The sequence below is a fragment of the Myxococcus llanfairpwllgwyngyllgogerychwyrndrobwllllantysiliogogogochensis genome, from assembly GCF_006636215.1.
Lineage (GTDB): Bacteria > Myxococcota > Myxococcia > Myxococcales > Myxococcaceae > Myxococcus > Myxococcus llanfairpwllgwyngyllgogerychwyrndrobwllllantysiliogogogochensis.
Genome location: NZ_VIFM01000075.1, coordinates 1 through 43,331 on the forward strand (window position 1 = coordinate 1; position 43,331 = coordinate 43,331).

The window sequence follows — 43,331 nt, forward strand, 5'->3', positions numbered from 1 at the left end:
CACGTCCCCCAGCTCGCGCAGGGAGCGCGCCCGGCGCCCGAGGATGTCCTGGCGCTCACCCACGAGCACGGCCGACGCGTGGACCACCTGGGCCGCGCGCGCTCCCTGCGCGAGCTGGGGGACGTGTCCGGCGCGCTCACCGAGGTGCGTCGCGCGCTGCATGACGACCCGGCCGACACGGACGCGCTGACGCTGGCCGCCCGGCTCGCTCGCCTCCACGGCCAGTCCGACGTCGCGCTGCTGGCGTACGCGCGGCTGGGGAGCCTGGTGCCCGAGGACGCGGGGGCGCTCATCCAGCAGGCCCGACTGCTCGTGTCCCTGGGACGCCACGGGGAGGCGGTGCGCGTGGGCGAGGAGGCGGTGCTGCGCGCTCCGGAGGACGCGGAGGCGTACCAGGTGCTCGGCCGCGCGCACCTGGTGGGCGGGGAGCTGGCGTCGGCCATCCTCCGCTTCCAGCAGGCCGTGCACCTGGACCCCGAGCATGGCTACGCGCTCAACAACCTGGGCTTCGCGTACCTGCGCGCGGCAGAGAACGCGAAGGCCGCGGAGGTGCTCACGCAGGCCGCCGAGCTGCTGCCGAACGTGGCCTACGTTCACAACAACCTCGGCGTGGCGTGGGAGCGGCTGGGCCGCAAGGAAGAGGCCCGCGCCGCGTACGCCACCGCCACCCGGCTGTCCCCGCGCTACGTCCAGGCCCGCGTCAACGCGGACCGGCTGAGCCGCGTGGCCCAGGTGGACCTGGACTCGCCCGAGCCTCGGGCACGGGAGGCACTCTCCCCGATGCCCGAAATGCCATAGCGCTCCCCTGCCTGGAGGCCAGCCTCCAGGTGCGGCCCGGTCCGATTCCCGAATTCAGATCCCGACTTGGTCTAACGTGCAGCTCCCGTCGAGAAGCACATGACCCTGGCCCCTGTGATGCCCACTCCGCCCGAAGCTCCTCCACCTCCCGCCCCGGCGCCCGCGCCCCTTCCGCCACGCCCCGGGCTTGGCGCGCGCCTCTGGAAGTGGACCAAGCGGCTGCTCATCACCGGCGCCGTGGGCCTGCTGCTCGTCGTGCTGGTCGGCGTGGGGGCGTACGTCTACTACAGCCGGGATTTGCCCTCGGTGGACGCGCTCCAGCACTACGAGCTGCCCCAGGTCACCAAGGTGACGTGCGCGGACGGGAGCATCTGCGCCGAGTACGCGCATGAGAAGCGCACGGTGGTGCGCGTAGCGGACCTGCCGCCCCACGTGCGCGACGCCTTCCTGGCCGCCGAGGACGCGGACTTCTACAAACACGTGGGCCTGGACCCGTTCGGCATCGCTCGCGCCGCCATCAAGAACCTCATCCCCGGCAGCCGCAAGTCCGGCGCGTCCACGATTACGCAGCAGGTGGTGAAGAACCTGCTGCTCACGCCCGAGCGCAGCCTGTCGCGCAAGATTCGCGAGTGGATCCTCACCCCGCGCGTCGAGGAGGCGCTCACCAAGGACCAGATTCTCGGCCTCTACATCAACCAGTCCTATTACGGGAAGCGCCGCTACGGCGTGGAGGAGGCCGCGCTCTATTACTTTGGCAAGCACGCCAAGGAACTGAACGTGGGCGAGGCCGCGGTGCTGGCGGGCACGGTGCAGATTCCCCACCGCATCAACCCGGAGACGAACATGACGCGGGCGAAGTCGCGTCAGCGGTACGTGCTCGGGCAGATGGCCAACCATGGCTTCGTGCCGCGCGACGTGGCGGAAGCGGAGCTGGACAAGCCCATCGTCCTGGCCCCGCGTCCCGAGCGGGGCGTGGGCCCGTACTACGCGGAGGAGATTCGTCGCACGCTCATCGAGCGCTATGGCGAGCACGCGGTGATGAAGGGGGGCCTGCGGGTGGACATCGCCATGGTGCCCAAGCTCCAGGTCGCCGCCGAGCAGGCCGTGCGTGAAGGCCTGGAGGCCGTGGACAGGCGACAGGGCTACCGGGGTCCACGAGGCACGCTGGAAGATGAGAAGTGGGCTCGCCTGCGCGGCATGGTCGCCACGCGCATCGAGGAGGCGGGCCGCCGACTGAAGGACCAGGGCTACGTGGCGGACCTGGCGCCGCTCGCGCAGGAGGAGAAGGCGGCGACGCCGGAGCCGAAGGGGGAGACCGAGGATGATGGCGCGGAGGAGCAGCGCCCGGACCTCACGCCCGAGGACGAGGCGCCCCCTTCCGAGGAGGAGCTGATGGTGCGCGCCGTGCTCCTGAAGCCCCTGTCGGAAGGGCTGCGGCTGACGGGCTACGTGACCGAGCTGGACGAGAAGCGGAACGTGGCGCGCGTGGACCTGGTGGGCCGCACCGCGGAGATTGCGTACTCCACCGTCACCTGGGCCCGGCAGAAGGGCAAGGGCGCGCCCAAGAACATCTCGGATGTGTTCGCCAAGGGGCAGCTCGTCTACGTGCGCATCCTGAAGGCGCCTCCCGCGCCGGCCTTCGTGGAGGCCACGCTGGACCAGGTGCCGCTCGTGCAGGGTGGGCTGGTGGTCATCCGCCCGGAGAACCGCAACGTCGTGGCGCTGGTGGGCGGGTATGACGCGGCGCGCTCGTCGTTCAACCGCGCGACGCAGGCCAGGCGTCAGCCGGGCTCGTCCTTCAAGCCCTTCCTCTACGCCGCGGCGCTGGGCAGCGGGCGCTACACGCCGCTGTCTCAAGTGAACGACGCGCCGGAGTCCATTCGGGACCCGTACACGGGCAAGGCGTGGAAGCCGCAGAACTACGACCGTCGCTTTGAAGGGCCGATGACGCTGCGCCAGGCCCTCACCAAATCGAAGAACACGGTGTCCGTGCGCCTCATCGAGGCGCTCACGCCCCCCACCGTCATCGACTTCGCGCGCCGGGCGGGCATCCACTCGCCGCTGCCGGAGAACCTGACGCTGGCGCTGGGCACCGGCGAGGTGACGATGCTGGAGGCGGTGAACGCCTACTCCACGCTCCAGGCGAATGGCCGCTACGCGGAGCCGCTCATGCTGCTGCGCGTGCGCGACTCGCGCGGCAAGGTGTTGGAGGAGCATCAGCCAGCCTTCGAGGAGACGCTTTCTCCCGCCGTCGCGTACCTCACCACGTCCCTGATGCGCAGCGTGGTGGAGGAAGGCACGGCCAAGGCCGTGCGCGAGCTGAATCGCCCCGCCGCTGGCAAGACGGGCACCACGCAGGAGTCCAAGGACACGTGGTTCTCCGGCTACACGGTGGACTGGGTGGCCAGCGCGTGGGTGGGCTTCGACAACAATTCGCCACTGGGGAGCAGCGAGACGGGTGGTCGCGCCGCGCTGCCCATCTGGCTCCAGTTCATGCGCGTGGCCCACGAGGGCCTGCCCGCGCGCGACTTCGAGGTGCCCGCCGGCATCCTCCAGGTTCGCATCGACCCCGCCACCGGGCTGCTGGCCGGCGCCTCCGTCCCAGGCCGGTTGGAGCCGTTCCTCGAGGGCACCCAGCCCACCGCCGAGGCCCCGCCTCCGGGCCAGGTGACGACCGACGAGTTCTTCCTCAACGAAGGCAACAGGAAGGGTCTGTGAGCCGAGCCCGGGTCCTCGCACCGCTGCTTTTCGCCTTCGCGGCCAGTGCCGCATCGCAGACTTCCCCCGACGAAACCGCCTCGGCCGTCCAGCGACTCGCGCGGGAGCTGTCCGCCTCCGTGCGCGCCCTGCCCGCCGAGGCGCCCGTGGCGCTGTACTTCTCGGGAGGCTCGGCCGAGCTGCGACGCGCCGTGGGCAGCGTGCTCGCCGCGCGACTTTCCGCGGAGGGATTGGCGCCCACCGTGGTGGACGCCGCGAGCGCCGAGGCCGCCGAGGGCGTGGCGCGCGCGCAGGGGGCGCGCACGCTGGTGAGGCTGACGCTGGATGTGGAGGCAGGCGCCTTGCGGGCCCGTGGGGACGCGCTGGGCACGTGGGTCAACTTCTGGTCGGGCCGCGCGCCGACACGTCCCGCTCGGCCGTCGGGCGCGCTCGTCGAGTCGGTGGACGCGGACGCGGAGGTGCTCGCCCTGGCCTCGGTGGCCCCCTCGACGACGTCGCCTCCCACGAGCGGTCCTCGGGGCATCCGACTTCTGGGCGCGACGCTGGTCCGGCTGGAGCAGCCCGTGGCGGCGCTCGCGGCGGGAGACCTGGACGGGGATGGCCGCGACGAAATCGCGGTGCTGACGGAGGCGGACGTGTCCGTCTTCGCGGCGGATGGACGGCTGCTGGCCCGCAGGGAGCTGGGCGCACTGCCCTTCGGCAACGCCACCACGCGGGAGCCCTTTGGCGCGCTGGCCGTGTTGTCGGGGCCGCCCCGGCTGGCCGCGTGGAGTACGCGTCGCGCGCACGGTGAGGTGCTCGTGTTGGAGAAGGGTCGAAGCACGCTGCGGCCCGTGGGCACGCTGGACAGCGCGCCGCTGGGGCCCGTGGAGCGAGGAAGCTTCGTCCCCGGGCAGACCGCGTTCCAGGCCGAGGTGCGGCTCGCGGACGGCAAGCCCGTGACACTCTCCGCGCCCTTCACCACCGCGAGCCTCGCGCCGCCGAGGATGCTCTTCGTGCACGCGGATGGAACCGGCTCACTCTATCCGCGCGCGGGTGCGGCGCCGACGCGGCTGAGCGCGCTGGGCGCGGGCAGTGCCCTGGGCGACCTGGACGGAGACGGCACGCCGGAGCTGCTCACCACGTCCACCCTGCTCCAGCCTTCACCGGACGTGCTCCGCGTCCACTCCCTCAACGGAGGAGACCCCACGGTGCACGAGCCGCTGTGGCAGGGCGCGCTGCCCGCGGGGCGCGCGTTGTTCGTGGTGACGGCCAACCTGGATGGCGACGAGCGCCGTGAAGTGGTCGTGGGCCTGTGGAAGCCGGATGGCACCGGTGAGCTGTTCCTCCTTCGCCAGGGTGCTCCATGAAGTCCCGCCGCATCGCCCTCGCCAGTCTCGTGCTCCTGGGCTCCGCGTCCGCGCTCGCGGCCGGACGGCCCCGTTATGGCGGAGAGCTGCGCGTGGCCCATGCCGGGCCGCCCGAGATTGGAGAGCCCGCGCTCGCCGACACTCCTCTCGAAGCCACGCTGCTGGGGTTGTTGTCCCGGCCAGTCTGCGCTGTGACACCGGAAGGCGAGGCGCGCCCCACGCTGGCCCGTGAGTTGTCGCGCCCTACTCCGCAATCCGCGCGGGTGATGCTCCCCAATGCCGCCACGGCGGGTGCCCTGGCGCGTGCGTGGATGCGACTGTCCAGCACCGAAGGGGCTTCGCCCTACCGTGCCCTGCTCTATCCGCTGCGCGGCGAGGGACGGCAGGTCAACGCGAGCGGTGCCTCACTGGAGCTCGCGCTCTCGTTTCCGTGGCCCGATTTGGAGCGCGCGCTGTGCCACCCGGCCCTGGCCGCGCCCGTGGCCTCGTCGACTCCGGGCCCGTTCTCCTCGGCGGGGCGTGGGACGCTGGATGCGCAGCTCGGCTGGCCACGTGGACGCCCGTACCTGGACCGACTGCTGCTCACCTCCACGGATGAGCGGGGACTGGCCCGGCTCTGGTCCACCCGGCAGGCACAGTTGGAGCTGGGGGTCGCCTCGGAGACGGACAACGCGTCGGGCGCGCTGCTCTACGCCACCTATCTCGCCTTCTCGCCCCGGCGCGTTCCGGCGGACTTCCGGCAGGCGGTGGAGAGCTCCATCGACCGCGAGGACCTCACGCGCCTCTTCGTGCGCGGCCCGGCGGTGCCCATGCCGCACCTGCTGCCGCCCGCGCTGATGCAACAGGGGCCCAAGCCTCGCCCGGCGACGCCCGCGTCGGGTCCGGCTCGCACGGTGACGCTCGTCTACGACGCTGCGCTGGAGGACCAGCGCGCGGTGGCCGAGCGCATCCAGGTGAAGCTGCACGAGCGGGGCTACACCGTGGCCCTGGAGCCCCTCACGCGCTCCGCGCTGCGCGCCCGCTGGGCCAAGGGCGACTTCGAGCTGATGCTGCACGCGCTGCTCCTTCCGCCTGTTCCTGGCCCCGCCCTGGCGGTGGTGCTGGACGCGGGGGGACGCAAGGACCTGCTGGGCGTGGAGCTGCCCGCCATCGGCGCGCTGTCGGACGCGGCGGCGCGGGATGCTCGGGTTCGCGAGCGGGCCCTGGCGCTCGCCGCATCGCTGCCCTTGCTTCCGCTGTACGCGCAAGGACTGGGGCTGCGCGTGGTGCCGGAAGTGGGCGGACTGGTGATGGATGCGCAGGGCCTGCCCATGCTGGACGGCGCCTTCATGCTTCCACCCGAGGGAGCGGGGACCGGGGGGCGCCCGTGACGCGTGCGAGGGAGGGCGTCAAGGACCGCTTGAGTTCCTGGCCACGGGGCGCGGACTGGAGGATGGCCCCTTGCGCCTGAGGACCCGGCTGGCGCTCGCCTTCGCCCTGCTCGCGTTGGTGCCGCTCGCGGTGGTGGTGCTGCCCACCCTCTCGCGCCTGCGCGACACGTTGTCCCGTGAACTGGACGCACGCATGCAGGCCGCCACCACCAGCGCCCAGGAGTCACTGGAGCGCTCGGCCACCACCGCCCGACGCGCGGTGGAGGAGCTGGTGGACAGCGCCGCCATGGACGACCTCGCCCGCGAGGCCCGTGAGCGCCCCACCCGAGCCATTCAAGCAGGCACGGCGGAAGCGCTGATGAAGACGCGGGGACTGACGGTGCTCGCCCTCTTCGACCGGGGCGGCACGGTGCTGTCCTCCGGACACCTGCCCGCGCGGCGCGGAGACCCGGACCCGGCCCTCTTCGCTGTCACGAAAGTGGCCTCGTCGAAGCCCGTCCCGGTGCGAGTGGAGGTGCGCACCTCCTCGGGCCTGCGACAGATGCCGGCGCTCGTCACCGCGCGCCCCGTGGACTACGGGGACCTGCGCCTGTGGGCGGTGGGCGGGGTGCTGCTCGACGACAGTCTGGCCCAGCACCTCGCGCGGCTGACCCAGGCGCAAGTCTCGCTCGTCTCCGGCGACACCGAGCTGGCCCGGGCCGGCACGGCGCTGCCTCCCACGGTGGCGCGCGAGCTGCCCCTGGGCGATGCCGCCACGGTGCGACTCGTCTTCAGCCGTGCCGCCGCGCGCGAGGCCGAGGAAGGCGTCATGCGCGCCTTCCTCCTGTTGGCCGGACTGGGCGGCGCCTTCGCCATGCTGCTCGGGTTGCTGGTGTCGCGGTGGATGACCCGGCCGGTGGAGGCGCTCACCGAGGGTGCCCGGCGCGTGGCGGAAGGCGCGCTGGATGTCCAGGTGACGGCCGCCGCCACGGGCGAGGTGGGCGAGCTGGTCCGGACGTTCAACCACATGACGTCCGAGCTGAAGGCGACGACGGAGCGACTCGTGGCCAGTGAACGCATCGCCGCGTGGCAGGAAGTGGCGCGGCGACTGGCCCACGAAATCAAGAACCCGCTGACGCCCATCCGCATGTCGCTGGAGACGCTGCTGGCGGCGCAGGAGGCCGGGCACCCTCGCTTCCCGGAGTTCTTCAAGGAGAGCGCGGGCGTGGTGCTGGAAGAGGTGGACCGGCTGCGGCGCATCGTCGACGAGTTCAGCCGCTTCGCGAGGATGCCCAAGCCGCAACTGGCGCCCGTGGACCTGTCCGAGCTGACGCAGAGCGTGCTGGCCCTCTACGCGACACCTCCCGAGGGCATCCAGATACTCCCGGCGCTCCAGACGGGCGTGGTGGCGCGCGTGGACCGGGACATGCTGACGCAGGTGCTGGTCAACCTGGTGAAGAACGCCGAGGAGGCCATGGCTGGCAAGGGCGGCCCCCTGCGCGTGCGAGTGAAGGGCACCGACGCGGACGCCATCATCGAAGTCGAGGACAGCGGCCCGGGCATCCCCGCCGAGCACCGCGCCCGCATCTTCGAGCCCTACTTCACCACCAAGGACGGCGGAACGGGCCTGGGGCTGGCCATCGCCGCGCGCATCCTCCAGGAGCATGGCGGCAAGCTCGAAGTCGGCGGAGAGCCGGGCCAGGGCGCGCGCTTCAGCGTGGTGCTCCCACGCGCGGACCTCATGGCGACCGGCGCCGCGAGCGCCCCGTAGGCAGCATCACCAGGGGCCAGCGACCAGGCCCGGTTCAGCACCAGCACCTGAAAAGCACAGAGCCCGAGGCGATGTGTCGCCCCGGGCCCCGATGCCGTCACGCGGTGGAAGCCGCGCTCAGTCCTTGACGGGCGTGGCCTTGAGAGCGGCCTTGCCTTCCTTCACGTAGACCTGGAAGCGCACCGTCTTGCAGGCGTACTTCTGGACGAGCTGCTCCTTGTTCTTGCGCAGCTTCTGCACGAACTTGTCGTACGTCAGGCCATCGGCCGGCTCGCCACACCGCTCACGGGTGGTGACGAACTCGCGGAAGACCTCCTGGAAGTGCTGCTCCTCGGAGAGCGCCACCGCGGAGTTGCCCGACGGGCCCGCGCCCGGGAGAGGAATGGCGGCGGGGCCCCCCGCGCGAGGCGGCAACGGAATGGGTACCTCGGCCGGCCGGGCGCTGGCCTGGAGCAGCTCGCGCGGAATGGCCGCGACGCGCGTCGTCTCCGGGTTGTCCGGCGACTGAGCAGCCGCCAGGGCGAACGGGTTCGCCGCCTGCTGGAGCGTGTACGCCGCCGTGGGCTGGTCCTCGAAGGCGAAAGCGCCGCGACGAGGCGACGCCGTCGACAGGGGCTCACCCGAGGCGGAGAAGCCACCCGGCTCGGGCTCGAAGGGCATGGACGCGCCCGACGAACCGAACGGACTGGCCGCGGGAGGCGGCGGAACCGCGGGAGGCGGCGCGGGGAACGGGAACGCATCCGCCTGCGCGAACGGATCCGCCGAAGCGAACGGGTTCGACACCGGCGCGGGGGCCGGAGGCGGCAGCGCGAAGGGGTCCCCCGAGCCGAACGGCTGGGCCGACGGAGGCGGAGGCGCCATGGAGAACGGGTCCGCCGAGCCGAAGGGCTGGGCCGCCGGAGGCGGGGGCGCCATGGAGAACGGATCCGACAGGGGAGCCACCGCCGGAGGAGGAGCCCCACGCGCGAACGGGTCCGGCAACGGGCCCGGCGTCGGCGGGGCGGCGAACGGAGCCGAGGCGAACGGGTCTGGCAGCGGACCTGGCGTCGGCGTGGCCGCCACCGGCTGCGGCGCGTGAGGAACCTGCGCGTGCATCTGCGCATTCGCCGCCATCGCGGCCGACAGGCTGAGCGTGTCGGAGGTGCCCTGCACGTCGTCGCCAGAGCCCGAACGGGAGCCCCCCATCAGCACCGTCCACACCAGCGTCAGGCCCAGGAGCCCCGCCAGCGCGACGAGCGCGTTCTGCTGGTAGTCCGCCAGAGCACCCAGCACCGGCTGCGTCCCGGCCACCGCGAGCACTTCCAGCGGCGTGCCTTCCAGCGCGCGACGAGAGCCCACCGACAGGGGCGCCTTGCCTCCCATGGCATCGCCCTCCGTCATGAGAGGCAGGCCCAGCGGGCCCAGGTTCTGGAGGCTGCCGCGGCGCAGCACCACTCCGCTCGTGTTGGCCGCCACCTGCGCCAGCGAGCCCTCCGCGAGCAACTTGTCCGGCCCCACGGCCGTCACCGAGTCCCCCTTCACCAACCCGAGCGCGGAGACGCCGGTGGCCTGCACCGCGGCCTCCAGCGCGCCCTCGTCGAGCAGCGGCGCGCCCACCACCAGCGTCACCGCCGGCTGCATGCCGAAGTCCCCGCCCCACAGCACGGGCACCGAGGCGAAAACGTGCGCCGCACCGAGCGCGTCCACCACCGAGGTGCCGGCCTTCGCCAGCGCGGCGACGTCCAGCTTCGTGGCATCCGAGGACGGCTCCGCGCCCGCGACGGCATGGAACGCGGCGTCCGGCGCGGCCAGCGCCACCACCGCGCCCTTGAGTTCCTTGGGCAGCACGGCCTCGACGGCCGTGCGCACAGCCGTGAAGCGCTCCGCCGTCAGCGGCTGGAGGGCGTCCTTGTCGTCGGCCTTGTCCTTGTCCCGCGACGGGGGACGCACGGAGGCGACGGGCTTGGGGGGAAGCAGCGCGTGGACAGCGGAGGCGACGTCCGGCGTGGCGGCCAGCTTCAGCGCCAGCGCCTGCACCTCCGCGCGACGCGCGTCCACGCGACGCGCCACCTCGGCAACACCCGAGGCGGACTGGGCCGTGGCTCCGTCCACCGCGCGCGCGCGAAGCGGTCCCGACAGCATCGGGAGATGAGCAAGCCCCAGTCCAATGACCAGGAACGCGAAGAGGAGGAACTTGAGGCGGACCATCGCCGTCCTTTAGCCCATGGGTGAAGGGTTCCGCTTATAGCGTTCACCATTCGGACCCAGCAAGATTCGGGCAGCGGACAACGCGGGCCCGGCCGCCCGGTGGACGACCGGGAAGACCGGGCCCTACACCGAGGCAGGCCCCCGGCTAATAGCTCGGAACGTTCGCCGCCACGTCGTCGGGCAGCCCGTCCGTGTGCACGTCACGGCGCTTGTCCACGGCCTTGCGCAGGGTGCGCTCCAGCCGGTCACGCGCCGCGTCGATGGCGGGAAACAGCGTCTCCGCCCGCTCGGTGACATGCACGGAAGCGAAGTTTGGCATGCGCACCGTCACCCGGCACTCCTTGTCCACCCCACCCTTCGGACCGTTGATGTCCACCAGCGAGATGTCGATTTCCGCCGCCTCGTCGTCCGCATACCGTTCGATGTGGCGCACCAGATGCTCCTGCAGGTAGTCCCTCAGCGACTCTGTCAGGGTCAGATGCACGCCCCGCATCAACACCTTCATGGCATCACCTCCAAGGCTCGAAGATGGACAGCCTCCCGCCCGCCGGTGAGGGGGGCTCTTCCACCCGCCTGCCCTCCAGGCGACGAGGCACCTGGCCCCGCGTCCTCGCGGCGGACGAATCCGACAAGGGCCAGAGTTACCCAGACGCATGGGTGCCGAGCGAATCAAGGTCCTCCTCGTAGAGGACGATGGTGACAGCCGGGAGCTCCTCGCGGAGCTGCTCGAGTTCGAGTTCGACGTGGTCACCGCCCACGACGGGCTCGCGGGCCTGCGGGCCTTCGAGAGCACGCTCCCGGACGTGGTGGTGACGGACGAGTCGCTGCCGGGGCTGTGTGGCACGGAGCTCGCCCGGCGGGTGAAGGCTCGCGCGCCACGCACCCGCGTCATCCTCGTCTCCGGCTACACCCAGGTGGACGGCGCCGAGCACTGTGACCTGGTGCTGCGCAAGCCCATCGACGTGGAGCGGTTGAGCAGCGCCGTCGGCAGCCTGGGAGACGAGGCCCGCCGCTGGCAGGGCGACGACGACGCCCGGCAGTGAACGGAAGGACTGGCCCCCGGTGCCGCGGCAGGACACCAGACCTACTATGTCCCTCCAGGACATCCACGGGCAGGAGGGACAGACATGAAGTACTGCGCCAGGTGCGGATCGGAATATCGGGACGACATCGAGCAATGCTCGGACTGTCCAGGCAACCCACGGTTGGTGGACGTAGGGGAGATGCGCAGCCGGGGGCTCCCGCTCCCGCATGAGCTGGACAAGCGCGTCTTCGTGCGCGCGGGCACCACGGACAACCCGCTGATGGTGGAGGTCTTCGTGGAGCTGCTCCAGGAGACGGACATCCCGGTGCTGGTGCGCGCGGGGCGCTCGGGCGTGGTGGACAAGCTGACCACGGGCAACCTGCTTCCCTGGTGGGAAATCCTGGTGCCCGAGGAGCAGCAGGAGCGCGCCGCCGCCCTCATCGAGCGGGAGCGGGCCCAGGAAGCGGCCACCACCGACGAGGCCGTCAGGGCCGCCGAGGACGAGGAGCGGGAGACCGAGCAGTCGGCCGCCCCCCCATCCACCCTCTGAGCGTCAGGGCGAGCGGACGACGGCGCCGGGCGCGGAGGACTCCGGACGGCGGGCCTCGAAGAGGCTCACCCCGGTGACCTTCCACTTCGCATAGCGGGAGTTGCGGCCGAGGAAGGTCTCCAAGTCTTCGTCCACGACGCGGTTGTAGCCCCCGCGCGAGGCATGGCGCAGGTAGGTGCGGCCCTTGCGCTGCACCACGAAGCCCAGGTGCGTCACGCGGGTGGCCTTCAGCGGAAGGTCCTCGCGCAGCACCACGAGGATGGTGCCGGAGGGGATGGAGCGCGCATGCTCCATCACCCGCTCCAGCGGAATCATGTTCATCGCGAAGGTGCCCACCGGCTGACGCGCCTTGGGGAGCTGGAGCGCCTGGGACGAGCGGGACTGCCAGGTCACGGGCGTCAGCGTCTTCGTGACGGCCACCGCGTCCTCGCCCCCGAAGCGCCGCGTCACGTCGCGCAGGAAGCCCTTGCGGATGTTGTTGGGCAGCCACTGCGCTTCCATGAGGTGGTTGCGGTCCTCATAGGCCGGGGCCTGGGCGTAGCGGATGTGCTCGAGCAGCGGCGCGACCTCCGGCTCCGTGCGCGCGAGCCCCAGCGCCAGGGACTGCTCGACGAAGGTGAGGCAGTCCACCGCGTCCAGGCGGAACGTTGGATCAGGATCGACGCCCGCGCCTTCTCCCAGCGGAGACAGGACGTAGGGCGTGTTGACGAAGCGCTGGCTCATGGACAGCAGCCGCTCGGTCAACGGCGCGTTGGACGCCTCCGACACCAGGGCGGCGAAGGCGCTCGCGTCCATGCCCGTCCAGCCGTTGGGGCGCGCGGGGGTGGCCGTGGCCGCCTGGGCCGCCGCCGAGCCGGAGTCGAGAATCCGCGCCGCGCCGGGCGTGGCGGAGGCCTTCGTCGAGGAGGCCGGGGTCGCCTGGGTGGCGAGCGCCGCGGCCAGCACCACCGCCCACGTCATTGCGCCACGCCCGCCCTTCGGAGGATGGCCTTGCGCCGGTCATCCTGGAGCTGGAGCGTCTCTAGTTCCTTCTCGTACGACAGCTTCTCTTCGCCCTTGGCGTTCCACGAGGCCAGCACCAGCCAGTCCAGCATGGCGCTGTCTCCGCCCTGGTAGAGGATGCGCGCGGCGCCGGCGGCCAGGCCCCGGTCCTTGTCCTCCAGCAGCGGCTTGAGCGCGGGGGTGGCCTTCTTGGCGGCGACTCCCTCGAACAGCTCCAGCCCCTGCCGGCGCACGAAGCGGTCCTGCGCGCCGAGTAGCTTGTTGGCGAAGGCGAAGCCCTCGGGGGAACCCAGGCGGCACAGGCCGCGCGCCGCCGCGAAGCGGGTGCTCTCCGAGTCGTTGGTCAGGTACTCCTTGAGGGGCTTCACCTGCTTGGCGTCGCCCGTCTCACCCGCGGCGGCCAGCATGATGGCGCGCACCTCCAGCTCCTGCTCCTGCTTGGCGGCCGCCATCAGCGCCTTGCCCATCTTCGGGTTGCGCGAGGCGCCCAGGGCCCGGGCCGCGTCCCGGCGAACGCCACTGCTCTTGTCATCCAGCAGCGGCAGCAGCACCTGGACGTTGCGGCTCTTCAGCCGGGCCAGGCCCTGCGCGGCGTACATGCGCACCGTGCTGTCGCCGTCGCCGGCGAAGCGGACCAGGGCCGGCTCCGCGGAACGCGTGTCCAGTCCCGCCAGCACCGCGACGAGGTTGCGGCGGACCCGCTCCTCCAGCACCCGGCGCATGGATTCGTTGATGAGGTCGGCGGCATAGGGCTCCTCGCGCAGGTAGCGCAGCCGGGAGACGGCGGCGGGGACGGCTCCGCCCTGGATGACGGTTTGGATGACCTTTTCCGTCTCGGCACGGCGCTCGCCGCGCTTGGCGGCGGAGGCCTGGGCGGACAGGGCCAGGGGGGGTAGGAGCAGCGCGAGCAACACCAGGAAGCGGGCGGAGAGGACGGACGGGCGCACGGGAGGGCGACGATGGCAAGGGTGGCGCCGGTCGTCAAAGTCCCAGGCGCCGGCCGGCCCCCCTCCTCAACGGGGTATGCCCGATTCTTGACCCCCCAAGAGGCGATTGATACGACCGATGCCTCTTTCCCTCCTCTAGAGGCGCCACCCTATGAAGAACCTGACGGTGCTGGTGGCGGTGGCGGGGGCGCTCACCGCGTGCGGCCCCGTGAAGTCCACCGCGAACATCCTCGACGCCGAAGTCCAGATTCAGGCAGCGCGCACGGCTGGGGCCGACAAGTTGGCCCCGTACGAGTGGACCGCCGCCAACCTGTATCTGGAGAAGGCTCGCGAGGAGGTTGGCTACTCCGACTATCAAGCCGGTGTGGATTTCGCGGTGAAGGCCTCCCGCTTCGCCAATGAAGCCCGCGAGAAGGCGATGTCCGTGGCTGGCAGCGATTCCGACACTGGCACTGGCGAACGGACCCCGAACCCGTGACGCACCGAGCGCTCCCGATGACGCGTCCCTCCCTTGCAGCGCTGCTGTCCCTCCTCCTGGTCGCCGGCTGTGTGAGCGGCAGCAAGATTCGCGCGGACACCCAGGTGCTCGCCGCGGACGTCGAGCGGGCCCGCCGCAGCGGCGCCTTGCGCTGCGCCCCGGTGGAACTGGCCACCGCCGAGGCCTACCTCGACTTCGCCAAGGGTGAGCTGAGCCAGGGCAACAGCGGCCGCGCCGCCTCGCACGTCCGCGTCGCCGACACGGCGGTGGACCGGGCGTTGGAGCTGTCGAAGAACTGCGGTCCGCGCCAGGTGCTGGTGCGTGAGCGCCCGGAGGCCCCGCAGCAGCCGCAGCAGCCCACGGAGACCAAGCCGCAGCAGCCCCAGGTGGTGGTCCGCATCGAGGAGACGGACAGCGACGGGGACGGCGTGCTGGACAAGGACGACCCCTGCCCCGACCAGGCCGAGGACACGGACGGCTTCCAGGACGAGGACGGCTGCCCCGACGCGGACAACGACAACGACGGCGTGCTCGACGCCCAGGACAAGTGCCCGGTGCTGGCGGGAGTCGCCGACAACCAGGGCTGCCCGGCCGAGGCGCCGAAGGACCGCGACGGCGACGGCATCGTCGACCCGCTGGACAAGTGCGTGGACCAGGCCGAGGACAAGGACGGCTTCCAGGACGAGGACGGCTGCCCGGACCTGGACAACGACAACGACGGCATCGTCGACGCCCAGGACAAGTGCCCCAACGAGACGGGCTCCATGCAGAACATGGGCTGCCCGGACAAGGACGGCGACGGCGTCAACGACGGGCAGGACAAGTGCCCCGACGAGCCCGAGGACAAGGACGGCTTCCAGGATGAGGACGGCTGCCCGGACCTGGACAACGACGCGGACGGCCTGGCGGATGCACAGGACAAGTGCCCGACCGAGGCGGGTCCGCCGGAGAACAGCGGCTGCGCGGACAAGGACACGGACAATGACGGCGTGGTGGACCGACTCGATGCGTGCGTCGATGCGCCTGGCACGAAGGAAGAGCGCGGCTGCCCGAAGCAGTACAAGAACGTCGTCATCAAGAAGGACCGGATTGAAATCAAGAAGCAGATCCTCTTCGGGTCCGGCTCCGCGAAGATCATCGGCAAGCAGAGCACCGCCATCCTCGAGGACGTGGCATCGGCCCTGAGGGATGCGCCGTGGATCCAGAAGGTCCGTATCGAGGGCCACACGGACTCGCTCGGCAAGGACGAGTCGAACCTGAAGCTGTCGCAGAAGCGCGCCGACGCGGTGATGGCGCAGCTGCTGCGCAAGGGCATCGACCCGGGCCGCATGGAGGCGGTGGGCTTCGGCGAGACGCGTCCCATCGGGCCGAACACCACCAAGGCGGGCCGTGCGCAGAACCGCCGCACGGAGTTCAACATCGTCACGCAGTAGGCAGCCCCGCCCCGGCCACCTCAAGGCCGGGGCAAGCAGGACCAGCGCCTCCCGGGCTTCCGTCCCGAGGAGGCGCTTCGCTTTTCAGCGCGTGGGTTGTCCTCGGCGGCAGGAACGGGCAAGCGGCCCGCCAGCGCTTCACACCGGGCCTCTCTCCGCCCGGCCGAAGTCAGGCAGCAGGCGGTCCCCCACCCCAAGGCAGGGGCATTCACGCTCGCCGCGCACGGTGCGCGCGACGGGTGCCCCGCGTACGCAGCCCCCAAGGCCGGGGCATGCACGCTCGCCGCACACGGTGCACGCGACGGGTGTCCCGCGCGTACGCAGCCCCCAAGGCCGGGGCATGCACGGTCGCCGCGCACGGTGCGCGCGACGGGTGTCCCGCGTACGCAGCCCCCCCAAGGCCGGGGCATGCACGGCCAGCGCCTCCGCGAAGTGTCCCGATGGCGCGTTGCTTTTCAGCGCATCCACTGCCCTCGACGTCACGCGCGCGCACAACATCCCAGAGGAGTCGCGGACGAAAGGGCCCGCGCGGGCGAGCCCCATCAGGCTTCGCGCCAGGGCATCACCCCGGCGAGAGGACGTCAGTCGTCCTTCAGCAGCTCGTGGAGGACCTCGGTGGCGTACGCGCCCCGGGGCAGCTCGAACGCGAGCCACAGGTCCTCGCCCTCCGGCGTCAGCTCGGGCGAGCCCAGGCGGACGCGATACGGCCTGCGCCCTCCTTCCGTCTCGCCCCCACCGCGCTTGAAGTCGTCCGGCGTGACGCCCTCTCCCACCAGCAGGCTCGCCTCGAACTCGCCCACCGCGCCGGTGGCGGCCGTCATCTTCGGGCCGAACAACGGCCCGGCGGGGCTCACCTCGAACGACGCGACGCGAGGACCATCCACGTCCGGCGCCTCGCACACGAAGAGGCCGCCCGTTTCTTCCTTGCGCAGCACATCACCGAGCAGCGCGGTGGACAGCGTGCCGGAACGCACGCGCTCCGCGAGCGCCCGGTTGAAGATGCGCGACTGGAAGGCGGAGAGGTACAACTTGCGCTGGAAGCGCTCGGGCCGCTTCGGAAGCCGCTGCCCCAGCACCAGCAACCGGCCCAGGTCCGCGTTGTCTCCCGCACGGCCGAAGCGCTGCTCGCCGAAGTAGTTGGGAACACCGCCCGCGGACAATCGCGAGAAGCACTCTCGCGCGGCCTCCACGTCACGCACGCCCCGCAGGCGCAGCTTGAAGCGATTTCCCCGCAGGTGGCCGGTGCGCAGCTTGTTGCCGTGCCGCTTCGACCACAGCACCTGCACGCCCTCCAGCGCGAACTCCCCCAGTCGCGCTTCCGCGCGCGCGGGCACCGAGAGCAACTGCCGCGTGACGGCCTGCCGGTCCTTCATCCCCGCCACGCCGATGTCGTCCTCGGACACGCCCAGCGACGAGGCCAGCGCGCGCACCACCTCGCGCGTGTCCCGGCCGCGCTTCTCCAGCCACAGGTAGAGGTGCTCTCCCTCGCCCGACGGTTGGTAGGCGGGAAGCTCCTCGACCTCGAAGTCTTCGGGAACCAGCTTGAAGGCACCACCACAACCAGGCACATCCGCCGTCAACCGCGGCCAATCCGAATCCGTCGTCACGGCCCCTCGAGCGTCGCCAGTAGCTCCTTCACGCGACGGGCGAGGTCCTCGTCCGCGCGCGACTCCAGAAGCTCACCGGCCTGGAACAGCAAAAAGAACATCACGTCACTGAGCGCCTGTTTGAAGGACGCCAGCGGCTCGCTGCCCAGTTGGGCGCGGTGCCGCTCGAAGGCATCCATCAACCGGGGCTCGGCCAGGCTCCCATCCGACTGGAAGGCCAGGCCCTCCAGCACGGGAGAGGACGACAAGGCCTGTCCGGAGAGCGCGGCGTTGGCGGCGGCGATGAACTCACGGTCCATGCCCTGCTTGGCCACCTCGTCGCGAATCTCCCGGAAGATGAAGTTGAACACGCGCGCCACGGGGCGAGGGTCCACCGCCGGAGCGGCGCTCGCGACCGGACGCCCTGGGCCCGCGGGCACGGGCGTGGCCGGAGTCTGGGCCCCGGTGGGCCCCACCGTCGGCACGGGGCCGGCGGGCACGAGCAGCGGCTTGTCGGTCAGCGACGCGAAGCCGCCTTCCAGCAACCGGAAGACGACCTTGGTGATGTCGAACTCGGACAGGCGGGCGGCGTGGCCCAGCTCCAGGATGGTGCGCCGGCCGTCGAGCAGCCCCAGCACCCGGTCCTCATCCTCCTCCAGCTTCCCATCCGAGGCACGCTTGCGCGCCACGTACAGCCGGCCATGGGGGATGCGCTTCCGGAAGTGCGCCATCTCGTCGATCTTCCGGATGCTGTCCATCAACAGGCTCTGGGTGGAGAGCTGGATGGAGTGGCTCGCCTTCTCATCCACCGGCTGGTCGATGAGGAAGAAGCTCCCCTCCCGGCACAGGACGATGGCGTGGAAGATCTCGCTCACCTGATGCGTGACGCACTTGAAGAGGTCGTGCGCCTGCAGGAAACCCTTCTCCACCAGGGCGCGGCCCACCTTGGACGGGGGCTGGCCCTTGAGCGCGGCTTCCACCTGCGTGCGGTCCACGTAGCCCAGACGCACCAGCACCTCGCCCAACCGGTCCGCGGGGTCGTCCGACGAGGCGCCGCGCACCTCGCCGTCCCGGAAGGTGACGGAGCGCTCGCCGCCAGGGGAGTGGACGCGGATGATGCCGCTCCACCGCGACTGGCTGAGGAAGGCCATCAGATCCGACAGCGGGAAGCCGCCCGCGTCACCGGAGAGCACCACGCGCGGCGCGGCGATGGTGCCACCCTCGCTCGGGCCCCGGGAGAAGACGAGCAGGTCCGGGGACGTGGGCATCAGCGCGTACGTCCCCGAGCGCCCCGTCAATGGAGAGGGGCTCTGGCGATCCTCGGGGACGAGTTGCCCCGCGTCGATGCGGAACCTTTGCGTCATCTCCGTGTCAGTCGGCTGCCCAGGCGTTCTTGTTGTTCACCCACTCCAGCTCATCCTCCAGGCTGTGGTTGAGCAGGTCCTCCTGGATGAAGCTCAGGTCGAGCGCGCGCCCGTTGAAGTACACGGTCGGCGTGCCGGACAGGCCCGCCGCGCGGCCCTGGTTGCGGAAGCCCTCCAGCTCCTGCTTGTAGGCGTCCGACTTGAGCACCGCCGTAAGCTTCGCGCCGTCCAGCCCCAGCCCCTTCGCCAGCGCGGGCAGCGCCTCCGCCTTGAGGTTCTCCTGGTGGGTGAAGAGGGCGTCGTGCATCTGCCAGAACTTGCCCTGATCCCTCGCCCACAGGGCCGCCTGGGCCGCGGGCACCGCGTTGACGTGGTTGGACAGGGGGAACGGCAGGTAGCAGAAGCGCACCTGGGCCGGATTCTTCTTCGCGAAGGCCTCCAGGACGGGACGGGCCTTGGCGCAGTAGGGGCACTCGAAGTCGGAGAACTCCACCACCGTCACCGGGGCGGACACAGCGCCCATGCACATCCGGTCGTCCACCTTGAACTGGGCGCGCTGCTCACGGAAGGCGCCGTAGTACTGGGACAGCTGGACGATGACCTCGGTGGCGGGGCTGCCCTCGGACACCATGCGCGCGGCCACCCGGGCCATGCGCTTGGCGTGGCGGCAGGTGTTGTGCGACTTCAGGCAGGCGCCCAGGGTGTGCGGGCAGCCGCAGTAGCAGAACTCGTCGCTCAGGACGGTGGCCAGCTCCCGCTTGGAGGCCGCGGAGAGCGAGGAGAAGTCCATGCCCGGGATGCCGGAGAGGGCCGCGGCGGGGTCCGTCGGGGCGGCGGCCGGAGGGGCCGGGGGCGGCGGCGGAGTCGCGGCGGGAGCCGGAGCGGCGGCCGGAGCCGGGTTCGAGGCGGGCGCGGAGCCCTCCGGGTTCTTGCAGCCCGAGCTGGTCAGCGCCACGGCGGCCAGCAGGGGAATGACACGCTTCCAGCAGGAGAGGAGCACGCGGCGGGTCTTAGCCACGCTCGCGGGGCTTGTAAAGCAACGCAAGCCTTGGCAGGGAAGCACCCTTGCCCATCATGCCCAGAGTCCTGCTCCTGCATACCGGTGGCACGCTGGGGATGGCCGGAGGTCGGCCATCCGCCCTGCGCCCCGCTGCCTTCTTCAAGACGCTCAAGGCCCGCGTCCCGGAGCTCTTCCAGCTCGCGGACATCGAGCTGCAGCTGATCAGCAACGTGGACAGCTCGGAGATGCAGCCGGAGCTGTGGCAGCGCATGGCCACCCACCTGCACCAGCAGCTCAAGGACTTCGACGGGGCCGTGGTGACCCATGGGACGGACACGCTCGCCTACACCGCCAGCGCGCTGTCCTTCATGTTGCGCAACCCGCCCTGCCCCGTGGTGCTGACGGGCTCCCAGCGGCCGTTGGGGGAGGTCCGCTCGGATGCGCGGCTCAACCTCATCGACGCGGTGCTGTCCGCGCTGCAGGGGCCGCGCGAGGTCACCATCTGCTTCGACTCGCACCTCTACCGGGGCAACCGCACGCGCAAGGTGAAGGTGTCCGAGTACGACGCCTTCGAGAGCCCGAACTGCCCCGTGCTGGGCACCCTGGGCGTGGACGCGACATTCGAGCCGGGACTGCGGTCGAAGGGCCCTTTCCGCCTGTACGAGAAGCTGGATCCGCGCGTCTTCCTCTTGAAGGTCTACCCCGGGCTGGACCCCGCCCTGCCCCTGCAGTTGCTTCCGCATGTCCGGGGACTCGTCCTGGAGGCATACGGGGCCGGCAACTTCCCCATCGACCCGGCCCTCGGGCGCTCGCTCCTGCCCCTGTTCACCCAGGCCCGGGAGCGCGGCGTGCCCGTCGTCGTGGTGAGTCAGGCCCACCGCAACGGCGTGGATCTCAGTCTCTACGAATCTGGAGCGGCGGCCCTGGCCCAGGGGGCCGTGGGCGGCGCGGACCTGACGCCCTCGGCGGCGCTGGTGAAGCTGATGCAGGGACTGGCCTATCACCCCCGCTCTCCGGAGGCGCTCGCGCGCTTCATCCAGACACCGGTGGCCGGGGAGCTGACCGTCGGACGCAAGACAGTGGAACCCCCGGGTCGCCGGAGCCACAAACCAACGCGGTGAGTCCAATCCAGGCGAGGGTTGCCGGCAAGGAAGCCGGCAGCATGCTTGCCGCCATGAAAAAACGGCCCGTAAGATGGGTGGCGCGATGTCCGAGGAGAAAACTTCCGTCCATTCCATTTCGGACCTGCTGGGCAACGGCCAGCGGCAGAGCGCTTATCTGATCGTCATCAGCGCCAAGTCTGCGGCGGGCATCGGCCGGATGTTCAAGCTGGACCGCTCCGAGGTGGTGCTGGGGCGCAGCTCCGAGGCGCAGTTCCAGGTGGAGGACGACGGAATCTCGCGCAAGCACGCCAAGGTGGTGGCGCTGGGCGACGGGCGCTTCCAGGTGGTGGACCTGGCGAGCACCAACGGCACGTACCTCAACGGCCTGAAGGTCAACGCCGCGCCGCTCTACGACGGCGACAAGATCCAGATTGGCTCCAACACCGTCCTCAAGTTCTCCATCCAGGACGAGCTAGAGGAGCAGTACCAGCGCAGCATCTACGAGTCGGCGACGCGCGACGGCCTCACCCGCGTCTACAACAAGAAGTACTTCCTGGAGACGGTGCGCAAGGAGTTCAGCTACTGCCTGCGCCACCGGGTGAACCTGTCGCTGGTGCTGTTCGACGTGGACCACTTCAAGAAGATCAACGACGCGTACGGGCACCCGGCGGGTGACTACGTGCTGACGCGCATCGCCCAGCGGGTCAGCGACACCGTGCGCACCGAGGACCTGCTGGCGCGCTACGGAGGCGAGGAGTTCGCGCTGATGCTGCGCGAGTCCGCCGAGGACCAGGCCCTCGCCTGCGCCGAGCGTTGCCGGTACGCGGTGGACAAGGCGGACTTCGTCTTCGGCGGCACGCCCATCAAGGTGACCATCAGCCTGGGCGTGGCGACGCTGCTGGACTCGGACTTCTCCCAGCCCGAGGACCTCATCGCCGCGGCGGACAAGTACCTCTACCGGGCCAAGCGCGCGGGTCGGAACCGCTCGGACGCCAAGGCCATCAGCGGCCCCTGAGTTCGGCTCAGGGCCCGAAGCCCAGCCGCCGCAATCCCTCGCGCGACACGTGCTGGACGTGGGTGTCCCCGTCCCGGGCCACGGCGTCGGACAGCGCGGCGGCGGCATGCGGCCCGCCCAGTCGGCCCAGCGCGAGCGCGGCGGCCACCCGGACATCCGGCACCGGGTCCTCGCGCAGGCAGGACGCCAGCACCTTCACGTGGACGGCGCGGCCAATGGCCTCCAGCGCCCGGGCGGCGGCGGCGCGCACCACCGGGTGCTCCGAGCCCAGCAGCTCCGCGGCCGCGTCCCCCCGGGTCGACTGGCGCTGCCCCGCGACCACCGCCAGCGCGGCGGCCACCACCTCCGGCGCGTCGTCCTCCAGCGCACGCGTGGTGGCATCCATCACCTCGGGTCTCCGGACGGACATCGAGCCCAGCACGCGCACCGCCCCGGCCCGAATCACGGGCTGCGAGTCGCGCAGATAGGGCGAAAGCGTCTCCACCCGCTCGTTCTCGCTCTCGCGACAGTCCGCCAGTGACGCCAGCGCCTGGCCTCTCAGCTCCGCGGGCATCCTCGGGTTGCCCGCCACATCCAGGAAGAAGCCCGCGCAGCCCTTCTCCCGCACCATGGCCTCCAGCCACGGCCGGGACACGGCGGCGTCGCGCCCCTCCACCCGGCGCTCGGCGGCCACGCGCAGCGACGTGCCCTCCGCTTCCGCCATCCTCCGCGCCGCGGAGCCACGCACCTTGGGGTCCGCATCCTCCAGCGCGCGCTCCATCTCCCTGCGGGCCAGCGGTCCATAGACGCCCAACGACAGCACCGCCGAATCCCGGCGACGGGGCTCGGGCGCCGTCAGCTCCGGCTGAAGCTCTTCCAGCTCCCGCGAGTACACGGCGAAGAGTCGGTTCACGAGCACCGCGTCCGCGGGCTTCGCCTCCTCCAGCAACAGGCGCCCCACCGAGGTGCGCTGTCGCAGCGCCACGGACTTCAACGCGCTGGCGCCAATGACATCCGTGCTCTCCGGCCTGGACGCCGTGGCATCGAGCAACAGCCGCGCCGGCTTGCGCCCCATGAACGTCCCCAGGTGGGCGAGCGCCGACCCTCGCGCACGCGGGTCCTCCGAGTACAACTCCACCTCCAGCGCCTGCCGGATGGCCTCACGGCGAGCCCATACCCGAGCCGCCGCCTCGGGCCCCCGCGCTCCGGCCTCTCGAAGGAAGGTCGCCGAGGATTGATCCGCCTCCGCGGCCGCGCGTGCCGCCGTGAGACACGCCTGCAGATCCGCCGACGTGGGCGTGCTGGCCACCCACTCCGCGAGCACGCGGCGCTCGGCAATCCCCTTCCCCTTCGCCTCGGCCCGCACCGAAGCCCACCGCACCCGCCAGTCCTCGTCCTTGCGGGAAGACGCGAGCGCGTCGCGGGGAGTCGGCCGGACCGTGCCCAGGGATGCCACCCAGGAGTCGACCCGTCCCCCTGACAGGCAGGAGCCACACACGCGGCCCCGGAGGGCCCGGTCCGCCACGTGTCGTTGGCAGGAGTTCCAGCAGTCGGTCGTCCCGGTGCCGCCACGCTGACCGGTCGCCAGCAGTAACATCAGGAGGAGGGCAGGGCTCACGCAGCGGACATTCTAGTGCATCCGCCCCGGGCTTTTCCCTCCTGCGTCCTTGCGTTTTGCCTCTCGCTGGGACATACCCGCTCCCCTTTTGAAGTACACACACATTGACGCATGGCGGAAGGAGGTGAACTCATGCCCGGTATCCGAGTGAAAGAGGGAGAATCCATTGAAAGCGCTCTCAAGCGCTTCAAGAAGGCCACTGAAAAGGCCGGAATCCTTTCCGAGATCCGCAAGCGCGAGCACTACGAGAAGCCTTCCGTGAAGCGGAAGAAGAAGGCCCTCGCCGCCAAGAAGCGCGCGGTGAAGAAGGCCCGCAAGTCGTTCTAGTTGCGAGGCCGGCGTGAGAGCCGGGGCGCCCTCGAGCAGTCAGGTGCCCTGGCTCCCGTCGTCCAGTCCCCCCCGAACCACCACCCCAGCGGAGTCGCATATATGGCAACCCTCAAGGAACGGCTCGACGCGGACCTGAAGGACTCGATGCGGGCCAAGACCGAGACGCGCACCACCGTCATTCGGGCCATCAAGAGCGCCATCAAATACAAGGAAGTGGAGCCCGGTGCCTCCGCCCTCGATGACGCGGGTGTGCTGACAGTCGTCGCCGGCCTCATCAAGAAGGGTCGCGACTCCGTGGAGCAGTTCAAGGCCGGCAACCGGCCGGAGATGGCGGAGAAGGAAGAGGCCGAAATCGCCATCCTCCAGAGCTACCTCCCCCAGCAGCTCACCCCCGACGAGCTGGCCGCCGCCGTCCAGGCCTCCATCGCCGAGGTGGGTGCCACGAGCTCCAAGGACATGGGCCTGGTGATGAAGAACCTCACCCCCAAGATTCAGGGCAAGGCCGAGGGCCGAGCCATCTCCGAGGCCGTGAAGGCCCAGCTGGCGAAGCTCTCCTGAAGCCGTCTCCCACCCGTTCGGGGTCGCTCGCTTGCTCCTGCGACCCCTCGGGTGGATGGGATTGGGGTGAGCGGAAACTTGCTCCCCCGTCTCCCCGTCATTAAGTGCCAGGGCCAGTCCGTCGCGCGCCCCACCCCTTCCAGGGAGGCGCCGTCCGGGCCGCAGGAGCCCCAACGTGTCCCCAGCCATCCTTCCCGCCCCCTGTCGCCGGTCCTTCGCCCTCGTGGGCGGGGTGATCCAGCGGGTTGGCGACCAGACGGGCGACGTCAGGCCCGGCTGCCAGGATGTCGGGAGTGCGCCCGCCCAGGTGCGGGACGAGGGGTGGCCGACGTGATCCCGGAACACAAGATCCAGGAAGTCCTCGAGCGTGTAGACCTCGTGGGCCTCATCTCCCGACATGTGGAGCTGAAGAAGGCGGGCCGCGAGTGGAAGGGGCGCTGTCCCTTCCATCAGGAGAAGACCCCCTCCTTCTACGTGGTGCCGGAGAAGCACTTCTATTTCTGCCACGGCTGCCGGGCCAGCGGGGACGCGGTGTCCTTCGTCCAGCGCTACCTGGGCAAGACGTTCCTCGACGCGGTGAGGGATCTGGCGCGCGAGCTGGGCATCGACCTGGAGGCGCAGCAGGACCCGGGCATGCGCGAGCGCCAGCAGCTCAAGGAGGCCACGGACCTGGCCGCCGAGCACTTCCGCTCCACCCTCTGGCAGGACGAGGGCCGCTCCGCGCGGGCCTACATCGCCAGTCGTGGCGTGTCGGAAGAGACGGCGCAGTCCTTCGGCCTGGGCTGGGCGCCCAACGCCTGGAGCACGCTCGCGGAGCGCTTTCAAAAGACAGGCATGCTGGACTGGGCCATGAAGGCCGGGCTGGTGCTCAAGCGAAACACGGGAGACGGCTGCTACGACTTCTTCCGCAGCCGGCTGATGGTGCCCATCCGCGCGCCGGAGGGCCGCCCCATCGCCTTCGGTGGCCGCCTCGTCGGCGCCGAGGAAGGGCCCAAGTACCTCAACTCGCGCGAGTCCCGGCTCTTCAACAAGAGCGACACGCTCTTCGGCATGGACCAGGCGCGCGACGAGGTCCGCAAGCGCAAGGCCGCCGTCCTCGTGGAGGGCTACTTCGACTGCATCGGCCTGCATCAGGTGGGCGTGCGCCATGCCGTCGCGCTGTGCTCCACCAACCTCACCCCCGGCCACATGCAGGTGCTCAAGCGCGGCGAGGCCCGGGAGCTGGTGCTGCTCCTGGACGGGGACTCGGCGGGAATCGCGGCGGTGGAGCGACTCGCCGGTCCGCTGCTCGCCGCCGGGGCGACCGCCCGGGTGGCGCTGCTGCCCCAGGGGGATGATCCAGACGTCTTCGCGCGTCGAGAGGGAGCGGAGGGTGTGGAGCGGCTGCTGGAAAGCGCTCAACCGCTCACCGCCTACCTGTTCGCCTCCTTGCTGCCCCAGGGCAAGGGGGCGTCTTTCGAGGAGAAGATGGCGGCACTCGAGCGGCTCAAGCCCGTGGCGGCGCAGGTGCCCGTGGGACTGGTGCGCTCGTCGCTCTTCTCCGCCCTCGCGGAGCACTTCGGTTGGCGCTCCGCGGACGTGGAGGCCGCGCTGCGCAGCAAGGTGCCCCCCACGCCCAAGCCCGCCGCTTCGGCCTCGCATGATGGCGGCCCCGCCGCGCCCGCTCGCCCGCTGCCCGAGAAGCCGCCCCCGCCCATGGAGGCGCTCTACGTGGCCTCCGTGCTGAGGGAGCCTCGCCTGCTCGGCAGGGATGTCTTTCGTGTCTGTGACGAGCTGTCCCACATGGGACTGCGCATGGCGCTCGCGCATGCCACGTCGGGCCAGGGCACCCAGGATGCGCTCTTCGAAGCAGGCGAGTCCGTGAAGCGCGCCATCGAAACGTCCTGGCGCCAGCTCCCCTCGGAAGGCCAGGAGCTCGAGCATGCGTTCTTCGCCATCTGCCGGGAAATCATGGTGCGGCGCATCGATGAGCGGCTCACTTATATAAAGCGCGCGACAGAGCAGACGCCGGGAGCGTTCGACCTCACGGAAGAGACGCGGCAACTGTTGTCGGAGCGCGTGGAACTACTGGCCCTCAAGAAGCGTGTCCTGGAGGAGCTCAAGCCCGCTTCCCCGGGAACAAAGGCGCCCATGCAACCGGTTTGACTTCGCGTTTGTAAGAAACCCTGACTTTGCGGTAGATCGGCCGGCTCGCCCCAGGCCTCAAGCCCCTGAATTTCTTAAGGAGAAGTACCCGAATGCCGACGCAGAAGCCCTCGAAGGCGTCCGTGAAGCCCACCAAGAAGAAGGTGGATCCGGTGATCCGCAAGAAGAAGGCACCGGACAGTCCCGCGGCGAAGGGTGCTGGGGTGAAGGCTGGGACCGAGGAGCAGGAGCCCCTGGAGGCCAAGGAGGCGCCCGCCGAGGTCGAGACGAAGAAGAAGAAGAAGGGCGTCGTCTCCGCGGACGTGGACCCCGAGGAGGCCGCTGAAGAAGCCGCCGCCGCCGTCGAGGTGGACCCGGACGCCGTCGAGGACGACGTCGAGGAGGACCCCGTCGCCGAGCGCAAGGAAGTGAAGGACCTGCTCGCCCAGGGGCGAGAGAAGGGCTTCCTCACCTACGACGAGGTGAATGACGCGCTGCCCGCCGACATCGTGTCGTCCGATCAAATCGACGACGTGATGAGCATGTTCGGCGACAACGACATCGAGATTGTCGATGCGCAGAAGGCCGCTCAGAACAACGAGATCAAGCCCACCGTCACCGTCGAGGAGGAGAAGGAAGACGTCGACGAGGACGAGAAGGACGAAGACGACGAGCCGGGTGGCAAGTCGAACGACCCGGTGCGCCTGTACCTGCGCAAGATGGGCAGCGTCAGCCTGCTCACGCGCGAGGGCGAAGTCGAAATCGCCAAGCGAATCGAAGAGGGCGAGAAGGAAGTGCTGCGCGCCCTGCTCGCCTGCAAGGTCGCCGTCGAGGAGATCCTCGACATCGGCAACAAGCTGAAGACGGCCAAGCTGCGCGTGCGCGACGTCATCAAGGACGCGCCCGAGGAGGCCCAGGCCGAGGGCGCCGAGGAGGCTCCCGAGGAAGTGGGCGAGGGTGACGCCCCGGCGCAGCTGGCGCAGAGCGAGCTCAACAAGATTGAGCAGATCTGCAAGCAGATCGAGCGCTTCCGCAAGTTCGCCAAGGACTGCGATGTCTTGGAAGAGGAGCTCATCTCCAAGAAGAAGCTGACCGAGGTGCGCAAGAAGGAGCTCAAGCAGGAGATGAAGGACCTCCGGACCAAGATGATGGAGGTCTTGGAGGAGATGCGGCTGAACAAGAAGCAGGTCGACCGCATCGTCGTGAATCTCAAGGGGCTCATCGAGCGCGTTGAGAAGGCCGAGGACGAGCTTCGTGATTTGGAGCGCCGCTACGGCATCTCCATGAAGGAGCTGCGCCCGCAGCTGAAGGAGTCGCGGGAGAATCCGAACATCGGCAAGAAGCTGCAGAAGCAGCTCAACCTCACGCCCGAGCAGCTCGAGGTCCTGGACCGCGACGTGCGCACGGCGGTTCGGAAGATCAAGAAGGTGGAGGAGGAGGCCAACCTCCCCGTGGATGCGCTGCGCCGCAACTACGACGCCATCCGCCTGGGCGAGAAGCGGGCCGAGCGCGCCAAGAGCGAGCTGGTGGAGGCGAACCTGCGCCTCGTGGTGTCCATCGCGAAGAAGTACACAAACCGCGGCCTCCAGTTCCTGGACCTCATCCAGGAGGGCAACATCGGCCTGATGAAGGCCGTGGACAAGTTCGAGTACAAGCGCGGCTACAAGTTCTCGACCTACGCCACCTGGTGGATTCGTCAGGCCATTACGCGCGCGATCGCCGACCAGGCCCGCACCATCCGCATCCCGGTGCACATGATCGAGACCATCAACAAGCTCATCCGCACCAGCCGCTACCTGGTGCAGGAGATTGGCCGCGAGCCGACGCCGGAGGAAATCGCGGAGAAGATGGAGCTGCCGCTCGACAAGGTTCGCAAGGTCCTGAAGATCGCCAAGGAGCCCATCTCCCTGGAGACGCCCATTGGCGAGGAAGAGGACAGCCACCTGGGCGACTTCATCGAGGACAAGAGCCTCGTGTCGCCGGCGGACGCGGTCATCAACATGAACCTGGCGGAGCAGACCCGCAAGGTGCTGGCCACGCTGACGCCGCGCGAGGAGAAGGTGCTCCGCATGCGCTTCGGCATTGGCGAGAAGAGCGACCACACGCTGGAAGAGGTGGGCCAGGACTTCGAGGTGACGCGCGAGCGCATCCGTCAGATCGAGGCCAAGGCGCTGCGCAAGCTGCGTCACCCCAGCCGCTCCAAGCGCCTGCGCTCCTTCGTGGAGAGCTGACGCCTTCCTGACGGCTCCACCATGAGCCGTCACGGGAAGTCCCGAGGCCCCCGCTCCTTCATGGACCGGGGGCCTTCGTGTTTCTAGAGTCGGGCGCCGTGGCGCTCTCCAAGTCCAGGACGACGACGAAGACGAAGTCCCGAGTGGAACCCGAGGCGTCGGCTCCGCCGAAGCGTCCGCCCTTCTCCGAGGCGGTATGGCGCGCGGTACGCTCGATTCCGCGAGGCCAGGTGCGCTCGTACTCGCAGGTGGCGTTGTACGCGGGACGTCCCGGGGCGGCGCGCGGCGTGGGGCGCGAGATGACGAAGCTGCCGCCGGGACAGGAGCTGCCGTGGTGGCGTGTGACGAAGTCGGGAGGGACGCTGGCGTCCACGGTGGCGCATGAGCAGGCGAAGCGCCTGCGCGCCGAGGGCGTCACGGTGGAGCAGCGTGGGCAGGTGTTCCGGGTGAAGGTGGCCCAGGAGCCCGGGAAGCCCGCTCCCGCGTCCAAGCGAAAGCGCTGACTCAAGGCGCGCACAAAGCCTCACGCCGACGCGGGAGGCAGCGTCAAATCAGGGGGCCGAGTGGCGCTTGCCAGCAACGCATGCGCGGGGATATGCCACCGGACACGCGGGTTGTTCACGCATGGGGGCCCTTAGCTCAGCGGTTAGAGCTGTCGGCTCATAACCGATTGGTCCCTGGTTCGAATCCAGGAGGGCCCACTCCCCTTCCCCCGCTTGGCCGATATACAGCTCCCCATTCAGGCCGAGAACCCTTGCTGGAGCCATAGGCCCGCGGCGCCGGAGCCACGTGAGAAGGCTCCACCTACGCGCCCGGAGTCCCCCAATGAGCCGCCGCCTCCTCCACCTGCGGTCCTCCGGATCAGCAGTGGCGAAGGTGCCCCAGGGCCCTCAGCCTCAATGCATCGGTGCAGCACAGCACGAAGGCGCCACCGGGTGCGCCGAGAATCCAGACACGCCACGTCAAGGATGAGGCATGTTCCCAATGGCACATAAACCACACAAGAACATCCAGCCTATCGCAATCTAGTGCATCATCAGCCGTGGCAGCACCGAGACCCTCAACTCAACCCTGCATGCGCGAGAGTGGTTGAGGGCTCACCAGGATGAACTGGAACTGTCCTGCCCGGCAGCAGCACGACTGGGATTGTCCACCTGGCACCTGCACTCACTGCTCGATTCGCATGCCTTTCGTGAACACACTCTACACCATCTCAAATTGAGCTGCCTGGCATTAATCCCAACCAGGAGGCTTCACGGGGTGTGGCTCCGATGCTGAGCACGCTCCGAGGGAGCCTGCCGCCTGCCCAGCAACCAATCTTGGCATAAACGACTGAAATCACGAGTAGACTACTGCATACTCACCGAGGCAGTCACAGGCACTACTCCTTTTTCCCACCACCTATCTTCGCCTCAGCAGTGAGTCGCGGCCGGAGGTCAAGAACCTTAGCTGCGACCCGCACGCTACCGCCCCATTTGTCGACGATCCTAGCGGCCTCGGCGTCGAGCATCTTCCTCAACCCGTTGATGTCGAGTGTCTCGCCCGTATCTGGATTTTTCCAATTTTGGTTGCTTGCGACAGTGACCAGAAGACATCCGGAACGACAGGTTTCAGCGGCCATGTATTTAGTCACCAACTGGTTATTGACCGTGTCACGCAGGTCGCGACCAGACCAGTGTTCACCGATCTTAAGCTCAATCGTCCCTTGCTGGCCTGACGATGCTACGCGCAGTCGGATGTCCGTTTCCTTCTCGTCGGCAGTGACCGCTTCCTGGTCAACCGTGTATATCCGGTTCGCTGCGTTCCGGAGTTGAAGCGCGATTACCTGGCGCATTGTCTTTTCGTCTTTAATGTTGCCCCAGGCGCCGCGCGGCGAGACATCTTGGAGCAACAAGTCGTCGAGATCATCGAGCCGGTCGACGAGCATTGCGAACATGTCGTCGCGAGTCATTGGGGGCGCGCTGCCGTAGCGATCTAGAATTGACACCCCGGATTCGGTCAATACGCCACCGCTGACTTCTTCGGCCGCTTTCTCGCGGGCAAGCAAGGCAAGTCGATCACGAAAATCGGCGAACAATGGCTCTTTGACCATCTCAAGTTTGACTGCCCAAGCGTCGGTCCCCCTAGCGTCAAGGATCGCGCTGAGCAGCACGTTTCTCCCATCCTGTGCCCAATCCCGGGGGCCCGGGGAATAAGCCCCCTCGTGGGTAATGTCGTCTTGGATGCGCACATGCTTGTAGGAAAGTCGAGCTAGTCTCAACAGCAATGTTGGGGTGAAGCCTGACTTTCGCAGGTCGACGAGCAACTGTCCCTCTCGTTCACCGAACATCGTTCCGAAGACATTGATAGCGAATCCCGTCGCCCCAGGCGTGAGCGGCCCCAACAGCGTTTCGATAGCATTGGTTCCGCTTGCCGGATCAAGGCGCATCAGCGTCGTCAGCCAGACAGGCGTGAACACACCATCAGCGGAGCCCTTGAGGTAGTCCTCGGCCATGGCTCGGATGCGGTCCTGTATCGCACCATCGCCATGTTCAAGCAGAATTTCGAGCACGCGCACAAGGCGCTCGAGTAAAATCGTATTGTCCTCGCCGTCGCGCAGATTCCCAGAATGAGTATCTAGCCAAGCGCGCAGACGCGGAAGAAACAGATGCAGGACCGTAGCTGGCGCATGGCTTACATTCTGGAGCAGGATGCCTACGGAACTTTTCGCAGCAACCTCATCTAATTCAGCGGTCAGGTCAGGCCCGAGCGTCCGCTCAACCTCGGCCGGATGCGCGCGGGCGAGCGATTCGAGCCACGCAGGAAAGTCGCTCGGCTCGATCGGTGCGTAGCGCGTCGCGAGTTCGGCTTCTTCGATGGAAAGCTTGCGCGCCCAGTCGGGGTCCTCCGCTTCGGCGGCGATCGCGGCCAGTCCGAGTTGCCAACGAATGAGAAACGTTCCCCGTTCATCATCCGGCCTCTCGTAGCGAAGTGTCGGCCGATCTTCGCGCCAAATTGAGTGCATGCTCGTTCGCAGTTGGTCGGCAACATCTTTGCCGAAATGCTGCTCGATAAAACGTCGATTCCAACCCGACGCGCGGCTTTCATCACCAGAACGCTGCATAGCCTGCCAGAGGTTCCAAGCAGTATTTCCTTTGCGGTCGGGACTGAAAGCGGTTCGGGGATGTTCTGCGACCTCACGCCAGAACGCCACCCAATCCTCGCGATCCTTCGCCTTACGCCTTTCGGCAGCTTGCCGTTGCTCTTCGACCCGCGCGTTGAGCGCAATCTCTTCGGGATCGATCTTCCTTGGAGCAAGACACTGTTCGAACAGCGACATCAGGCTGGGCTCATCAGCGACATACCGCCTGAGACTTTCAATATATTCGCGCAGATCACCCGCGTCATCCCGGACATCATACATCGAAACATAGAGCATCATCGCCCGCTCCGGAAGCGACTGGCTGCGATCGGCTAGAATCCGCCGCACCCAAACACCATCCTGCGCGTCATTCAGCTTGAGCGGACCGTCGTTCGAAACATTGCATACTCGTTTCCACGGATCGGCCTGGGGATGCATAGCTTCATTGAACGCATCATCAGCCCAGTAGACCGCCGCTCGCAGCGGTGGCGCTAGTTCGGCAAGCGCATTGCGCAGATCCTTTACATGTTTCTCGTTGGCACGGCCATCCCGATGGAGGCGCAGCGCGATCATCGAGGACCGCAGAACCGCGGCATCCGTATCACCCGCCCGGATAAGTCTCAGACAGACCGCAGCAAGCGCAGAAAGCAGGTATGGGCGTCTGCTAACAAGATGCGGCCATTGGTTCACCCAAACGAGGTTCTCGGCAACCAAGGCAGTAAAGCCGACGCGCAGTTCCGCTAGATAGCCTGGTTTGAACTCGACTCTGGCAATTTCACTCGACAGCATCCAGCCAAGTTCGTCGACTGAGTTCCCCGTCTCTCGAAGTCCTTTCAAGATTTCATAGAGCCGGTCGGGCGCAATCTTCTGTGGGAACAGTCGGACGACTGCTGCGCGCACAACCTTCTCTGGCCAGTTCCCCGGTGCGTTCACAATGGATTGCGTGAGCGCCTCGAGTCGCGGATCCTCAAGGCGCACTAACGCATCAATCGCGTCGAGACGCTCTCTATGCGTAGCAGAGACATCGTTCGCGATGTCATGGGCAACATCTGCGCATGCCGGTATCGGTCCCGCGCCGATTAATTCGAGGAGTAGCCCGCGAACCTCGGGGTTCTCGATGGGCCCCTGCCACAGACCCAGTACATGGATCGCTAAGTCGGGTGAGGCGAAGCGATGCACCTGCACGCGAGGAACGTGCAGACCGCGCCACCCACCCTGGCCATAGTGCCGCACATAAGACTTCAACGCGTCGATGCGTTGCGGGAGCGGGAGCGATCCCGGATCGGCATGTTCAAGCAACACCTCGGGCTCACGGTCGCGCACCTCGGAGAAGATGCTCGACTGCTCCGCCGCGAGCCAAGCTGCAACGGGGCGCATTATCGGGCGGACGACCCTGATACCCTGATGCGTTTCTGCGAAAAGCAACCGCTTGACCTCCTTGATCGGCATGCCCTGCCCCAATCGGTCTTCGAGGCGTCGCGCGGCAAGGAATTCGACGACCGAGCGATGATGGAATCGGACGCGTCCATAGCTCGCGAACCCGAACAATGCGCGCTCAAGCAAGGTGTCGCGCTCCTCAGGCGTCCAGTCATGCAAGACCACAGATGGATCAAGTGCGGTCCCTGGATCGCCGCTCCGGTCAGCCTCCACGCTGAGACGAATTGTCAAACGGCGTGTGAGCAGTGCGGCGAGCGCGATTCGGCTCGCACCCTCAAATGACTTATCGGGAGACAACTGCGCCGGTTCGCGCCGGTCGGTGCGCGGCTTGAGTTTCACCCTGACATTTTGTGCCACCTGCTCGCGGTGGGTGCGGATGCGGCGATGCTCACGCCAATCCGCACAAAGCTCGATGAGGTCCTGTGGGCGGCGTGAGAACTCTTCGGCGTTGCGTGCACGGATATCGGCAAGGAGTGCCTCAGCATCATCGACACCCTCGATTGCTGCCATTTCCAGGATTTGCTCGTTGGACAAAGGCATCAAGGCGACACTGCGCCACACGGGGACGGTTCCCTTCTCCTTCTTGCTGGAATTCTGTCGCTGACGACCCATGGCAATGTCGGCAAAAGCATCGCCACTTGGAATCAACGCCACTGGCTCGGGCACAGGAAAATGCTTCTGGATGAGTTGTTTATCGACTGCAATCGGGCGCGTAGTACTGACGATCCGAACGCGGCCGAACTGGCCGGCTACAGCCTTACTCAAGCGCTTGAGCGCGAGATCGAATGAACCGAGAGTGAGCTTGAGTTCGTCAATCGAGTCGAGGAAAAAGGTGGCGACAGCAGATTGCGCCGCTCGCCACTCCTCAAACCTCGCCTCCTCGACTGGCGACAGCAAATCACACAGACTGGTGGTCGCGAGTTGCGCCAGCTCGAGGTGGAAAGCGGGCTCGCCTCGATCCCACAGCACCTGCTTCTGGGCCGCACATTCATAGGTCTTTCCGGCACCGGCTTCTGAGACAATCAGGACACGCTGAGATTCAAGCAGTTTGTCCCAACCAAAGGCACCCGACCAACCCTTCTCGACCAGCATTGATGCCTGTTCAACGTCAATGTTCTTATCTTGGGACAACTCGCGGAAGGTACGCTGAACCCTTGGCCTGGACACGCTTGATGAGTTGGTCGGCGGCATAAGAGGTCATCGTAAACCAAAATGGAGCTATGAAGGCCTGGAGTTGCTTCAGTTTCGTGGCTCCCCCGCACATTGCGTGTGTAGAGCGACAGCAAAGTTGCCCCTCGCGACACTAAAACTGCCCCTCCTGCAGGGCCTCCGCCCGCAGCATCTGGAGGCAGTTCGCGATGGGAGAGTCAGTGAAGGACGTGGTACCCCGCCCGACGGCGAAGGTGCCGATGGTCGAGTAGGTTGTGGCGCGGCAGATGCGCGTGCTGGGGGAGGCCGGCTGGGGCGTCAAGGCCACGAACCAGTCAATGCGGATGAGACAGTGAGTTCATGAAATTACTGCGCACTCTCCTGTGAGGTGGAGAGACGCGCGGGGTCGTTGCTCCAGACGGTGTTCGGCAGTGCCTGCGGCTTGGGTACACCTTGAGGATAGTGCTCGGGGCGAGCGGCGTAGGCGGCAGCGAGCACGTCGGCCCGAGCCGTGTTGCGCTCGGCAGCCAGGCTCTGGTGCACGTCGTAGGGTATGAGCAAGCCGAGGCCCGCGTGGTGATGTTCTTGGTTTTACCAGCCGAAGAAGCCGCAGGCGAGCTGGGGGCAGCCGAAGACTGAGGGGAAGTCTGGTCGGTACGTCATCGTCTTGAGGTGAGCCTCGCTGAAAGGGTTGTCGTTGGAGACATGAGGTCTGGCGTGCGTCTTCGTAACGCCCAGGTCGGCCAATGGAGCTCCGAACCCACCAAGCCGCCAGTAGCGCAGCCAACCCAAGTGTGATTTTCACGCCTGCTCCCTCCGTCTCCCGTCGCGCGCGGTCTTCGGGCGCTGTAGGCAGGCGGTCAGCCTTCCGCGCCGGGCGGGGTCAACGAAGCCACGAGAGCGTGACGTCCCCTGAACGCTGCCCACGTCTGCCGGGATGATGCGGGCTCAACCGGTTCCGGTTCCGCCTATAAGGGCGGGAACCGGGAACCGACGCAGCCAAGCCATGTCGAAGGTGGATCCAGGTCCATTTCATCCGCGCAGCGTCCAGAGCAGGATGCCGAGGAGCGTGACCCCACTCCCCCCCAGCCACAGCAGACAACCCAGTTGCCGCGCCAGCAAGCCGAGCTGTTGCTGAACAGCATCGGCCTGCGTCGCAGTGGGAAGGGACTTCGATGCATCGATCTCGGCGTCGCTAGCCTGCGTGAGTTTGAACCAGAAATCCCACCAGACCACTTCGACCCAGCCGTGCTGGGCGTTGTCCCACTTGATGCCCTCGGCCAGCGTGTGCTGCATCGCGGCGCCCTCGTCCATCACGATGGCGATAATGGGCAGCCTTCCGACATAGGCGGGACCAAGGAGACGCTCAAAGGCATCCGGCGATACCCGCAGATCAACATGGAAGGTACGCTCTCCCTCGCCTCTGGGACTGAAGGCCCGGATGAGGCCGCCACAGCGCTTGCCCTCCATCTCGATGGACTGACCTATCTCAATGCAGACCGTGCCAGTCAGGTCTTTGAGCCACTCACCCGTTGACAAGCGGACATGTTCATCGAACGAAGAGCGGGCTCGCCAAAGCAAGGTGCGCGCGGTCGGGAAGAACGCAGCGGCAGCAGGTGGCTCGCCATCGCGTGGCAACCTGTAGTGACCATCGAACCCGGTTGGCTCAAGGGTAATGTGCATGGGGCCATGTAAGCATGGAGCAGTGACCGCACTGCGGTCGCCTTCCCTGTTACCCCTCACCCGTGACGCTGCCTGGGATCCGCCTACAGGGCCAGGAACCAGGAACCACCGACCCGAGCATCAGCGCCGTCCCCAGGCGAGGAGCGCCTCCCGTGACGCAGCCGGGCTGCAGACGAACCGGCCGACCCACACCCGCTCCAGCTCCCCAGTTTCAAGAAGCGCGTCGCCGGTGGCCCGGCACACCGCACCACCGGCGCACCACGCCTGGTCGAATCCGTGGAAACGGTGCCAACCGGCACCGCCCCTGCTCCCAGGGAAGCCCCAGTCACTTCCGCAGGTTGCGAAGCGCTGACAAGGACTGCTTGCCCCTGCCAACCGGCCCCCCCGTCGCATAACGGATGGGGCCCTGGTTCGAATCCAGGAGGGCCCACTCCTCTCCCCCGCCAGAACCCCCAGGGCCTACCGCCGCCACTCCGGGGGAACGTTCTTCTCCACGGCGTAGCGCTCGAGTTCGGCGAGCTGCTGGCTCGCCAGCTTCAGCTCCGCCTCCACCTCTTGCTGGCGCTTCGCCACCGGCTTGCCGGAGGACTCGTCCTTGCGCAGACGCGCGCGCTCCTCCTCGAAGCGGGCGACACGCGCCCGGGCCTTGCCGAAGGACGTGCGCCACCGCTCCTCCTCCTCCCGTGTGCGATTCCCCGCCAGCCTCTGCTTGAAGCGCTCCCGCTCCCAGCGCTGGATGCCCGCGGGGTTCCGGGTCCACGTCTCACGGGCTTCCCTGACGTCCTTGAGCGACACCTCGATGCGCTCCTCGTTCTCACCACTCCCCTGCCCTGACTTCAGCCAGGCCGTGCCGACCTCTGGCAGCGAGCAGGTCTCGACGGGCAGCCGCGCCCCACCGATGTGGATGCCCAAGGTGAGGCCTCGCGAGAGGAACCAGCGCAGCCGCCGCGAGTCCTCCTGCGCCGCCAGCGACTGGCTCAGCGGCCGCCAGTCCTCGAACTCCAAATCCAGCGTACACGTCTTCCCTTCCGCCTCCAGCTCCATGCGGCGCTTCACGGCCGTGGGTGGCGAGTCGAACCGCTCGACGACCAGCACGATGAGCCCCAGCCCGTCGACCCGCTGCACCGAGAGAACCACCTGCTGCTCGGTGTCCACCTGGAAGCGCCGCACCTCGCGCTCCTCGTCGCGCGCCACGCGCTTGAGCAACTGGCTCCAGCGCTCCGTGGACTCGGGCGTGGTGGGCACGGAGACGAGCTTGCTCGCATAGGCGATGGGCAGTGCCAGCCCCAGCCCATCCGCGTTCTCGATTTTCATCGAGACGACGCCCACCACCTCGCCGCGTCCATTCAACAGCGGTCCGCCACTGTTGCCCGGATTCACCGAGGCATTGAATTGCACATAGCCAGTGCCCAGGTACTGCCGGCCCACGAAGCCCACCTTCCCTTCATGCACGGTGAAGTCCAGGCCCTTGGGGCTGCCAATGAAGACCAGCGGGTCTCCGGGCTCCAGGCGCGTGACGTCCCCCAGTGGCAACGGGACTGCCTTCGCGCCCACGACGCGGACGGTGGCGAGGTCCAGGTCCACGTCACTGGCGACCGTCTCACCGAGCAGCTCCCGCCCGTCCGCGAGCACCGCCGTCATCATCTTGCCCGGCGGACACACCACGTGCTGGTTGGTCAGCACCAGCTCGGAGCCCACGAAGAAGCCAGAGCCCGTCTTGCTCCCACACCGCAGCGTCAACGTGCTCGGGCCGGCGCGGCGTGAAATCTCCGCGGTGGAGAGGGCCGAGGGCACGGGGGCCGCCTCGCCCGGAGTGTCTTCACCCGTGGCGAGGGCCAGGACATTCGAGCGCGTGCGCTCGAAACGCGGAGAGCGAGCCATCCAGATGCCGCCCACCAACCCGACCAGGACGCAGGCACCCACAAGCGCCCTCAGGAGTCCACGCGAGGACTCCTGGACGGGCACCACCGACTCCACGAACGGCCGCAAATCCGCGCGGGCGCCCTGGGCGCGCAGCACCTCCAGGAGCTTCTCAGCGAAGGCGCGAAAGACGCCACGCGCCAGGGGAGCCCCCGCCATCGCGAGCAGGGTTCGCGCCTCGGAGAACGAGGGCGCGGGAGGGCCCAGCAGCGAGATGGCCCGGGCCAACGCGAAGCGCGTCCGCTCGTCAGCCACCGCGTCCCGCAACACGACGTCCACCCGGAGGCTGGCGCCGCACACACAGCGAGCCACGCTCCCCGCATCCGGAGCACCACACCGGAGGCACCTCTGCTCGACCGACTCCGACATTCCCGCGCTCCCCCTGCGACGACCCTGGTTCCTGGCGCTCGTGCGTCACCCGCGAGGACCGGGTCACCCCTCGGCGGCTCCCATCATCATGCCTCCGAACGCGCGTGGAGTCCCAGCCACCCACATCAGCCCCCGCGCCCCAACCCGACAACCTCGCCCGAGCAAGCCTTCATGCCCGGGCATCGAAATCCGAGGAACGGTTCCGGCGGCCTCCTGTCAGACCTTGCTCTCGACGAAGCCCTTTTTACGCAGCTTCGCGATGAGCGCGTCCGCCGCGGCGCGGGCCTGCTTCGCGTCCTTGAACGCAGTGCGCTTGCCGCGCCCCGGCTCGCCCAGACTGCCCGCACGCACCCAGAGCTCGCTGCCCACCAGCGCCACGCCCCGAAAGCCCGTCTCCGTGTCCACGAAGAGCCGCTCCTCGTCGGGGCGCGCGGCCCGCGTCGCCTTCGCGCGCGACAGAGGCCGGATGGACGAGACAGGCTTGACGGCCCACACCTGGTAGCGAACGCGAATCTCCGGCTTCGGGCCATACCGGAACAGCACGCGCCAGCGGCCCCCTCCCGTGGACTCAAAGACAGCCTCGCCCCAGGACTTGAGGCCAGTGGTGGGTGACTTCGGAAGGAACGACTCCAGCGTCTTCAGGAAGACCAGATAGTCTTTCTCCTGCTTCACATAGCCAATCAGCAGCGTCCCCTCCGGCAGCGACAAGTCGAGGTCTCCCCAGGCCGTGCGCCTCACCAGGGCGAGGTCGAGGAACACGTTATTGCCCAGCAGGGGCGCGCACTTCTTCCAGAAGTCCGCGCTGATGCGCACGTTGCGGGCCCCCAGAAGCGTGGTCGAATCACTCATGTCTCTTCCATAGCATGGCCGAGCACCGACACATTCGTCTCCACGAGGTGTTTCGATCCCTGGAGAGGGTTCGCGGGAAAGACAGGAGCCGCATCCCCATGGACAGCTGAGCCATCCCTCACTTGAAGCCAGTCACTCATTGGAAGCCACTCGGACCGGGGGACCTCCGGTGCCGCCAGTTCCCACACATCCACTGACGTGGGGTGGACAATGGGCGCAACGCGTCAGAAGGGTGGCGCTTGACCCAAGCCCAGGGCCCGCAGTTGGATTCGAGGGCTACAACTGCAACGGGGTTTCCAACATGATTCTTCGTGTACTGGCACTCGCAGCGCTCGTTTCCATCGTTGGCTGTGGCGGAGCAGAAGTCCCGGAGGGCACCGAGACTGGCGCCCTTCCCGAGCAGGAAGTGTCCGCGCAGGCCGCCACCTGCGAGTCCCTCCAGGGCAAGGTCTGCAGCCCGGACCGGGAGATTGGCTGTACCTTCGCCAACGGCACCCCGGGTTATTGTCTCTGCCAGGCCATTCCGCACAACAGGTGGGTCTGTCTGACCGACTGAGAATTTACGGCCGGGCCTGGAAAAAACTCTCCGGGCCCGGCCGCCTGCCTGGGGTTCAGGACACCTAATGACAATTCAGGACGACGTCCTGCGTCGAGGCGGTGTCCACATAGCAGATGCGGCTGAGCGAAGACTCGTTGCCCCAGGTGTCTCGCGCCGAGATAGAGAATGGGGTGTCGCTCTGGACCGGGGCTGTGCCAGCGATGTTCCACACGTATGCGTAGGGGGCCACAGGCAGCGTCACGGTGAAGCCTCCAATCAGGCCTCCGCTCAGGGTCACCGACTGCACACCGTGCGAGTCGCTCACCGCACCCGCCGACACCAGATACGCGCGACGTGAGCCCTGGACGCTGAAGTTGAACGTCGGGCCCGTGTTGTCCGCGATCACCGTCCGGGTCTCCGGGCTGCTGGCGAAGCCCGCGTTGTCCGAGCACTGGAACAGCACGATGTAATCGCCGTCCGTGCGCGAGGTGGTGTCGACGACGAACTCGTACGGCGCGGTGGTGTCGGACTGGAGGATGACTCCATTCTCGCGCATCTCCACGTGGTGGACTCCCTCCGGGTCGTTGCAGGCCACGGTGAACTTCGGCTTCTTGGGTTGGGTGTCGTTGCGCGTGATGGAGACAATCACCGGCACGGAGTTCGACTTGACGAACGAGGCCACGAAGTTGGCCGTGTTGCCGCAACGGTCCTGCGCCAGCGCCTGGAACACGTGCGTTCCAGACGCCATCTCCGAGCCGAACGTCAGCACATAGCCCGGCGTGGTGGGCTGGGCGACCAGGGTGCCGTCCACGAAGAGCGAGTACGGGTACTGGATGCCACACGTATCGGTGACGTTCGCGCTGAGCGTCATCGTGGTGCCCAACTGGGACGCGCTGAACGTCACGGCGGGCGGCGTGCTGTCGAGCGGCGCGGCCCGGGTCGCGCCCCCCTTGTTGCCGAACGCGTCAGTGACCTCGACAATCAGGTTGTGTGCCAGCCCGTCGGTCGGTGAGTAACTGGCGGAGTAGGTCGTCGCGGAGTTCGTCCTCGTGGCGAACACCACTCCGTCCACCTTGAAGTCCACCCGGGTAATCACGGAGGCATCACTCACGGAAGCGTTGACGGTGAACGGCGGCCCGGCGGAGCTCACGGCCATCGACACCGACGGCGGTGTGTTGTCGACCCTCAGCGTGTGGTTGAGCGTCGTCACGTTACCGGCCGGGTCGGAGACCTTGATGCTCAGCGGGTAGGTACCATCGGCCCAGGTGGTGGTGTCGAACTGGTGCTCGAACGGCGGCGCCATGAGCGAGACAATCAACTGTCCATTCCGGATGAAGTCGACCGAGTCAATCCCCGAAGCGTCGTTCGCGGTGATCAAGAACCACGGCTGCTTCAGCGAGCCCGTGACGGTGAGCGACGCGGTGGGCGGCGTCCGGTCCAGCGTCACTGTCACACTCTTGGTCACCTGATTGTTCCAGAGGTCCCATGCTTCGAGAACAATCGTGTGGGGCCCCGTGGAGAGAGCGCCCGCGGGGATGAGCTGGGTGAACTGAAAGCTTGGGAGCACGACCGTTTGCACGCCGCCGTCGACCACGAGGCGCGGAGCCTGGCGGGCCTGGTTGGGCGTCTCCGCGTCGGTGATCGTCCCAGTGCACTCGATGTCCGAGCCGCGCTGCCGGCAGGACAGCGTCGCCTGCGGCGGCTGGTTGTCCGGCACCGCGCCGACGTTGATCGCCGCGAAGGCAGAGGCGACCGCGCGCATCTTCGTCGAGGAGGAGGCGCCGTCAATCACCCCGGCCGCCATGAGCGCGGCGTCTCGGGCCTGGGCGTAGTCCGCCCCGACCGGGAGCGCCTCCACCGTGCGGGTCCAGATGACCGCCGCGGTGGACGGCCCGATGCCCGTGAAGCCCTCGGGGACCCTCGGGCAGTTCCAGGGCCCCGGAGACTGGCCCTGCGCCAGCGGCTGACAGCCATAGGCCAGGAGCAGGAACATCCGGTCGATGGGCCCACAGCTCTCGTGCTCATCCCAGTTGACGAGGTCCGGGGTCCACTCCGGATTGGAGGGCGTCAGGAGGCTGCGTCCTGCAACTCCGGTGTCCTCGCCTATCGTCAGATTGGCGGGGCGCAGGAGCACCTGGTCAATCTCATTCAGGGGGCGCCGCTTGAGGGTGTCGCGCCCCAGCTCGGTGAAGAAGCCCATGATGTCGCCGGTGCCCTCATTGAGGGCAGCAATCTCTCCGGACGCCCCGGAGCCCAGGCTCGGATCCCCCCACACCTCACGCATGAAGAAATCGTGGGTGATTTCGTGGGCGACGATGTCGGTGGTCGCGAGGTGGACGAGCGTCGTCACCCCCGTCGGCGCCGGATAGGTCTCATAGCCAATCAAGACCCTTGGGTCATTGTTGCTCGCGATGTAGCCTGCGTTGTCCCATGGATAGTGCATCTTGAATTCCATCGGGGGGAGCGCCTTGGACCCCGTACGGCCAAGGAAGTACTCGAACATCGTCGACGTCATGTTCGAGGCGAAGAAGGCGTCGACCGCGGCGGTCTCTCCGTTCGTGCTCCGAGCCTCGGAGGTGACGTTGAACAGCGCGCCATCTCCGAAGGACGCATCGGGGCTCGAGTAGTCGAGATAGGTAATGGTGCCGTCGCCGTTCGGGCGCGTGGCGAGGAACTTGTTGCCCCGCTTGTCCTCGAGCTTGTACAGCGCCTTCGCCGTGTTGACGACGACCGAGAAGGTGTTGGTGCCGGAGTAGCGCCCCTTCAAGGACGCGTTGGCATAGGTGACGTGTACCTCCGCCGGAGCCACCCGCAGGGCCTTGCCCGAAAGCGCGTCTACCTCGCCCACCCACTCACGCGGAAAGGCCCAGAGAGAACCCGGGCCACCGGTGGAGAGCGTCAGTCGGTAGATGGGCGTCAGCTCGGTGATGACACGCTCATACTGCGTCGCATCGTGAGAGCCCGCCACCGGCACACCCGGCTTGAGCCGCCGCTCCTCGTGCGGACGCAGCATCAGCTCTCCGCCGCGCAACACCGTCCCAGTGGGGTCGCCCAGCGCCGAGAGGGCCGCCGCCTCGGCCTCGCCCCGGGTGACGCGCGCCTGGGTTTCGACCTTCGCCGTGGGCTCGACGCGAACCGGGGTGACGCGGGTCTTCCCGTTCGCGGTCTTCGCGCCCACGCCCCACACGGGCAGCTCGTCGACGCGAAGCTGGAGGTACGTGTCGTCCCCTTCCTTCCGGGGCACCACGGACATCTCACGCAAATCAAAGCCGCGTGCCGTCAACTCGCGCTCCACCTCGAGACGCACCGGAGTCTTCACCGATTCGCTCGCCGATTCTCCGCACGAAACAAGTAACACCGCGCCAGCCAGCACTCTCAAGAACCGCTGCATGGACATCCCCCTCTGTCTTGGTTTGCTTACATGAAAACAATGCCCCCGCAAACCGTGAACATGTGTTCGGGTTGGCCGCCCTCCTCGTCCCATCAACTCCACTCCCGCCCGAGCGGATGGATGAACTCATCTGGGATTGAAAGCTCACGGCGGATGACTTCGGGATACATCGTCAGCCTGGACACAGGTTCCGATACCGCGCGCCGTCAGCCCCAGCATCAGCGACTGGAGGCCCATTCCGATTCTCGTGGATTTCCAGGCAAACCTGTTCGGGTGCCGCTGTTTGTCCTATGCTCGCGAGGAGGGCTCGCAACTCCTTCTCAATCCAGGACATCCCATGCTGGTTTCCCAGCCACCGCC

General features: G+C 68.0%; 30 protein-coding genes, 1 tRNA gene and 1 pseudogene. 18 read left to right on the top strand and 14 right to left on the bottom strand.

Annotated elements, in window-relative coordinates; genetic code table 11:
* From FJV41_RS19960 to FJV41_RS19980, 5 genes are all read left to right on the top strand, one after another.
* On the top strand, positions 1 to 798 hold a 798-nt coding region (locus tag FJV41_RS19960; protein ID WP_141644104.1), incomplete at its 5' end, for a tetratricopeptide repeat protein.
* 99 nt (positions 799 to 897) lie between these two features.
* Positions 898 to 3,516 carry a penicillin-binding protein 1A gene (locus FJV41_RS19965; protein ID WP_181790791.1) on the top strand — a complete coding sequence of 873 codons (2,619 nt, stop codon included), beginning with the start codon at positions 898 to 900 and terminating at the stop codon, positions 3,514 to 3,516.
* Positions 3,513 to 4,865 carry an FG-GAP repeat domain-containing protein gene (locus FJV41_RS19970; RefSeq protein ID WP_141644106.1) on the top strand — a complete coding sequence of 451 codons (1,353 nt, stop codon included), beginning with the start codon at positions 3,513 to 3,515 and terminating at the stop codon, positions 4,863 to 4,865. Before FJV41_RS19965 ends, FJV41_RS19970 begins: the two co-directional genes overlap by 4 nt.
* The gene (locus FJV41_RS19975; protein ID WP_141644107.1) at positions 4,862 to 6,235 is read left to right on the top strand and encodes a periplasmic substrate-binding domain-containing protein; all 1,374 of its coding nucleotides are present in this window, start codon (positions 4,862 to 4,864) and stop codon (positions 6,233 to 6,235) included. The genes FJV41_RS19970 and FJV41_RS19975 overlap by 4 nt, the downstream gene beginning before the upstream one ends.
* A gap of 70 nt (positions 6,236 to 6,305) precedes the next feature.
* Entirely contained in the window at positions 6,306 to 7,985 is a 1,680-nt protein-coding gene (locus tag FJV41_RS19980; protein ID WP_141644108.1) for a sensor histidine kinase, read from the top strand.
* A gap of 117 nt (positions 7,986 to 8,102) precedes the next feature.
* Here FJV41_RS19980 and FJV41_RS19985 read toward each other — a convergent pair whose 3' ends face one another.
* Positions 8,103 to 10,172, bottom strand: a complete 2,070-nt coding sequence (locus tag FJV41_RS19985; protein ID WP_141644109.1) for an MXAN_5187 family protein — start codon at positions 10,170 to 10,172, stop codon at positions 8,103 to 8,105.
* 145 nt (positions 10,173 to 10,317) lie between these two features.
* The gene (hpf, locus tag FJV41_RS19990) at positions 10,318 to 10,677 is read right to left on the bottom strand and encodes a ribosome hibernation-promoting factor, HPF/YfiA family (protein ID WP_141644110.1); all 360 of its coding nucleotides are present in this window, start codon (positions 10,675 to 10,677) and stop codon (positions 10,318 to 10,320) included.
* Between the two features lie 148 nt (positions 10,678 to 10,825).
* On the opposite strand from hpf, the gene FJV41_RS19995 reads away from it, so the two are divergent.
* Positions 10,826 to 11,215, top strand: coding sequence for a response regulator (locus FJV41_RS19995; protein WP_141644111.1), 390 nt, complete (start codon positions 10,826 to 10,828; stop codon positions 11,213 to 11,215).
* Positions 11,216 to 11,299: 84 nt separating this feature from the next.
* Complete coding sequence (locus FJV41_RS20000; protein WP_141644112.1) at positions 11,300 to 11,746, top strand: putative signal transducing protein; 447 nt, start codon at positions 11,300 to 11,302, stop codon at positions 11,744 to 11,746.
* A gap of 3 nt (positions 11,747 to 11,749) precedes the next feature.
* Here FJV41_RS20000 and FJV41_RS20005 read toward each other — a convergent pair whose 3' ends face one another.
* Positions 11,750 to 12,706, bottom strand: coding sequence for an N-acetylmuramoyl-L-alanine amidase-like domain-containing protein (locus FJV41_RS20005; protein ID WP_141644113.1), 957 nt, complete (start codon positions 12,704 to 12,706; stop codon positions 11,750 to 11,752).
* Positions 12,703 to 13,695, bottom strand: a complete 993-nt coding sequence (locus FJV41_RS20010; protein ID WP_141644114.1) for a HEAT repeat domain-containing protein — start codon at positions 13,693 to 13,695, stop codon at positions 12,703 to 12,705. The genes FJV41_RS20005 and FJV41_RS20010 overlap by 4 nt, the downstream gene beginning before the upstream one ends.
* A 151-nt stretch (positions 13,696 to 13,846) precedes the next feature.
* Here FJV41_RS20010 and FJV41_RS20015 point away from each other — a divergent pair, with 151 nt between their 5' ends.
* Together FJV41_RS20015 and FJV41_RS20020 are read left to right on the top strand one after the other, a co-directional pair.
* Entirely contained in the window at positions 13,847 to 14,173 is a 327-nt protein-coding gene (locus FJV41_RS20015; protein WP_141644115.1) for a DUF4398 domain-containing protein, read from the top strand.
* Positions 14,174 to 14,190: 17 nt separating this feature from the next.
* Positions 14,191 to 15,606 (top strand): OmpA family protein, encoded by a 1,416-nt coding sequence (locus tag FJV41_RS20020; protein WP_141644116.1) that lies wholly within the window; start codon positions 14,191 to 14,193, stop codon positions 15,604 to 15,606.
* 581 nt (positions 15,607 to 16,187) lie between these two features.
* On the opposite strand, the gene truD is transcribed toward FJV41_RS20020, so the two are convergent.
* From truD to FJV41_RS20035, 3 genes are read right to left on the bottom strand one after another with little or no spacing between them, the layout of a single operon-like run.
* Positions 16,188 to 17,213, bottom strand: coding sequence for a tRNA pseudouridine(13) synthase TruD (gene truD, locus FJV41_RS20025; RefSeq protein ID WP_141644117.1), 1,026 nt, complete (start codon positions 17,211 to 17,213; stop codon positions 16,188 to 16,190).
* Positions 17,210 to 18,556, bottom strand: coding sequence for a DUF4388 domain-containing protein (locus tag FJV41_RS20030; RefSeq protein ID WP_141644118.1), 1,347 nt, complete (start codon positions 18,554 to 18,556; stop codon positions 17,210 to 17,212). The genes truD and FJV41_RS20030 overlap by 4 nt, the downstream gene beginning before the upstream one ends.
* Before the next feature lie 7 nt (positions 18,557 to 18,563).
* Positions 18,564 to 19,574, bottom strand: coding sequence for a DsbA family protein (locus FJV41_RS20035; RefSeq protein WP_246137298.1), 1,011 nt, complete (start codon positions 19,572 to 19,574; stop codon positions 18,564 to 18,566).
* Positions 19,575 to 19,630: 56 nt separating this feature from the next.
* Between FJV41_RS20035 and FJV41_RS20040 the strand changes: the two genes are divergently transcribed.
* Both FJV41_RS20040 and FJV41_RS20045 read left to right on the top strand, forming a co-directional pair.
* Entirely contained in the window at positions 19,631 to 20,677 is a 1,047-nt protein-coding gene (locus tag FJV41_RS20040; RefSeq protein ID WP_141644119.1) for an asparaginase, read from the top strand.
* 85 nt (positions 20,678 to 20,762) lie between these two features.
* Positions 20,763 to 21,674, top strand: coding sequence for a GGDEF domain-containing protein (locus tag FJV41_RS20045; protein WP_141644120.1), 912 nt, complete (start codon positions 20,763 to 20,765; stop codon positions 21,672 to 21,674).
* A 7-nt stretch (positions 21,675 to 21,681) separates the two neighbouring features.
* Here FJV41_RS20045 and FJV41_RS20050 read toward each other — a convergent pair whose 3' ends face one another.
* Positions 21,682 to 23,271 carry a HEAT repeat domain-containing protein gene (locus FJV41_RS20050; protein WP_246137299.1) on the bottom strand — a complete coding sequence of 530 codons (1,590 nt, stop codon included), beginning with the start codon at positions 23,269 to 23,271 and terminating at the stop codon, positions 21,682 to 21,684.
* A 132-nt stretch (positions 23,272 to 23,403) separates the two neighbouring features.
* On the opposite strand from FJV41_RS20050, the gene rpsU reads away from it, so the two are divergent.
* The 6 genes from rpsU (at position 23,404) to FJV41_RS20080 (ending at position 29,215) form a co-directional block, all read left to right on the top strand.
* Complete coding sequence (gene rpsU, locus FJV41_RS20055) at positions 23,404 to 23,598, top strand: 30S ribosomal protein S21 (RefSeq protein ID WP_002614080.1); 195 nt, start codon at positions 23,404 to 23,406, stop codon at positions 23,596 to 23,598.
* Between the two features lie 102 nt (positions 23,599 to 23,700).
* Positions 23,701 to 24,159 carry a GatB/YqeY domain-containing protein gene (locus tag FJV41_RS20060; protein WP_141644121.1) on the top strand — a complete coding sequence of 153 codons (459 nt, stop codon included), beginning with the start codon at positions 23,701 to 23,703 and terminating at the stop codon, positions 24,157 to 24,159.
* Positions 24,160 to 24,489: 330 nt separating this feature from the next.
* Entirely contained in the window at positions 24,490 to 26,304 is a 1,815-nt protein-coding gene (gene dnaG, locus FJV41_RS20065; RefSeq protein ID WP_141644133.1) for a DNA primase, read from the top strand.
* A 92-nt stretch (positions 26,305 to 26,396) separates the two neighbouring features.
* Positions 26,397 to 28,514 (top strand): RNA polymerase sigma factor RpoD, encoded by a 2,118-nt coding sequence (gene rpoD / locus FJV41_RS20070; RefSeq protein ID WP_141644122.1) that lies wholly within the window; start codon positions 26,397 to 26,399, stop codon positions 28,512 to 28,514.
* Positions 28,515 to 28,612: 98 nt separating this feature from the next.
* A complete protein-coding gene (locus tag FJV41_RS20075) occupies positions 28,613 to 29,017 on the top strand; it encodes an MGMT family protein (protein ID WP_141644123.1) in 405 nt (134 codons plus the stop codon).
* Between the two features lie 125 nt (positions 29,018 to 29,142).
* Positions 29,143 to 29,215: transfer RNA gene (locus FJV41_RS20080), tRNA-Ile, on the top strand.
* A 680-nt stretch (positions 29,216 to 29,895) separates the two neighbouring features.
* Here the strand turns inward: FJV41_RS20080 and hyoA are convergent.
* The 5 genes and pseudogenes from hyoA to FJV41_RS20110 form a co-directional block, all read right to left on the bottom strand.
* The gene (gene hyoA / locus FJV41_RS20085) at positions 29,896 to 34,263 is read right to left on the bottom strand and encodes an NACHT domain-containing antiphage protein HyoA (RefSeq protein WP_497812661.1); all 4,368 of its coding nucleotides are present in this window, start codon (positions 34,261 to 34,263) and stop codon (positions 29,896 to 29,898) included.
* A gap of 324 nt (positions 34,264 to 34,587) precedes the next feature.
* Positions 34,588 to 34,968, bottom strand: a pseudogene (locus FJV41_RS53760) (IS3 family transposase); the annotation flags it as partial.
* 285 nt (positions 34,969 to 35,253) lie between these two features.
* Positions 35,254 to 35,904: a BTB/POZ domain-containing protein gene (locus FJV41_RS20095; protein ID WP_141644126.1), complete on the bottom strand. Its 651-nt coding sequence runs from the start codon at positions 35,902 to 35,904 to the stop codon at positions 35,254 to 35,256.
* A gap of 459 nt (positions 35,905 to 36,363) precedes the next feature.
* On the bottom strand, positions 36,364 to 38,193 hold the full coding sequence (locus FJV41_RS20105) for a S1C family serine protease (protein ID WP_141644127.1): 1,830 nt from the start codon (positions 38,191 to 38,193) through the stop codon (positions 36,364 to 36,366).
* Between the two features lie 216 nt (positions 38,194 to 38,409).
* Positions 38,410 to 39,042: a hypothetical protein gene (locus FJV41_RS20110; protein ID WP_141644128.1), complete on the bottom strand. Its 633-nt coding sequence runs from the start codon at positions 39,040 to 39,042 to the stop codon at positions 38,410 to 38,412.
* Between the two features lie 301 nt (positions 39,043 to 39,343).
* Here FJV41_RS20110 and FJV41_RS20115 point away from each other — a divergent pair, with 301 nt between their 5' ends.
* Positions 39,344 to 39,598 (top strand): hypothetical protein, encoded by a 255-nt coding sequence (locus FJV41_RS20115; RefSeq protein WP_141644129.1) that lies wholly within the window; start codon positions 39,344 to 39,346, stop codon positions 39,596 to 39,598.
* A gap of 64 nt (positions 39,599 to 39,662) precedes the next feature.
* Here the strand turns inward: FJV41_RS20115 and FJV41_RS20120 are convergent, their stop codons facing one another.
* On the bottom strand, positions 39,663 to 42,899 hold the full coding sequence (locus FJV41_RS20120) for an Ig-like domain-containing protein (protein ID WP_181790792.1): 3,237 nt from the start codon (positions 42,897 to 42,899) through the stop codon (positions 39,663 to 39,665).
* Positions 42,900 to 43,331: the final 432 nt, after the last annotated feature.

What these genes read in the sequence shown, in the direction of transcription:
- FJV41_RS19965 (WP_181790791.1), top strand. Translation starts at nt 898, where the DNA reads ATGACCCTGGCCCCTGTGATGCCCACTCCGCCCGAAGCTCCTCCACCT.
- FJV41_RS19975 (WP_141644107.1), top strand. Translation starts at nt 4,862, where the DNA reads ATGAAGTCCCGCCGCATCGCCCTCGCCAGTCTCGTGCTCCTGGGCTCC.
- FJV41_RS19985 (WP_141644109.1), bottom strand. Translation starts at nt 10,172, where the DNA reads ATGGTCCGCCTCAAGTTCCTCCTCTTCGCGTTCCTGGTCATTGGACTG.
- hpf (WP_141644110.1), bottom strand. Translation starts at nt 10,677, where the DNA reads ATGAAGGTGTTGATGCGGGGCGTGCATCTGACCCTGACAGAGTCGCTG.
- FJV41_RS19995 (WP_141644111.1), top strand. Translation starts at nt 10,826, where the DNA reads ATGGGTGCCGAGCGAATCAAGGTCCTCCTCGTAGAGGACGATGGTGAC.
- FJV41_RS20000 (WP_141644112.1), top strand. Translation starts at nt 11,300, where the DNA reads ATGAAGTACTGCGCCAGGTGCGGATCGGAATATCGGGACGACATCGAG.
- FJV41_RS20005 (WP_141644113.1), bottom strand. Translation starts at nt 12,706, where the DNA reads ATGACGTGGGCGGTGGTGCTGGCCGCGGCGCTCGCCACCCAGGCGACC.
- FJV41_RS20015 (WP_141644115.1), top strand. Translation starts at nt 13,847, where the DNA reads ATGAAGAACCTGACGGTGCTGGTGGCGGTGGCGGGGGCGCTCACCGCG.
- FJV41_RS20020 (WP_141644116.1), top strand. Translation starts at nt 14,191, where the DNA reads ATGACGCGTCCCTCCCTTGCAGCGCTGCTGTCCCTCCTCCTGGTCGCC.
- FJV41_RS20030 (WP_141644118.1), bottom strand. Translation starts at nt 18,556, where the DNA reads ATGACGCAAAGGTTCCGCATCGACGCGGGGCAACTCGTCCCCGAGGAT.
- FJV41_RS20040 (WP_141644119.1), top strand. Translation starts at nt 19,631, where the DNA reads ATGCCCAGAGTCCTGCTCCTGCATACCGGTGGCACGCTGGGGATGGCC.
- FJV41_RS20045 (WP_141644120.1), top strand. Translation starts at nt 20,763, where the DNA reads ATGTCCGAGGAGAAAACTTCCGTCCATTCCATTTCGGACCTGCTGGGC.
- rpsU (WP_002614080.1), top strand. Translation starts at nt 23,404, where the DNA reads ATGCCCGGTATCCGAGTGAAAGAGGGAGAATCCATTGAAAGCGCTCTC.
- FJV41_RS20060 (WP_141644121.1), top strand. Translation starts at nt 23,701, where the DNA reads ATGGCAACCCTCAAGGAACGGCTCGACGCGGACCTGAAGGACTCGATG.
- rpoD (WP_141644122.1), top strand. Translation starts at nt 26,397, where the DNA reads ATGCCGACGCAGAAGCCCTCGAAGGCGTCCGTGAAGCCCACCAAGAAG.
- hyoA (WP_497812661.1), bottom strand. Translation starts at nt 34,263, where the DNA reads ATGCCGCCGACCAACTCATCAAGCGTGTCCAGGCCAAGGGTTCAGCGT.
- FJV41_RS20095 (WP_141644126.1), bottom strand. Translation starts at nt 35,904, where the DNA reads ATGCACATTACCCTTGAGCCAACCGGGTTCGATGGTCACTACAGGTTG.
- FJV41_RS20105 (WP_141644127.1), bottom strand. Translation starts at nt 38,193, where the DNA reads ATGTCGGAGTCGGTCGAGCAGAGGTGCCTCCGGTGTGGTGCTCCGGAT.
- FJV41_RS20110 (WP_141644128.1), bottom strand. Translation starts at nt 39,042, where the DNA reads ATGAGTGATTCGACCACGCTTCTGGGGGCCCGCAACGTGCGCATCAGC.
- FJV41_RS20115 (WP_141644129.1), top strand. Translation starts at nt 39,344, where the DNA reads ATGATTCTTCGTGTACTGGCACTCGCAGCGCTCGTTTCCATCGTTGGC.